Below are 56,278 nucleotides of genomic sequence, written 5' to 3' on the forward strand. Positions count from 1 at the left end.
GCGGTCCGGCGGGCGCGGGCCGGTCCGGCGGGCGCGGGCCGGTCCGGCGGGCGCGGGCCGGTCCGGCGGGCGCGGGCCGGTCCGGCGGGCGCGGGCCGGTCCGGCGGGCGCGGGCTGGTCCGGCGGGCGCGGGCCGGTCCGGCGGGCGCGGGCCGGTCCGGCGGGCGCGGGTGGGTCCGGTGGGCGGGGGTGGGTCCGGTGAATGTCACAGCTGCTCCTCGTGGGCCGGACGGTCGTGCCTGGTAGCTTGCTGCGGGCGTTCGGGCCTGCGGCCCGGGCCACCGGCTACGGCTTGCCCCTGCTCGTTGCTACTGCTTGGGAGCTACCAGTGACTTCGGCGACCTTCACGCGTCCGGCCCGCACGGTGTCGCGCCGGCAGCTGCGGATCGCGGCCGCCGCCGCGGGGCTGGCGGGCGCGCTCGTGCTGACCGCGTGCAGCAGCGGCGGCGGCTCCGAGGACGACTCCTCGTCCAGCCCCTCCGCCTCCTCCTCTGTCTCCACGGCGGAAGCGGGCGGGAGCACCGGCGGGACGACGAGCGCGTCCGACAGCCTGCAGGGCAGCTGGCTCGCCACGACCGGCGGCAAGGCCGTCGCCCTGGTGATCACCGGCAAGCAGGCCGGGCTCTTCTCGACCGGCGGCTCCGTGTGCAGCGGGACCGCGGGCAAGGAGGCCGGTATGCAGATGATCCACCTCAGCTGCACGAAGGGCGGCAAGGAGCGAGCGACGGGGATGGTCGACTCCGTGTCCAAGAGCTCGCTGAAGATCACCTGGTCGGGCACCGTGGGCAAGGAGACGTACACCAAGGCGGAGGGCGGGACCCTGCCGTCGGGGCTGCCGACGGCGAACCTCGGTCAGTAGTCCGGCAGGGCGGGCAACCGCTGCGGCGGATCGTGCGTGATGATCCATGCACGCGATCAAAGACATCGCGCCGCCGAGCACCAGCAGAGCACCAGAGGATCCACATGCGCGCCACCCCCATCACCGTCGCCGCTCTCGCCGCGGCGCTCCTTCTGACCGCCTGTGACAGCAGCGGCGGTGACAGCGGCTCCAGCAACAAGAACTCCGGCAACAAGGACACGGCCGGCGGCGCCTGCACGCTGGACGCCGTCGGCGTGCAGGTCGCGGCGAGCGCCGCCCCGTCCGCCGGGGACTCCGGCAATGTCACCGTCACGCTCACCAACCGCGGCTCCGCGTGCACCCTGAACGGTTTCCCGGCCGTCGATCTCCAGGGAGGCAAGGCGTCGGGTGCCGTCCCCGCCGACAAGGCCGCGAAGGCGCAGAAGCTGACGCTCGCCAAGGGGGCGACCGCTTCCTTCACGATCACGTATGTGCGGGGTGCGGCGGGCGGAGCCAAGAGCCTCCCGGTGAAGGCGGCGAAGTTCACGTTGCCCGGTTCCAGCGCCGGTCACAGCTTCAAGTGGACGTACGGCGAGGTCGCCGTCAAGGGTGGCGCGGGTGCGCCGAACGCTTCGGTGAGTCCGTTCCAGCAGGCCGGGGACTGAGCACTCCGCGGGTTGTGCCGCGATGGGTCGTCGTTCGTCTGCGGCCCCGTCGTGACTTGTCGCACCCACGCGGCGGAGCCGCATATCGACACGGCCCCGCGCACCTATCGGAGCGCCGGCCCTGACATCGGGTGTCTCAGGGGAGCCGCGGGCGGCCCCTCACCTGGGCCCGGTCCGCTGCCTGGGCTCCCTCCGTCCAGCCCGCCTCGTCGCTCACACCGCGCAGGCGGGTTGTGGTCGTCTCGGGGAACATGCGGTCCGTGTGGGTCGTGACCGCGACCTCGCGGGAGGCCAGTACCGGGAGCAGGTCGTCGGTCACCTGCGTCTCGGCGGCCGCCGCGAGGCGGGTGCCTATGCGGTGGGCGTAGGCCGCGAGGAAGGACTGCCGGAAGGTCTTGGTGCGTCTGCGGCCGCCCGCTCGCTGGGCGGTCTCCGCCTTCGTCATCGCCGTCGTGGCCTGGACGAGGAGCGAGGTGTAGAGGAGTTCGACGGCTTCCAGGTCGGCTTCGAAGCCGACGACGGTGGAGAAGCCCAGCGGCTCGTTCCACACCGCCCGGCAGTGGTTGGCGGTGGCGACCGCGTCCAGCAGCACCGCCTTGGCCTGCTCGTACGGTGCCTCGACGCCGATACGGCAGGCGCCGGGGGCGTCCGGGGAGGGCGCCCGGGCCGCGAGCAGCGCCTCGTCGATGCTGTGCCGGGCCATCAGCTCCTGCGCCTTGGCGGACAGTGCCTCCGCCTCGTCCGGGAACCCGGTCGCCTCCGCCTTGGCGAGCAGCGCGCGGATACGGGTGAGCATGCGGGACTCGGGTGCCGGACCGGCCCCGCGGGCGGAATCGGGCCGCCGCGTGGGCTCGTCGAGGGGTTCGAGGGCCGGCAGGCGCAGCAGCAGGCGGTAGAGCTCCAGGACGGTGGTCGCGTGCGAGAAGCGGTCGGTGCGGGGCGGGGTGCCGGTGGCCTCGGCGGTTTCGGCCGCTTCGGCGGTGAGCTCGTCCAGCTGCGCGGCCCAGCGGGGGCCGCGCGGGCCGTCGTCCGGCGTCTGCGCCCGGATCAGCGCCGACGCCAGGCGTACGTGTGTGTCGTCCAGCTCGCGTCGTACGATCCGGACGACGTCGGCGGGCTGCCAGCCGCGCCGCCAGGCCGTCGCCACGAACTCCCGGCCGCGGCGGGCGAGTTCGTCGTCCGCCGCCGGGTCCGCGGCCAGCAGGGAGGCGCCCGCGTCGAGGGCCGTGTCGGTCTCGGCGTACAGGGCGGCCTTGAAGGCGCGTTCGACGGTGCTGGGCGGAGTGCTGGTCACTCGTCGATCGTGCCACGCGGCACTGACAGTCGGGTCAGCCGCCGATGAGGGCCAGCGCGCGGTCGAGGGCCTCCGGGGCCGGGCACGGGACGTCGGGGAGGACGCCGGTGCCTTCCCAGTTGGTGCCGGAGACCGGGTTGACGGCACGGGCGACCGGGATGGTGGCCTCCAGGTTCGGGTGGACCGTCCAGCCCTCGCGGGGGTGGGCGCCGCCGCGGGTGCTCTCCCCCACGACGGTCGCTCGGCCCAGCTGCTGGAGGTCGTAGGCCAGTTCCTCGGCGGCCGAGAAGGTGCGGGGACCGGTGAGGACGTGGACCGGCTTGGTGCCGCCGAAGCGGGCGCCAGGGACGTGCGGCAGGGTCCAGGACTGGTCGTACCGATCGCCCACGCGCGCGTACATGGTGTTGAGGTGGGTGCGCTCGTCCAGGAGGTAGCTGCAGACGAAGGCGACCGTGTCCGGGTCGCCGCCGCCGTTGCCCCGCAGGTCCAGGACGAGCGCTTCGGCCCGGGCCACCAGGGTGAGCGCGGCGGCGAGCGGCTCGGCCGACCAGGGCAGCGGGAAGAGGAAGGGGCCCAGTTCGAGGAGGGCGGTGCCGCCCGTCAGCAGCTCGACCCGGGGCACACCGCCCAGGGAGGCGTCGAACTGGCGGCGCATCGCGGCTTCCGCTGCCTCGCCCTGGCCCGTCGGCACCCGCTCGGGGTGGTACTTGAGGCGCAGATGCAGATCGCCGTTGACGGACTGCAGATCCGTGGTGACCAGTCCGCTCAGCTCCTCGGCGCTCTCCACGTCGTACGCCCCCTCCGCCAGGCGCCGGCGCAGCAGCACGGCCAGCTGCTCGGCGGCCTCCGGGAAGACGTAGTGCTCGGTGAGGAGCCGGGCCGTCTCGTCGACGACCGCGGGAACGTCGGTGACGGGGACCGGAGTCGGGGCGGCGGCAGGGGGCGTGGAGGAGCTCGTCTTCGGCGTGCTCGTGGTCGTGGTCATGGCAGATGAGTCAATCACCGTCACCGTGCCCCTCACATGACGTTTCCCGGCACCGGTAGCCCGTAGCTGTCAACTCAGGGTTGACACCCTCCTGGCGTCAACCTACGGTTGACACATGTCGACGAACCCGAACTTCACGCCCTCCGTGCGTCTCGACGAACTCATCGCGGCCATCAAGAAGGTCCACGCCGAACCTCTGGAGCAGCTCCAGGACGCGGTGATCGCGGCCGACCACCTCGGTGAGGTGGCGGACCATCTGATCGGTCACTTCGTGGACCAGGCGCGCCGCTCGGGCGCCTCCTGGACGGACATCGGCAAGAGCATGGGAGTCACCCGGCAGGCGGCCCAGAAGCGCTTCGTGCCCAAGGAGTCCACCGACCTGGACCCGAACCAGGGCTTCGGCCGCTACACCCCGCGCGCCCGCAACGTGGTGATGGCCGCCCACAACGAGGCGATCGCGGCCCGCAACACCGAGGGCCGCCCCGAGCACCTGATCCTCGGACTGCTGGCCGAGCCGGACGGGCTCGCGGCCAAGGCCATCACCGCTCAGGGCGTCCTGCTCGACACGGTGCGCCAGGCGGCGACGGCCGCGCTCCCGCCCGCGGCCGAGGAGGTCCCGGAGCTCGTCCCCTACGGCTCCGACGCCAAGAAGGTCCTGGAACTCACCTTCCGCGAGGCCCTCCGCCTCGGCCACAACTACATCGGCACCGAGCACATCCTGCTGGCCCTGCTGGAGTTCGAGAACGGCGAAGGGGTGCTGGCCGGCCTCGGCCTCGACAAGGCGACGGTGGAGGCCGAGCTCGCCAAGGCACTCGCGCAGTACCTGCAGGTCCCCGGCGAGGAGAGCTGACGGCCCGCCGGGAGGCCGCTGTCAGACCCCCCTGCCACACTCGCAAACATGACCGACCGCTGGGCGCTCGCTCCGGCCGAGGACGGTGGCGTGGAGCTCGCCCCCCTCGGTCCGGACGGGCTGCTCGCCGGACCGGTCCTGTGGGAGCCCGACCTCGCGACGGCCGTGCGCGGGAGGCCGGAGGTCGTGCGGTGGGTGTGGCGTTCCACGGCCGAGGTGTATCCGCGTCTGCTCGCCACGGGGGTGCGAGTGGAGCGGTGCTACGACATCGAGGACGCCGAGACCCTCCTGCTGGGCCACGAGGGGCGGTACGGCGAGCCACGCTCGGCGGCCGCCGCTCTGGCCCGGCTCCGCGGCGGCCCCGTACCGCCCGACCCGCCCCTGCGCTCCGCCGAACCGGGCGCGCAGTCCCCGCTCTTCGAACCGCAGACCGTCCATGTGCCGCTGCCCGACCTCGTCGAGGTGTACGCCGAGCAGCAGCGCCGGCACGACGCCACCGCGCACCCCGACCGGATGCGGCTGCTGACCGCCGCCGAGTCGGCGGGGATGCTGGTGGCCGCCGAGATGAACCGCGCCGGGCTGCCCTGGAGCGCCGAGGTGCACCGCCGGGTGCTGCACGAACTGCTCGGCGAGCGGTATGCCGGCGGCGAGCCCCGCCGCCTCGCCGAGCTCGCGGACGAGGTGTCCGCCGCCTTCGGGCGCCGCGTCCGGCCCGATCTGCCCGCGGACGTCATCAAGGCGTTCGCGCAGGCCGGGATCAAGGTGAAGTCGACCCGCCGCTGGGAGATCGAGTCCGTCGACCACCCGGCGGTGAAACCGCTGGTCGAGTACAAGAAGCTGTACCGCATCTGGGTCGCCCACGGCTGGTCCTGGCTGCAGGACTGGGTGCGGGACGGGCGGTTCAGGCCCGAGTTCCTCGCGGGCGGGACCGTCACCGGCAGATGGGTCACCAACGGCGGCGGCGCCCTCCAGATCCCCAAGGTCATCCGGCGCGCGGTGGTCGCCGACCCCGGCTGGCGGCTGGTCGTCGCGGACGCCGACCAGATGGAGCCGCGGGTGCTGGCCGCCATCTCCCGCGATCCGGGGCTGATGGAGGTGGCCGGGCGGGAGACCGACCTCTACCAGTCGGTCTCCGACCGGGCGTTCTCCGGCGACCGCGTCCAGGCCAAGCTGGCCGTCCTCGGCGCGGTCTACGGCCAGACCTCAGGAGACGGCCTGAAGAACCTCGCCGCGCTCAGACGCCGCTTCCCCAAGGCGGTCGCGTACGTCGACGACGCGGCGCGCGCGGGCGAGGAAGGGCGGCTCGTGCGGACCTGGCTGGGGCGGACCTGCCCGCCGGCGGCAGGGGCGGGCGAGGACGCGGCGGAGGAGGCGGGCATCCCGCAGGACGAACCGGCCGAGGCCCCCGCCGGGACCGAGTGGGTGCCGGGGTACGCCTCCACCAACACCCGCGCCCGCGGCCGCTTCGCCCGCAACTTCGTCGTCCAGGGGAGCGCCGCCGACTGGGCGCTGCTGGTGCTGGCCGCGCTGCGGCAGAGCTGTGCGGACATGGCGGCCGAGCTGGTCTTCTTCCAGCACGACGAGGTGATCGTGCACTGTCCCGAGCGGGAGGCGGAAGCGGTGGTGGCGGCGATCCGGGAGGCGGCGGAGCTGGCGGGACGGCTGACGTTCGGTCAGACGCCGGTGCGGTTTCCGTTCACGACGGCGGTGGTGGAGTGTTATGCGGATGCCAAGTGAGTGGTGCTGGGGGCGGGTTCGCTTGCCCGCGCTTGCGGGGCGCCGCTCTCTTCGGGTCGGGAGCCGCCCCAGCGGCACGACTGCCCGCAGCTACGACAGCGTCTCGCCGAGCAGTTCCCTCAGTTCCGCCACCACCGCCTTCTCGTCCGTGCCGTCCAGTGCCGCGAGTGCCGTGCACCACTGTTCGTACGCCTGCTCGATGCTCCCCCGCTCCCGCAGCAGAAGCCCGTGCTGATGGCGGGCGAGACCGCCCGTGTAGCGGTCGGCGCGGGCGTCCGCGCGGTGGAGCAGTTCGGCGCACTCGGCGGCGGCCCGTTCCGTGCGGCCGAGCAGCCGCAGGGCGCGCACCAGCCCGAGCCGGGTCTGGGACTCGCCGTGCCAGTCTCCGTGGCCGCCGAGGATGCGCAGGCTCTCCTCGAAGTGGGGTACGGCGGCGGCCGGTTCGCCGAGGGTGAGGTGGGCGTAGCCGATGTTGCAGTGCGCGGAGTGCTGCACGATCACGGCGCCGATCTCGTCGCCGATGGCGAGTGAGAGCCGGTGCTGCTCGATCGCGGCCCGCGGGTCGGTGTGCTCGTACAGATTGCCGAGGTGGCTGTGGGTCACGGCCTCGCCGTGCGGGTCTTTCAACTGACGTGAGTACTCCAGGCTCTGGCGCAGCGCCCGGCCCGACTCCTCGTAGCGGCCGAGCCCTTCGAGCAGCAGGCCGCGGTTGTTGAGGCAGCGGCGCATCCAGGAGACGTGGTCGAGCCGCCGCCAGATCGTCAGTGCCCGGTCGTTGAGGTCGAGGGCCTCGCTCTGCCGCCCGGTCAGGAAGTGCAGCCCGGCGAGGTCGCCCAGCGCGTACGCCTCGGCGGCCTCGTCACCGAGCCGCCGGGCCACGCGCAGGGCGGCCCGGCCTAGCACCTCCATCTCGGCGACCCGGCCACTGCGCAGCACGTACGGGAAGAAGAGGCGGATCAGTGTCGAGATGCGGGCGGCCCTGAGGGTCTGCAGGTCGGAGTCGGCACCGGCGTCCTCGGCGTACCGCTCGACCAGCGTGACGATGTTGACCAGCTCGGTGTCGCCCCAGGCGAAGGCCTGTCCGGCGGATTCGAAGGCGGGGAGGGCGGCGACGTGTGCCGCGTGGTCCGGTGGCTGGGCGGCGGTCGGGCGGCGGCGGTCGTCCTGGTCGAGGCCGGGTTCGACGATCGCGGTGAGGGCGCGCTCGGCGACGGCGGCGTACCAGGGCAGGGCGGCATCCACGTCACTGGCGCCCCCGGCCAGTTCGCGGGCGAAGTCGCGGACCAGGTCGTGCGGGGCGTAGCGGCCGTACGCCGTCTCCTCCAGGAGGGCCACGTCGACGAGCCGGTCCAGCGCGGCCTCGGTGCGGCGCTCGTCGGCGCCGACCAGGTGGGCGAGGAGCGGGGCGCCGTACGCGGGCAGGTCGAGCGCGCCGATCCCGCGCAGCACGAGGGCGGCGTCCCGGTCGGCCTCCCGCTCCGAGGCGGCGAGCGCGTCATGGGCGACGGCCAGGGAGCGGCGGACGCTCAGGTCGTCGTACTCCAGGTGGTGCAACCTGCCTTCCGTGGCGGCCAGTTGACCGGCCAGCACCTCGGGGGTGAGCGCTCGGCGCGCGGCGAGGCGGGCGGCGACGATGCGCAGCGCGAGCGGGAGGCGGCCGGTGAGTTCGACGAGGGGGTGGGCCGCGTCCAGGGCGTCGCGGCCGGAGACCGCTCGCAGCAGCTCGGCGCTCTCCTCGCCGCTCAGCGGGGTGAGCGGGAAGCGGCGGGCACCGTCGAGGGCGGTCAGCGGCGAACGGCTGGTGACGATCACGGCGCAGCCCGCGCCGGCCGGCAGCAGCGGCCGTACCTGAGCGGCGTGCGCGGCGTCGTCCAGGAGCAGGAGGGTGCGGGTCGGGGCGAGCAGGGAACGCAGCAACGCGGCAGCCGCGTCCGGGTGTTCGGGGATGCGGCGGGGCTCGGTGCCCAGATCACGCAGCAGGGCGGCGAGGGCCTGGGTGGGCGGGAGGGGGGTCATGCCGGGGGTGGCGCCGTGCAGGTTGATGTACAGCTGACCGTCGGGGAAACGTTCCCTCAGGGTGTGGGCGACCTGGAGGGCGAGCGCGCTCTTGCCCACGCCCGCCATGCCGCTGATGACCGCCACGGCAGGGGTCCGGCCGGGCTCGAGGGTGCTGCGGAGGTCATCGAGAGCGAGGGCGCGGCCCGTGAAGTGGGCAGGTGGAGGCGGTAGTTGGGCGGGGCGGGGCGGCTGCGGGAGGGCCGGGGCGGGGTCGTCCGTGGTACCGGAAGCAGTGTCGTCCTCACGCGGGGCACCGGGGAGCCCGGAGGTGGCGAGCACCTCGACGTGCGCCTCCTGCACCGCCGGGCCCGGTTCCACGCCCAGTTCCTCCACCAGGCGGGCGCGCAGATCCCGGTGGACGGCCAGGGCCTCGGCCTGGCGGCCGGTGCGGTGCAGGGCGAGCATCAGCTGGCGGTGGTACGCCTCCCGGAGCGGATACTCGGCGGCCAGCGCCGCCAGCTCCGGAACGAGACCGTCCAGTCGGGCACCGCCGACGGCCAGCTCGGCGTCGTAGCGCCACTCCAGAAGCAGCAGCCGTGCCTCCTTCAGACGCTGGACGAAGGCGTATCCGCCCAGTTCCGCGGGGAGCCCGTTCAGCGGAGTGCCGCGCCACAGGGCGAGCGCGGACGTGCACTCGCGCACGACCCGCTCCCAGTTGCGGGCGGCGAACGCACCGCGTGCCGCGGCGAGATGACGCTCGAAGACATGCACGTCCAGTTCGCCCTGCTCGACGCTGAGCACATAGCCGGGCGGCACCGCCCGCAGCCGCTCGGGGTCGTCGAGCAGCCTTCGCAGCCGGGCCACATGGTTGTGCAGCGAGGCCTGCGCGGACGCGGGTGGCGCCCCGCCCCACAGCGCGTCCTTGAGCGAGTCGACGGAGACGACACGGCCGGCTTCGAGAAGCAGGGCGGCGAGCAGGGTACGGACCTTGGGGCTGCCGATGGCCTTGACGTCGGCCTCGCCGGAGGCCTCCGTGGCGTCACCTGATGCGCCGGCCTCGCCGTGAACGTCGTAGAGAACCGGCGGCCCCAGCAGTCCGAACCGCAGCTGGCCCCGCCTCACGCCCCCCACTGCCTTCCCGCGTCCTTGGCGGATTCCCGCCCTCGTCACGGCGGTTTCCCGCCACCTGCGTCACGGCGGTCGCCGCCGGAATCCGTACGGCTGCGGCCGTCCGGGACCGCCGGCCGACGGCTTCGCGCCAGTCGGCCGAGGCCGGAACGGAGAACCGTTGGCCACATGTTAGCGATCCGTTGGTGCCACCTGATGTGATCACTTCATCGGATCTGGCCCGGGGGTGCGCGCGTAGAACGCGCAACTCGGGGGAGTGACGCCGCCGTGGCCGGATCCGTGGGACGTCAGAGGGTCCCGGTCGGCGGAGGTGAACGCCCGGGACCCTCGTCCCCTCCGCCGTTCCCCGTCAGATGACGGGTGGCCGCCCCAGCCGCGCCAGCCGCCACACGGTCCGCCATCGCATGGGCCGCCGCTCGCCCGCCGGTTCCCGCAGGCCCTCCACGAACCCGCCGAACCAGGCGCGCAGCCCCGCCGACGACCGGGTCCTTACGAGGGTGAGCAGCATCCAGATCGCCAGGTGTACGGGGATGAGCGGCAACGGCAGTCGACGGCGGACGAGCCAGACCCGGTTCCGTGCGTTCACCCGGTAGTAGATGGCGTGCCGGGCCGGGGAGGTCTTCGGGTGCTGGAGCAGCAGTTCGGGTGCGTACAGGATCCGCCAGCCGGCGTCGGCGGCCCGCCAGGCCAGGTCGGTCTCCTCGTGGGCGAAGAAGAACTCGGCGGGCCAGTCCCCGATCTCGTCGAGCATGGCGGTCCTCAAGCCGTGGCCGCCGCCGAGGAACCCGGTGACGTAACCGCCCCGCATCGGGTCGGATGCGCCGACCCGGGGCACGTGCCGCTGCTGGGTCTCGCCGTGCTCGTCGGCGATGCGGAAGCCGACGATGCCCAGCTTCGGGTCGGCCGCGAACAGGTCCCGTACCCGCCGCAGCACATCGGCGTCGACGAGCAGCCCGTCGTCGTCCAGTTCCACGACGACGTCGACGTCCCCGAACTCCCGCAGCCGGGCAAGCGCCTGGTTGCGGCCGCCGGGGCAGCCCAGGTTCTCGTCGAGTTCGAGGAGGGTGACCTCGCCGGGAAGCGTCAGCCGCTCGGCGAAGTCCGGCAGCGGGCAGCCGTTGCCCACGATCACGATCCGCGTGGGCGCCAGGTCCTGCTTGGCCACGGACTCCAGCAGGGCGTCGACCTCGGCGGGCCTGTTTCCCATGGTCACCACGGCGACAGCGATCCGCAGTGCGTCCAGGTCCTGCATGCCCTTCACCCCATCACGGCCGCCGGCAATCCCGCCGCGATGCTAGCCGTTCATGGTGAGGACTTTCTGAGTACGCCGATTCTTGGGTCAGGCGTGGCGTTTCTCGTTCCCGGGTCAGAGACGCCGGTTCGTACGACGGTTCTCCCTGCGCCGTACGAACTTCAGCCCCGACCAGTCCTCCCCCAGCGCGGCGACCTTCACGTCGACCACACCGAGCGGGAGGAAGAGGTCCCGCAGATCGTTCTCGGCGATATCGCTGACGTGCCCGGCGGCCTTGCGGGGCCAGGCGATCCACAGCATGGCGTGGTCGGCGAGAGCGGCAGCCAGGGCGGGGGCCTCGGCGGCCAGTGCGGCGCGGTTCCGGTAGAAGGCGAGGGCGATGTCGGCACCGCGGGGACCGTCCGCCGTGAACTCCACCCCGCCGGGCAGGCCGGGGATGTCGAACGGGTCCGGCGCGTGCAGCAGTGCCACCCGGTGCCCCGCCCTGATGCCGATCTTCCTGGCGAGCGGGGTACCGGAGTACCCACCGCCCGCAGCACCGGACCCGCCCATCGCCCGCCTCCATGGTCGCCTGTCGCCTCGGCCGGCTTCCATCGTGCCGGAGGGCACGGTCAGCCGGCCTGCGCCGCGGCCTGGGTCGTGACCAGTTCCCGGTACGGGGGGCAGCGGGCCATGAGCTCCGGGTGGGTGGCGGCGTCGACGAGTGTGCCCTCGCCGAGCATCACCACGTGGTCGGCGTGCCGCACCGTGGACAGGCGGTGGGCGACGACCAGGACGGCGCGGGTGGCGGAGAGCTCCGCCACGACGTCCCGGAAGCGCTGTTCGTTGATGCTGTCCAGCTGCGAGGTGGGCTCGTCGAGCAGAACGATCTCCGCCTCGGTGAGCAGTGCCCTGGCCAGAGCCAGGCGTTGCCGCTGGCCGCCGGACAGGTCGCTCTCCCGGCCCAGCACCGTGTCCAGCCCGTCGGGGAGTGCCTGCACGTCCTCGCGCAGACCCACCGCGTCCAGTGCGGCCATGAGCTCCTCGTCCGCGGGCGGACGGTGCCGGCCGAGCTGCAGGTTCTCCCGCACGGTCCCCTCCAGCAGCGTGAACTGCTGGTCCACATACGTCACCCGACGGCGCAGCTCGGGCAGCGGCCAGGCCAGCACGTCGTGCCCCAACACCTCGATGCGACCGGTGCCGGCGTGTGCGAAGCGGTCGATGAGGGTCAGCGCGGTCGATTTGCCCGCACCGGAGGGCCCGACGAGGGCGGTCAGGCCGGTACGGGGAGCGGTGAAGGAGAGACCGGTCAGGACGGGGGGTGCCGAGGGCCCGCCGTAGGAGAAACCCACCTCGTGGAAGGCGACCGCGGGGCGGCCCGGCAGCGGTTCGGGGGCAGGCGCCTCGGCCGAGGCGTCCACGTCGCTCTCCCGGTCCAGCATGAGCAGGTCGTTGAAGCGGGCCTTGGCGGCGAGACCGGCCTGCAGGCGGCCGATGCCGGTGGCGACCATGGTGACCGGGGTGACCAGTTGGAGGAGGTAGAGCAGGAACGCCGCGAAGTCGGGGGCGGTGAGCTGCCCGTGCGCCATCCGCGCCCCGCCGCCGACGATGACGGACACGAGGGCGATCTGCTGACCGAGCCCCATCACGGGGCCGATCAGGGACTGCAGCCGGGCCCCGGTCAGTGAGGTGCCGGTCAGCTGCGCCGCGTCCTCGCCGAGCCGTTGCGCCGACCGTTCCTCCGAGCGGTAGGCCTTGATGGTGGCCAGGGCGGCGAGATGGGCGGTGAACCGCTGGGCGAGGCCACCGATGGCCTCCTGCTGGTCGACGACGTTGCGCTTGACGCGGACGACGACGTAGCCGATCGCGGCACCGGCGACGGCGAACGCCGCGATGGCGACCAGTACCAGCAGCCAGTCGAGTACGGCCATGATGACCAGCGTGGACACCACAGTGAGTATGGCCAGCGGGAGTTGGACCAGGCCCACGTCGATGACGGCCCGCAGCAGGAGCGCGTCGGAGGTGACACGGGCGACCAGGTTTCCGGCGCCCTGGGCGCGTACGGTGCCCAGGGGCAGCGCAAGGGTGTGGGCCATCACCCGTCGGCGCAGCCTCAGCAGCATGAACTCGCCGAGCCGGGCCAGCAGATAGCCCGACGCGGCGGAGGCCAGCGCGGCACCGAGCGCGAGGCCGCCCAGCTCCAGCGCCGGGACGGTGATCGACGCGTCACGGGCGAACGAGTCGATGACGTCCTTCATGATCAGCGGCACACCCAGTGTGCCCGCGGTGGAGGCGAGGGCGAGCAGGAGGGCGAGGGTGAGCTGCAGCCCGTTTCCACGCAGGATGTCGGCGCCGAGGCGCACGGCGCGGACGCGTGGTCCGGCCGGCCTCGCGGATTCGGCGGGCCCGGCGGACTTCGCGAGTGCTGCGGGAGTGGCAGATCCGGGGGTTTCTCCGGAGCGGGGCGAGTTCACGGGTCCTGTGGAAGAGCCAGGTTCTGCGGGAGCGGCCGGCGGGGCCTTGCGTCGGGCCATGTCAGTGCTTCGCGGCCAGGGTGACCAGCTCCACGGCCTCGGCGAGACCGAGCTGCGGAGCCGCCCTGCGCAGCTCCTTGATCGCCCGGGTGGAGGTGTCCCCCGCGGCAACGCCCGCCCGGTCGAGGGCCTGGCGGGCCCACCGGATCTTCATGTCCTCGTCACTGCGGGCGGCGGCCTCGATCAGCGTCAGCGCCTTGCGAAGCCCGGGCAGCTCCGCCGCGTCGGCGTGCGCCAGTGCCTCCTCGACGGCGGTGCGGGCGTCGTCGAGGTCGTGCAGGACCACCAGGTTGAGATGGCGGGTGGTGCGCATGAACGGTCCCTTCGTCGGTGTTGGTCGGCGTTCTCGTCGTGGGTCAGGAGCTGCCGTCGAGCGCCGCGGCTCCGTCGCCGTCGACGTAGCCGGGCAACACATCGGCATACAGGCCGAGTTCGGGATGCCAGCCCAGGTAGGCGGCGAAGTCGTGGGCGTGCGTGACGATGCGCAGTACGGCGGCGCGGCCGACGGCCAGGAGATCGTCCGGGGTGCCGTATCCGTCGAGCAGGGCCGTCGGCAGTTCGGTCAGCAGTGGCCGGGAGGTGCCCTTGCGGTCGGCCGTCATCCGCAGCTCCAGAAACTCGCCGAGGAGCCAGCCCAGGTCGAAGGCGGGCGAACCGGGGGCGAGTTCCTCGCCGGTCAGCAGAACGGAGTCGGCGGCGGGGAGCCCGGGGTCGCCCACGATGAGGGATCCGGTGCTGGGCGCCCCGTGCAGCAGCACGTCCGCCGGTCCCGGCTCGGCCGACGCGGCACACCAGGACCGCACGGTCTCCCAGCGCCGTGGGCCGAAGCTCGCACGCAGCACGCCGTGCAGCTCCCGTGCGGCACGCGGGCCCCTGCCGGTGTCCATCCACGCGGCGAGGCGGGCGGGGCCGGGGGGACCGCTCCGGCCGGAGAGTTCGCCGGGCGGCGTGCCCCGGTCCGGAACGTCGTGCAGCGTGCGCAGCAGCCGCCCGGTGTCGTGCAGTGCCACGCTGAGCCGGTCGCGATGGGCCGGCGTGAGCTCGGCCCAGAGCAGCTTCGCCGCGGAGTCCGCGCCGTGCACGGTGTACTGCAGGGCGCCCGGAGCCTCCTCCGGCAGTCCGACACGCACGGTCCCCGACCGCAACGACGCCAGTCGGCGGCGGGCCTGCGGACCTGGGCCGACCAGGGGCACCGGCCGGTCGGCCCCTGCGCTCCGCACCCAGCGGAAGGAGCCGTCCGTCAGCCGGTGCACGGTGGTGCGCTGGTAACCGGTGGCGAAGGAGTCGACGAGACGGGAGCCGGCCGGTGCGTCCGCCGTCATGCCTGCCCCCCGCCGGGCTGCGTCGTGAGCCGCTCGCGCAGGGATTCGACGGCCGGGATCACCTCGGTGAGGGTCGCGGCCGTCATGGCGCCGGGCTCCCCCGTGGTCATGCTGATGCCCTCGTGGGGAGGTACGACCGTGACGTTGCCGCGTTCCGCGAGGGTGCGGGTGTGCTGCTGCCAGGCCGGGGAGGTCAGGGCGCCGGGGGGCAGGGCGGGGGCCAGGGCGATCGGGGCGGCCGTGCACTGGAGGGCGAGCAGGGTGGGGGTGTCGGCGGCGCCCAGGGCGAGACGGCTGGTGAAGTGGAAGGTGGCCGGGTGGACGACGACCGTGTCGGGCCAGTGGGCCAGTTCGACGTGCGGGGCCCTCGTCTCGGGTTCCTCGCCCCACACGTCCAGTTGCGGCGGGCGGCCGCCGAACACCGACAGGGTGGTGGGGGTCACGAAGCGCGTGGCCGAGCGGGTGACGACGGTCCGAATCTCCACCTCCGGGTAGGAGGTGCGCAGCCAGTGCAGCCACATCGGCATGAACATCACGCCGAGGGCGCCGGTTCCGACGTAGAGCAGACGACGGCCGGTGAACGGCGGTGCCGCGGACGGCGGTGCGGAGGCGGCGTCATGCACGGCGGCCGTCCACGGCGCTGAGGATCTCGGTGAGATCGGTGACGGCGGCCCCGAGGCCGTGCGCGTTGAGTACGCCGCAGACGTTCACGATCACCTCGTCGACACCGTGGGCGCGGTACCGGTCGAGACCTTCCGCGATCTGCTCCGGCGTGCCGGTGACGAACGTCCCGGACTCCACCAGCAGGCGGGCACCGGTCTCGGGGTCCGAGGGGTGGGCGGGGATGTCTGCCCGGCGCAGCATGTCGGTGTAGTGGTCGGCGCCGAGATGGGCGCGGGCCGCCGCGAGCGCGACGGCCGGGATGTCCCGACCGGGCCGGGCCACCGCCGCGTGCACCACCGTCGCCACCCGCGGCACGGGCCGCCCGGAGCGGGCGGCGCCCTCCTTCGTCGCGGGCACGAGCACGTCGCGGATGTACGACGGCGGCGTCAGCCAGGTGATCGCGACGTCGGCGACCTCCCCGGCGGCACGGGCCATGGCGGGGCGCAGCACACCCAGGCCGTACTCGACCGGCGGCGCGTCCATGACGGGGAACACGGCGTGCGTGCTGTGCTCCTCGCTGTCCTGGTGCACCGTCTCGCCGTCGATCAGGGCCCGCATGGTCCGCACGTACTCCCGGGCGGCTGTGACCGGCCTGGCCAGCGGTGCGGGCCGGACCGCGGACTGGAACTCCTTCGACCCCGGCCCGATGCCGGCCACGAACGGCAGCCCGGACAGCTGCGCGACGGAGCGGGCCTGGACGGCGGCGTCGTACGGGTGCCGCAGCGGCGACAGGGCGACCGAGGAGCCGAACGGGATCCGGATGCCCGCCCCGGTGAGCGCTGCGAAGACATGGTGCGTCTCGATGCCCAGGGACTGGCCGAGCCACAGCCGCCCGCTGCCGCGGCGCTCCAGGAGCCGGGCGAAAGGCATGACATGGCCCACGTGGGAGGCCTGGAGCGGGTACACGACGCTCGTGGTGTGCGGGGAGTTCACAGGGCTGTGTCCGTCTCCGTGAGGTGTGCGGTGTCGCCGAGGACGACGCCGTGGTAGTCGGTCGGGTCGTAGAACCGTCCGGCCGCCGCCGTGACGTCGGCGGTGGTGACGGTGGCGAGCTCGTCGAGGAAGCGTGTGATGCGGTCCGGCTCCTGACGGAGCGTCAGCGACAGCAGCAGACTGCTCGCCCAGGCCTGCTGCGAGGACGTGGCCAGCGCGGTCATGCCGGTGACATAGCGGCGGGCGGCCTCCACCTCGGCAGCGCTGGGCGGCTGCTCGGACATCCCGCGCAGCACATGCCGCATCCGGCGCAGGGTGCCGGCCGCCGACACGGTCGCGGTGTCGGCCTCCAGCGAGATCACCAACTGGTCCAGGTGGTCGTGGAAGGCGCTCTCGCAGCGGTAGGCGAGACCGTGCCGTTCGCGTACGTCGGCGACGAGCCGGGAGGAGAAGTAGCCGCCGAAGACGATGTTGGCCAGGGTCAGTGCCGCGAAGTCGGGATGGTTGCGGTCGGGCGCGGGCCGCACCAGGCGGATCTGCGACTGGGCCGCCCCGGGGCGATGGATGCGGGCGATTCCGGGTTGCCGGATCACCGGCTTGTGCGGGAACGGAGCCAGGCTTCCCGCGGGTCGCCACTCCCCGAGCGCCTGCGCGGCCCGGGCCGCCGCCCGCTCGGGGTCGAGGTCTCCGACGAGGACGAGAACGGCCCGGTCGGGGCGTACGACGTCATGGTGCGCGGCGCGGACCTCCTCGGCGGTGACGGCAGCGAGGTCTCCCGCGTACGGGACGTCGGTCATGCGCGGCAGCGGGCCGTACAGGTGCCCGAGGAGCGCCTCGGTGGCGATCAGGTGCGGCTGGCGGCGAGTGGTGGTGACCTGGCGTACGGCCCGTTCCCTGGCGGCCCGCACCGCGGGTTCCGTGTGCCGGGCCCCGACCAGGCTCTCGCCGAGCACGCCGAGCAGGGTGGGCAGCGCGGCGGCCGGTCCGGAGCCGTTGAGGCCGAGCCAGCGGGACGAGCGGGACGCCGACAGGGCCGCGCCGGCCGTGGCGAGCGTGTCCGTGATCGCCTCCCGGTCGTACCGCGGTGTGCCGTGCAGCAGCGTCGCGGCGAGCAGCTCGTGCACGGCCGCGGCAGGGAACCCGTCCGCGTCCAGCGGTACGGCCAGGCGCAGTTCGGCCATCGGGATGGAGGCGTGGCGCAGGGCCACGACGCGGAGTCCGTTCGGCAGCCGTACGTCGGCGACCGGCGGCAGCACCAGGGGCGGTACGGGGCCGATCGCCGGCAGGGGTGCGGTACGGGTCGTCATCGCGGATCTCCTCCGCCCGGGATCAGGGAGAGCACCGCGCGCTCCTGCGGGCGCAGGGCCGCCGCGGCGGCCGCCACGTCCTCGGCCCGCACGGCCGCGAGGCGGTCGCCGAGTTGGTCCACGAGGTGGGGAGTGCCGTAGAGCAGCTCACAGGTGCCGAGGGCGCGGGTGCGGGCGACCAGGTTGTCGAGGCCCCGCCAGGTGGCCGAGGTGATCAGGGCGCGGGACTGGGCGAGTTCGTGCGCGCGGGGGCCCGCGCAGGCGAGGTCGGCCAGCTCGGCGTCGACCGCCTCCAGCAGCCGGTCGGTGTCGGTCGTGGTCGGGTGGGTCGCCACCAGGAGGAAGGTCTCCGGGTTCCTCGCCCGCAGCGGCCCGAACAGACCGCAGCTCGCGCTGACGTCGGTGGCCGTACCCCCCGCACTGCCGTGCACCAGGCGCCGCTTGAGCCGGGAGGTGTCGCGACCGGTGAGGAGCTCGGCCAGCACCATGTGCGCGAGGTAGCCCGCCGGCCGGGTCTCGGCGTCGGGCATGCGGTGGCCGATCGCCGTGGCCGCGAGGGCCGCGTGCGGATCGTGGTGCTCGGCGTAGCGCGGCGCCGTCGGCACCGGCTCGGACAGGGGCGTCGGCGGCGGCACCGGGCGGGCCGGCACCGGGCCGAAGTGACGCGCCACCAGCTCCGCCGTGCGGTCGGGGTCGACGTCCCCGCAGATGGTCAGCACCGCGTTGCCGGGCGCGTAGTAGGTGTCGTAGAACGCCTGGCAGTCCTCGACGGTCGCGGCGTCGAGGTCCTCGAACGCACCGTAGCCGTTGTGGGCGTTGGCGTGGCTCCGGTACAGGACGGCGGGCAGCACGGTCCAGGGGAAGCCGCCGTAGGGGCGGTCCGTGACGGTCTGCCGGATCTCCTCCTTCACCACGGCCGTCTGGGTGCGCAGCGTCTCCTCGGTGATGCACAGGGCCCGCATCCGGTCGGCCTCCAGGAACAGCACGCGCTCCAGGGCCTGGACCGGGACCACCTGGTAGTAGTCGGTGTGGTCCTGGTGGGTCGAGCCGTTCGCGGTGCCGCCCGACGCCTGGACGATCCGGAAGTGGTCGGCGGGACCGACGTGTTCGCTGCCCTGGAACATGACGTGCTCGAAGAGATGGGCGAAGCCCGTGCGGCCGGGCGGCTCGGACCGGAAGCCGACGTCGTAGTGGACGGCGACGCCGACGGACGGAGCACCGGCCAGCGGCTGCACCACCAGGCGAAGGCCGTTGGGCAGCGTCGAGCGGTGCAGCGGGGGTCGGGACATGCGGTCAACCTAGGACCCGGTTCCGTGACTAAAGAAACGCGGGATTCTGATTTCTTTCGATACGGCCGGTGTGCCGCTGCTCAGGACGTTGCCGCGCAAAGGAACGAAGAAACTTGAATTGCTTGTTTCTGGTGAGCGGCAGTTCGCGTATTTAGCATTTCGGCGTGACAGATAAATATGGAACCGAGGTCGAGGAATCCCGGCGGACCCGCGCGCGCTACGATCCGCCCGCCCTGGACAACGAGCCCGGCGTGGCGGCACTGCTCGCCTCGCTCGGCCTGGGCTCCTTCGACCCCGCCGAACTCACCTCCCACGTCGGCCGCAACGACAACTGGTCCGGCCCCACCACCACCGGCGACCGCGTCTTCGTCAAACGCCTGGGCGGACCGTCCGAGGCCGACGCCCGCCGCCGCTTCGCCCGTCTGCTCGCCTTCGAGACGCTCGCCGCCCGCGACGCCGGCCACGTGCTGCGCGGACCGCGGTTCCTCGGCCACGACGCCGAGGAGCTGCTGGTCGCGTTCGAACTGCTCGACGAGGCCCGATCGGGTGCCGAACTCGCCGCCGACGACGCCTTCGACGACGAACTGTGCCGCGCGGCGGGCCGGATCACCGCAGCCCTGCACGAACTGCCGGCGGACACCGAACTGCTCGACGCCACCCCGCATCCGCTGCCCGCCACCGACAAGCTGCGCGCCCTGCCGCTGCCCGCGTTCACCGGCGCCACCTTCGGCGAGCTGGAGACCTGGCGGTTGCTCCAGGCGGACGGTGAGCTGCTGGAGGCGCTGGCCGGGCTCAGACGCCGCGAGCAGGCGTTGACCGACCTTCGCCCCATCCACGGCGACCTGCGCCTGGACCAGTTCCTGTGGACGCCCGAGCGGCTCCATCTCACCGACTGGGAGGAGTTCCGCCTCGGCGACCCGGCCCGCGACGTGGGCGCGTTCGTCGGGGAGTGGCTCTACTTCGCCGTACGAGGCATTCCGAAGGCGATCGGCAGCGAGCCGGAGTTCACCTTCGACCACGAGACCACGCACGAGGAGATCCTGAGCTTCGGCGTCCGCGAACTCGACCGGCTGCGGCCCCGGACGGCCGCCTTCTGGGACGGCTACCTGAGCGTCCGTACCGGCGTCGACGAGGGGCTGCGGGCACGCGCGGCCGCCTTCGCCGGCTGGCACATGTTCGACCGGATGTTCGCCACCGCCATGGTCGGCGGCCGGGTGCAGGCCGCCGACCGCGCCTGCGCCGGCATCGGCCGCACCGTCCTGCTGTCCCCGGACGGTTTCACCGACACCCTCGGGCTGACCGAGCCCCCGGCCCACGCGGCCGCCCACCCCGCCGCACCTGGAGAGACGCTTTGATCACCGTCGCCGACACCCTTCCTCCGGCCCTGGCGCGGGCGGTGGAGGGCATCGAGATCGCGCCCGACGGGCTGTCCGCCGTCCTCGGCGAGGAACGCCTCGAAGCCGACTCGCCGCACAAGCTCGCCCAGCAACTCGGGTCCGCCGTCTACCAGATGGTCCATGTCGGCCGGGAGAAACCGGAGACGAGCCGCCCGCGCACCCTGCGCGACGCGGAGTTCGACCGCGCGCTGGCCGAGGCCATGCCGCACACCCTGACCACTGCCCGCGCGGTCGTCCAGGAACGGGCCGCCGACGGCACGCTGCTGGCCCTCGTCGAGAACGTCCGTGTGCTGCTGCCCGCGGACGCGGCGGCCGGTCCCGTCCCGGACGTGCTGCCCGCCACCGTCCCCGTGCGGCTGCCGGCCGCGCGGCCCGCCCTGTCGACCGGGTTCTTCCTGGCCGACGGCTCCGCGGGGACGGGCGTCGGCTCGGGCCCCCAGACGCTGCGCGTGTACGTGCACGTCGCCACCGCCGAGGCGGCCCCCGACGTGTGGCACGCGGTCCTGTCGCACCTCGAGGAGGCCGGGGTGCCGTACCGCGCGAAGATCACCTCCTCGCCGCGCCTGTTCCCGCGCCGGGACGCGCTCGTGGTCTACCTCGGCCCGCAGGGGCGGCACGCGGTGACCGGGCTGGCCGCTCGGGCAGCGGGGCTCCCCGGGCTCGGCTCCGACGTCTCGCCCTTCGCGCACCGGCTGGCCCCCGGCGTCGCCCTCGCCTGGGAGCCTGACGACCTGCGGCCCGGGATGCGGTCGCTCAGCTTCGGCGAACACCGCAGCGGCGCACTGGCCGAGGCGCTGGTCAAGCATGCCGTGCGCACCGACGGCGTCGGCCTGTCCGCCGCCGTCGAGGAGGCCTTCCTGAACGCGGGCATCGATCCGATGGCCCCCGCCCGCAATCTCAACTCGCCGCCCCTGCCGGCTGTCGGGCTCCTGTAGGGACACCGTGAGACTCCCGGAAGACGGCATGGCACACCGCTGCACGCCGCCCGCAAACGTGCGGAGCCGGGCGGTCCTGAGGCTCCTGAGCGGCGCCGAGCCGCCCCTGACGCTCTGCCGGCGGCTGCGCGTGTGCCCCGACTGCCTGGACGACTGGTGCGCGACGTTCCTCAGCCACGGCGTGCGGGGCCTGGCGCATGGCGCGGTGGCGGACCGAAGCACGGCCAGGCGCGGGGACGTGGCGGACGTACTCGCCGAGGAGGTCGCGGAGTTGCGCCGGGTGCTGCGCGAGGCCCGCGAGGAGTGGGAGCTGTGGGAGCGGCTGGCGGCAGTCTCCGAACCCCGCGCCCAGTGACGTCTTTTCTTTGTCCCTGCCGACATCTGTGCAGGTCAAAGGCGTCTCGTCAGAAAGTTGACGGTAATTTTCGGCCCCCGGAGGACGGGTGGTCCGTGCTGGAATCGAACTGCCGGACGGGGACGGGGACCCGGGGGTACGCCCCGGACGACCCGGTCCGGCCGATACCGAGAGGGGAATTCTCGTGAACACCGCTGACCAGCTCATCGCCGGTTACACCGCCTACACCGACGCCGCCGACTTCGGCGCCACCGCCGGCGGCCAGGCCCCGGCCACCACCCCGTCGATCCTCAGCGTCGTCGCCGAGTCGAGCGCCGCGTGCGGCGGTGCCGTGAGCGCGGTCTCCGCCGCGTCCGTCGGCTTCACGGCGCACTGGGGCTGCTGACCCGCCCCTGCTCCCGGACAATCACTCGGCACCTCAGCGAGCTCTTCCCGGGGCCCGGCACCGAGCTCGGCCCCGACCTCTTCAACGACCCTGTCCCGAAAGGACTTTCCATGAACACCGCTGACCAGCTCATCGCCGGTTACACCGCCTACACCGACGCCGCCGACTTCGGCGCCACCGCCGCCGGCGAGGCCCCCGCCACCACGCCGTCGATCATCACCGCGTCCTCGCCCGAGTGCGGCGCGTTCACCATCAGCGCCGCCAGCGGCGTCCTGACCAGCGTCTCGATCACGCACGGCGCCGGCTGCTGACCTGGCCGCCGCTCCGGTCCGCCGGACGTGGGGTGCTGCCGCCGGACACGCGGCAGCACCTCACGCGTCTGTGCCGGAACTCGCGACCGGCCGTCGCACGAGCATGGGTTCCCCCCGGCCCATGAGTCGTGCGGCGGCCTTTCCGCGTTCCCGGGTGCCGCCGCCACCACTGTTACGGCTGGGTCCGCGCGCCCTGGCTCTGCGCCTGCTCGGCGATGTGCTGGAGCGCCTTGACGTGGCCGGCGAGCCGGGTGCGGCCGTCGGCCGTCAGGGAGACCCAGGTGCGCGGCCGCTTGCCGACGAACCCCTTGCGGACCTTGACGTACCCGACGGCCTCCAGGGCGGACACGGTCTTGCTCAGGGCGGAGTCCGACATCTCCAGGCTGTCGCGCACCGTCTTGAAGTCGGCCTCCGCACACCCCGACAGAAACGCGACCACGGCCAGCCGGGTGGGATGCTGGACGGTGGCGTCCAGCTGCGCGGCGACGTCCCGGACGGTCATGCCGACTGCCCTCTGCGGGCCTGCGCGAGCTGGATCCAGGACAGCGCGCCGAGGCCGATGCCGAACACGGCGAGGAACGCGGGGAATCCGAGGAACAGGGCCGCGGCACCGGCGGCGGCCAACGGGGCCAGCACCGCCGACTGGCGCAGCACCCGGCCCCGCATCTGTCCCGTCGGCCACAGGGCGACGCCGCCCGACCTGCTGGATGCCACGGACAGCACGAGGAACGCGGCCAGGCAGCCGAATCCGGCCGCGAGGTACCCCCAGGCACCGGGATGCGCGTCGAACAGGGCGAGGCCGCCGAATCCGGCGGCGAACAGCAGCCCGGCGGCCGGCGGATGCCACGCGGGCACCCGCCGCGCCGCACGAGCGGCCGAGAACGCGCTGCGAGCGGCGGTGAGAGCGGCGTCGGCTCCGGTGGGTGAGATGGGCTCAGTCATGGTGACACCATGGCATCTACTTTCCATGATGGCAAGTACTTGCATCTCCAGCTCCACGCGCTTGTCAAGAATGGCCGACGTCCATAGGCTGAGACGGGGCGGCGGCCTGACCAGCCGAACGCCCATGCAGCCGTCGGGCCCCTTGGGGCCGATGCCACAGAGCCCTTCGGGGCTGAATGAACGGGGGTTCATCATTTACGTCGCCATGCCGTCACCGCCACCGCGGGACTAGCCGACCTCTTGAAGATTTCTTTGCGTGACTGCTGAATTGCAGCCGCGCAGAAAAGTGCTGCCCAAAACGAATTCGAGCCGCATCTTTCACGTCTTCCTCTTACCTCACATTTTCCTCAACTCTCTTCCTTCCGAAGTCCTTCTGCGACCAAGGTCGAGTCGCAGGAAGAACTTCTGAAATTCCGTCCGAAGGGAATCAGAACCGTGGCGCGCCCGCCCGTCATGCCTCCAGAAGAAAAAGCAAAGCTTGTACTCGGCGTTCTGTCGGGGAAACTCACGGTCTCCCAGGCCGCCCGTGAGGCCGGCGTCTCCGAACAGGCCATCGGCAACTGGAAACGCCAGTTCATAGCGGCAGGCAGCCAGGGCCTGGAGGGCGGTGACCGGCTGAGCAGCGAGCGGGAGCGCAAGCTCCGCGCACAGATCACCGAGCTCAAGACGGCCCTCGGGGAGGTCTATGTGCAACTCCGCGCCCGCAGACAGACGGTGGACTTCCACGCGGTCCCTTCCCAGACCTCGAAACCGTACGGCGTGAACGCGGGCTCAGCGTTTCGAGGTTCTGCCGCCTCCTCGGGATACCGCGAAGCACTTACGCGCGTCGACTGACGGCCGGGGACGGCTGACGTCCCCGGCCGGCCGACGCACGCGAAACACGACACCTGCAGGAAAGCGGAGCATGCACGACACCCCGGGCCTGGAGATACGGGCCCTGACCAAGCGTTACGGGGCCCACCGGGCCCTCGACGAGATGTCCTTCGAGGTCAGACCGGGCGAGGTCTTCGGCTTCGTGGGCAGCAACGGCGCCGGCAAGACCACCACGATGCGCATCGCGGTAGGCGTCCTGGACAGCGACAGCGGCGCGGTGCACTTCAGGGGCCGTCCCGTGGACGCCGCATCCCGCGCCCTGTTCGGTTACATGCCGGAGGAACGCGGCCTGTACCCGAAGATGACCGTGGCGAAGCAACTCGTCTATCTCGCCCGGCTGCACGGCCTGTCCCGCGCGGACGCGCTCGACGCCATGCGGACGTGGACCGAGCGGCTGGACGTGGCCCGGTACCGCGACCGCCAGGTGGACTCGCTCAGCCTCGGCAACCAGCAGCGCGTCCAACTCGCCGCCGCCCTGGTCCATGATCCGCAGGTCCTGCTGCTGGACGAACCGTTCTCCGGTCTGGACCCGCTGGCGGTGGACACCATGAGCGCCGTACTGCGCGAGCGGGCGGAGCAGGGAGCCCCGGTCCTCTTCTCCAGCCATCAACTCGACCTTGTGGAGCGGCTGTGCGACCGGATCGGCATCGTCCGCTCCGGCTCCATGGTGGCCTCCGGCACGGCCGAGGAACTGCGGGCGCCCGCCGGCGAGGACTTCTACCTGGAGATCGAGGGCGCACCACGGGACTGGGCCCGCACAGTGAGCGGCATCGACTCGTTCCGCAGCAAGGGGCCGGGCACTGTGGTGCGGATCACGGACGACTGCGACGAGAGCGAGCTCATCCGACAGGTCGCCGCGCTGGGCCGGCTGCGCACCTTCCGGCGCGAACAGGCCACGCTCACCGAACTGTTCCGCTCCTACGTCACCGAGCCCGACAATTCCGCGGAGGCCGCCGCATGAGCGAGGCAACCGGCACGAAGAGCTCCGGGGCGGTCACCTCCGCGACGGCCGCCGTATGGCTCGTCGCAAAACGGGAGACGGCCGCGCGGGTCGCCAACCGCGCCTACGTCATCGGCACGTTGCTCAACGTGGGGGTGATCCTGGGCCTGCTGTACTTCTTCGCCCCGTCCCCGTCGGACGGCCACGACACCGCCGGCACCGCGACCGTCGCCGTCACCGGCGTACCGGTCGGCGCCGTCGCCCCCGCACCGGCCGGGAAGGATGCCACGCGATGGCGCCCGGCCGCCGACGAGCGGGCGGCGCGCCGCCAGGTCACCGGCAAGCAGGCCGACGCCGCGCTGGTGATCGACGGCTCACGCGCACGGATGCTGGTACGGACCGACACCCCGGGGCAGGTGCGCAGCACGGTCGTGGCCTCGGTCCGCCAGTGGGCGACCACCCGCGCGCTCCACGCCCAGCACGTCGACACGGACCGGCTGACCCACGAGGTCACCGCCGCGCTCCCCCGCACCGAGACGGTCGACCGGCCCGGCCGCACCCGCTCCGACGAGCACAGCGGTGCCGAACTGGGCGCCGCGATCGGCATCGTCACGATCCTCTTCTTCCAGCTCTTCGGCTACGGGATGATGGTCGCCCAGGGGGTCGTCGAGGAGAAGTCCACCCGCGTCGTCGAGGTGCTGCTGGCCACCCTCACGCCCTTGCGGCTGATGGTCGGCAAGGTCGCGGGCATCGGCGCGGCCGCGGTACTCCAGACCGCCGTGTTCGGTGTGGCAGCCGTGCTGGCCGTGCGGTTCGGGCATGCGCTGCCCGCGCAGTTCCCGGCCACGCCCGCGACGCTGGCCGCCCTCGGCTGGTTCGTCCTGGGCTTCGCCTTCTTCGCCTTCCTCTTCGCCGCGGCGGGCTCCCTCGTCTCCCGCGCGGAGGACGTGTCCTCGGCGGTCATGCCGGTGCTCATGGCCACCCTGATCCCCTTCGCCGTGGCCATCGCCGCAGCGCAGGACCTGAACGCCGGCTGGGTCGAGGTCATCAGGTACATCCCCCCGTTCTCCATGCTGATCATGCCGCTCCAGGTCAGCGTGAACGAGGCAGGCTGGCTCCCCAACCTCCTGGCAGTCCTCCTGATGCTGACGGCATCAGCCGCCCTGGCGACCCTTTCCGCCCGCGTCTATCAACGCTCGATCCTGCGGATCGGGGCGACGCTGCGCTGGCGGGACGCGCTGACCTCGACGACGTAGCCGGCCCAGCCACACCACATTGAACGAAAAACCCCAGGTCAGCGGGGCCTGACCTGGGGTTTCGGTGGAACCGCCTTCGGGATTCGAACCCGAGACCTACGCATTACGAGGACTGCCGCGAGCGGGGTGGGTGGTGCCGGCTCGTGCCGCGTCCAGCCCGGGTTGGCTTGTGACACGCCATCCGCTCTCGCATCGCTCACGTAGACCGACCCGCGCACCGCAGCCGTTCGGTTGCAGCACTATGGAAGCCGCTGCTTCATCCGCTTTCCTGGGCAAATGCGCGAAGTTCGCCTATTCCCGCTGCATCCGTGTCCTTGACGGATCCGGAGAGGCGGTGAACGACCACCCAGCGGCCGTCGGGCAACGCTCCGGCGAAGACCCTGGATTTTCGGGTGGCACCGTTGTGGTAGGTCAGCGGCAGATCTCCGACCCGGCGCCAGGTGAGCGCCGGGTCACCGAGGGCACCTCGGCGGGACGCAGGCGCAGATACAGCACCAAGAAGGCCTCACCGCCGCAGGCATCGCCGCACCAGAGCCCTTCGTCCTGGTCGTCGACCCTGCCGCGACCGACCCCACTCGGGCCCGGGACGGAAAGCGGCCGGTGTGGGCCTACGCCCACGTACCGAACGGGAGCTCGCAGGACCCCGTGCCCATGGTGCAGGCACGTATCGAGCAATACGCGCCCGGCTTCACAGACACCGTCGTCGCCAGCCGCGGTATCAGCGCCCGCGACTACGAGGCCTACAACCCCAACCGCCCCCCGGGTGAATCCGTACCGCACGCCGCTCCCCGGCGTGTACCTGTGCTCCGCCTCCACACCGCCAGGACCTGGCCTGCACGGGATGTCCGGTTACCTGGCCGCCCGTTCCGCACTGAGACACGAATTCGGCATTTCCACGACACCAAGCCTCGCCCCCTGACCAGATCGCCCACACCCGTCCATGAGGTTGCGGGCACGATTGACCGCCGAGGTCCCTCGTGAACAGCCTGTGCGGCCTGGGTACGTCGCTTACTTGGCCTGGCCCGGGCCCCACACGACCGTGGACCGGAGATGCGTTAATGTGCGAGCCATGACGGCTGATCAACGTGAAAACCCCGTCACCGAGCAGGAGTTAGCGGCGACTCCTTGGAGCTGGGGGGGTCTGGGCCCGGTCGGCGGGTTCCTCTTGATGCTCTCTGGAATCGGTTTGCTCCTGTGGGGATTCCTGGGCGGGACAAGCTCCGGCCCTTCACTGATCTACCAGGCCGCGAAGGTCGTGGCGATCGGCCTGGTGGTCACCGGTACCACTCTGGTGGCGCACCGACGCAACTCGTCACGACGCCCCGACGCAGAGACCGATTCTGCTCCAGGGTCGTGATACGTACCGGTCCGAGCCGGAGATCTGGCTCGCGCCGGCGGCCCCGTTGCAGCAGCTGTTCACAGGCCTGACCGGACCCGTCGCCGGGGTTCCCCCAGGGAGACGGCCACCGACGTCGTCCCCTTCCTCGTTGAGGACGAACACATCAGGCTCGGAGCCGTCTACTCCAGGGCCGACGACCGGCAGCCGTACGTCCTGCAGGACGGTCTGCCGGGCTCTCGTACCAGGCCCGGGCGTCCGCAACGCTGGGGAAGCGATGGATCACCACCCCGTCGAACGGCGCGCCCGCCAGGGTTTCGATCGCCCTCTAGGCGACGACCGGTATCGCCTCGTGGCCTGCCCAGGCCGAGCCGACGTAGAGAGCCGGCTCGGCCGGGTCGGTCACACGTTCGCGGAGCATGACGACGTGGGCGCACTCTGACCTTGTTGACCAGCTCGATCAGGGTTCTCGGCCGTGGAAGCTGAGGAGGCCGGGTTCTGCCCGGTGATCAGCAGCACCGCCGAGCGGGTGCGGACTTCCGCGTGTTCATCGTCGAGGGAGCCGGCGCCACCCAGGGCCACTGAGACTGCTTGGCCGACGGCCAACGCGGACACCGTCCTGGAGCGGCACTGCAAGGCAGCAAGAGGCGACCGCGAGGAATGGGAGTCAGCCTGGGCCGAGACCGGTTTGGTCTTCACCCAGGAAGACGGCTCGGCACAGCGACAACCGGATCACGCGGGACATCTACCAGAGCGTCCTCCCCCACGTCGGCAAGAAAGCCGCCGAGGCCACCGCAAGCTGGTCCCGCTCCAACGAAGTCTGAGGCGGAGAAGGCCCGCAAGGCAGCCACCTCGCGCCCCCAGGACCGCGTGACGTGCCATGCCCGGAGCAACACAAAAGCCCGGGTCACGAACTGTGTGACCTGGGCTTTCTCAGAGCCGCCTTCGGGATTCGAACCCGAGACCTACGCATTACGAGGGCAATAGCGATCGTGACGAGTCATGCCTCGCGATCGCATCAGATCCAGTTTCTGCAGATCAGGGCACTGATCACGGTCCCGCTGCTCGTACGTCGTGTTACACCGTCCACAGGCGTCCGCGCTCCCCTTGCGCTCCCCGCCCCCTCGGCAGGGCGACGAACCCGCCTACCAACTCGATGGCGGCACCATGGTCGCTCGGCTTGTCGAGATGCCACACACGAGACCGATCACGATCGCCGTCATCCGCGGTCTCCACGCCCACACGCCTCACGCCGACGAGCACAGCGGCACACACAGCAACAACAGCAGCTCGACGTAAGGCACCCTCTTTCCGCCTCGCGCGTGACAGCCGTCGGCTCGTCGACGCCTGCGGGTTCCGGTACGTCGATGTGGAGCAGTTTGAGCAGGTCGGCGGTGACGACCCCGTAGGCGTTGCCCAGCCGCAGGACCGTGCACGGATACCGGCCCCGCTTGGCGAGGTCATACCCCGTGGTACGGCTGAGGGACAGCGCACAGTTCGCCGTCTCCATGTCCTCGGCCGCAGGCAGCGCCAACAGTTCCTCGCGCGTCAGCCCACGGGTCGCATCGTCAAGCTTGGTGATCACAGAGGATCTGTACCCCGCGAGGCAATCCGCGACCTACCTCCGGTCAAGCTGCAGCGTCACAGAATCACCCACACAAATAACAAGAGTTTTGTTAATGTGGCTCCATGACCACCACCCCCGAGCCCGCTCCCGGAGAAGGCCCCGTCCGCCCGGTCTCCGTCTCCCTCCACGAGGGCACCATCGCGGCCCTCAAGGCGCGTACCGGTAGGCGGGGCATGTCCGCCTACGTCGAAGCTCTCATCCAGCGACAGCTGGAGCGCGACCGCCTTCGCGAACTCATCGAAGACGCCGAAGCCGAACACGGACCCGTCGACCAAGCCGCGGTAGAGGCCAAGCGGGCCCTCCTGCGCGGTGACGCAGCCGGCTCGGCGGACGCCGCGTGAGCGGCACTCTCGTCCTCGACTGTGAGGGCCTGTCCAAACTCGTACGCCGCACACCCGAACTCACCGAATGGCTGGCCGCGGCCGAGGCCGAGGACATCCGCGTCATCACCAGCTCCGTCACCCTCGTCGAAGCCCGCGACCCCAAAACCAACCAGGCCCGCTTCGACCACGCCGTCTCCCGCGTCAATATCATCCCGCCCACCGAAGCCATCGCCCGCCACGCCTGCAAACTCCTCGCGGCAGCCGGACTCCACGGCCACAAATACGCCCTCGACGCGATCGTGGCCGCCACCGCACTCGCCTCACCCGCCCCGGTTACCGTGTTGACCTCGGACCCCGAAGACCTCCACATGCTGTGCGGTCAGGGCGTCCGCGTGGTCAAAGTTTGACCGCACCGCACCTCATGGCTTCGGCGTCCGCCGCACACGGGCACCGGCTCCCCGCGCTGTTCGAGCTTGCTCTGCGCACCGGCCTACGCAAGGGCGAACTCCTCGGACTGCGCTGGGAAGACCTCGACCTGACCAGCGGCACCGACACCATCCGCCGCACCCTCCAGCGCACCCGCAGCCAGGGCCTGACCCGTCCTGAACACCAAGGCCCTGGCCTCCGAGCGCCGCATCCCCCTCCCCACCGAATGCATCAATTCCCTCAAGATCCACCAGGAACGGCGGCAGGAAGAGCGCCAGGCGGCCGGACCTGGCTGGACGGACAACGGGCTCGTCTTCACCACCTGCCAACTGCAGGCCGCTCACCCCCACCAATCTCACCCGCCGCTTCCGGCGCCTCCTCCATAAGGCAGAGCTCCGGACGATCCGCGTCCACGACCTCCGCCACTCGACCGCCACCCTGCTCCTGGAACAGGGCGTCGACCTCGTCGTCATCAAGGAACTCCTCGGTCACGCCCACATCGGCGTCACCGCCGGCGTCTACGCCCACGTCCGACTCCGCCTCCAGCGCCAAGCCATCGACACCCTCAGCAACGCCCTCCGCGACCCCGCAGATGGCAGTGCCGCGCCCGATGACCGCGACGATCCACCGCTTTGTGCAGGACCCGTCCGCTGACGTTGCCGTCAACACCTCGAGAAGCCCCCACCGGGACCACATGGTGGGGGCTTCTCGATATTTGAATGCTCGCGGTTTTAGCGAATCATTCCGTCATTCCGTCATTCCGTGAGTCAACCAGCCTATCCCCAGCGGGCATTCAGATCAGCGCAGGAAATTGAGATGGTCCCACCCGTGAGGACGATCTCGTGGTTGCATCCAGATCCTCCCGGAAGGATCTCGTCAAGGAGGACGGTGCCCAAACCCTGGAGAGAGGATCCACTTTCATTGATATCCACATGCAGCCGCGAGACTTGCGCATAGCTAACCACAAGTCCAGAATCATGCTTCCACTCATTAGGGCCGAAGTGAATTTCAAGACATGTTCCGCCCTCAATGGAAACTGATACATCGAGCAGCTTTAGATCCTTGACGCACCTCGGGTTCCCGAAGTCATAGTGGCCAGGCTGCGAGGCGAACTCCAGGGCGCCCTGCGGCAGTTCATGCGCAAGCTTCGGCAGCTCCGCAATGTAAACGCTAGGGTCGGTCCAGAAGCCTCGCCATTCTGGATTCCATTCAGCCTTGACGAATTCCATCAACAACCTCCAGCAAGGCGCGGCCGCTTCCACTTGTCGCCCGAGATATCTTCCGTACCCCTAGGGCCGATTCGCCCGGAGCTACGCATGAACTCGATCGCCTTACCCTTGAGCCGATTCTCGACATTCTCAGGGACTGAAACGTCCGCACTCTTTCCGTGCTTAGCGAACCACCCATTACTGCCGTAGATACCGACTTCGCTGCCCCTGTAGTAGACATGCATCTCGAAATCTACGCCCTGGCCGACAGGAAACCTGTCCATGCGGGCGCTATACCCAGAGCCCAGCCCGATTGTATCTTGCAGTCCACCTGCATTATGAACAAGGACGGGATTATTCCCGGCGAGCACATAGTACGTATGAAGGTCCTGGACCGTCAGGTTGTACGTGACGATGTGGCCGGTGTAGTCGCGGACGTGGACGATGCGGGCGGTGCGGCCGTCGGGGAGACGGAGAGCGTCGCCGGTATGGAGGTCGGTGGCGTCGAGCCAGCGAGCGCGGGTCACGTCCCAGTAGGGGTGGTGCTGGGTGGAGGTGAGCAGGTGGCTGCCGCCGCTGGTCGCCACGGTGAGGTCGGTGAAGTCGGTGTCGGTCAGTGTCCTGATGACGGCCTGAACCTTTTCCGGGCGGGTGTTGCCGGTCAGCGGATCGGTGGCCAGCACCGTGTCCCCGACCTGCACATCCTTCAAGGCCGTGCTCGTACCGCGGGCATCCGTCAGCACCCGGGTGTCACCAGGGAAGCTGTTGACGGCCGTACATGCGTCCGCGAGAGCCCCGTCGCCTTCCTTGCCGGCCCCGAGAGCGTCCGCGACGCCTTCCTCGCCGAGGCCCCGCTCCGCTGACACGGCGGCCTTGGCGCCGATCGCCCCTTCCTCCGCCTCACCCACTCCGGGGACCGCCATGAGCGCGTCCGACACCAGGTCGACCGCGAAGGATCCGCAGTCCTTGCCCTTGCTGACGCAGTGCACGAAGTCGGTGATGCCGATGGGGTCCTTGGCGGTCTTCGGCAGCAGACCGCCCGCGTCGGCGTCGTCGCAGAACTTGACCAGCTTGGCGACGCCCCACGTCTCACCGGAGCACTCGCTGTTGATCCACTGGAGGACGAGTTTGCCGTAGCTGTCGGTTGGTCGTGCAGCGAATCTGACGACGAGTTCCTTCTTGGTCGGGACCCGGACGCCGTCCAGGGTGGGCCGGCCGTCGTCGCCGGTTCCGACGGACAGGCCGCCCCCGCTGCCGGGCGCGCCGATGGTCTCCTGGTGCTTCTTGCCACAGGGCACGCCGTGAACGCCCGCACACTGCTTCGCGCTGCACAGCGACAGGTCGTACGCGCAGGTGTTCTGCGTGCCGGGAGGATCGGTGCCCAGCGGGTCGGAGAAGTTGACCGGGTCGTTGAGGCTGTAGGCGTAGCCGTTCCACTGCTGTGGCTGCGAGGGGTCCAGGACCGGGTCGGCGTTGAGGAACCGGCCGGTCAGCGGCTGGTACTCGCGGGCACCGAGGTTGGTCAGGCCGGTCGCCTCATCCAGCGTGCCGCCGACGAAGCCGTGGTCGCCTGCCCAGGCCTCGGGCTGGGTGCCGCGAGGGACGCCGAAGGGGTCGACCGGGCGGCGGGACTCGGCGAGTGAGGTGGCATCGAGAGCGAGGGTGGAGGTGCCGTTCTTATCGGCGATCTGCCAGGTGAGGTTTGCGGCGCCGGTGCCCTGCCGGACCGCGCTCACGCCGTTGGGCAGGTTGTAGCTGCGGGTGTCGGTCACCGCGTCAGTCGCGGTGGTCAGGGTCAGTTCGTCGCCGCCCACGGTCAAAGTGCTGGCGCCAGGGTCATGGCGCAGCAGCAGGTTTCCGTCCGCGTCGTAGACATAGGTGGTGGGTCCGGTGCTGCCGGTCTTCGACAGTGAGGCCAGCTCGTGCTCGGCGTCCCAGGTCAGCGTGGTGGTGCCGGAGGTGCTGGTGACGGCGGTGGTGTCGCCGATCGCGTCGTACTGGTACGAGCTGGAACCGGGGTTGCCGGGTCCGGTGGCGGTGGTCGACTGCAGGGCGTGCGGGCCGCCGGTGCCGCCACCGGTGTCCGGCGCGGTGGTGGGCGTGTTGCGCTGTCCGGCCGGCGGGAACTTCTGGCTGGTGCTGACGTCCTTCGCGGCGTCGCCGGACGGATCGTGCTGGACTTCGCCGGTCCGGTTGCCGGTCGCATCGTAGGAGTAGGAGTTCCAGTAGGGAGCCGGGCCGCCCACGGTGGTGTGGCCGGTCGTCGCGCCGCTGGTGGGCGTGGAGTTCGTGCAGTGGCCGATGTTCGCCACCGACGGCTGTGGCGCCGTGGTCACACCGTCGGTGTCACTCCACGCGTCGGTGAGGCGCCCGAGGCTGTCGTAGCGGAAGCACTGCTGGTCGGTGAGGGAAGCGGAGTTGTCGCCGATGGTGCGCACCGCGGTCAGCCGGCCGGCAGTGTTGCGGACATAGGTGGTCTGCTGGACCGAGCCGGTAGCGGCCGTCTGCTTGTCGACGTACGAGGACAGCGGGTTGCCGGTGGACAGGTCGTAGTCGTCGGTGGCGACGATCTCGGTGCCCCACGGGTTGACGGTGGTACGCACCGGCCGCCCGAAGGCGTCGTAGTCCGTCGACAGGTCGTAGGTGGTGCCGGAGCTGCCGAAGCCGATGAGAGGGCCGTCGACGTCGTAGCTGTAGTTCAGGGTCTCGGCCGGCAGGTTGCCTCGCGGGCCGGTGTAAGAGGCGGTGACCTGCCCGGTGATCGGACTGTAGACCGCCTTGTTGACATAGGTTCCGGCGAGTTTGCCCTCGGTGGACGGGATGGTGACGCTGGTTTCGGTCGGCCGGTACTCGGCGTCGTAGCTGTTCACCGCAGTGGTGTACGGGTGGGCGGTGTCGCCGTTCAGGTACCGGTTCGAGGTGGCCGCCCTGCCCTTGCCGCCAGCCACCGAGTCGTAGGTCCACGATGCCTGCTCGACCTTGGTGGTCGAAGGGGCGGTCGTGCTGTATTCGGCGGTCTTGCGCCCCAGCAGGTCGTAGTCATAGCTGAGAGTGACCTTGCGGGCGTCGGTGACGGTGTCGATCCGGCCGTCGGCGTCGTAGGTCTGGCTGGTGGTTCCGGTGTCCGGGTCGTCAGCGGTGGTCTGCCGACCGCGCAGGTCGTAGTGGTACGTCCAGGTGTTCTTGGTGGTGGAGTCCACTTGGGACTCGGTCTTGCCGGACGGTGTGTACGTATACGTCGTCACGTCCGCGTCGGACGCTTTGCCGGTCGCGGTAGGCGTCCGGTACTGCCACATTTGCGAGGTGCGGCCCAGTGAGTCTGTGATGGTGGTGGTCGGGGTGCCGCCCTCGGGCGGGGTCATGTCGACCTCGTCCACTCCCGGGTAGGCCGTGGTGGTGCGCCACTGCTCGTGCGCGTACGCGGAGAACACCGAGGCGGTGGGGCGGCCCTGGCCGTCGTAGACGGTGGCGGTCTCGCCGGGCACGGTGGCGGCGTCCGCGGCGAACAGACTCGTTGAGGGGGCTGAGTCGTTGTCGTAGTACGGCTCGGTGGTCAGCGCGGTGCGGCCATGCGAGTCGTACTGGGTGTCGGTCACGACCCTGCCGTGGTAGGCGGAGATCCCTGGCGACTGCTGGATCTGACGAGTCCGTCCGAACCCGTCATAGATCTGGACGGATTTCCCGTAGACCGGACCGTCGCCAGTGAGCGTGGCCGTGGTGACGGTCGAGGGGGCGCTGGAGCCGTTCGCCGCGTAGGTGTAGGTGGTGTTGGGGTCCTGGCCGACGGTACGGCCGGGGGTCCACACCTTGGTGAGGCGGCCGAGTGCGTCGTAGGCCTCGGTGGTGACCCGGCTGTTGGGGTCGGTGGAGGTCAGCTGCAGCCGCCGGGCGGGGTCCTGGGTGACGGTGGAGGTCCAGGTGGCGGTCGAGCCCGGCTCCGGGCTGGTCACAGTGATCGTGTCGGGCAGTTCGCCGCTCTGCGCGGAGGAGTACGTCGTGGTCGTCGTCGCGCCGTTTTTGTGCTTGTCGTCGGTGGCGTTCGGGTCGGTGACCGTGGTGGTGCGGCCGTAGGTGTCGTAATCGGCGGTCTGTGTAGTGGCGTACACCGGATTGCCGGAGTCGTCGTAATGGTCGAGCACCTGCTGGGAGGTCGCCTCGCCCAGCGTGCCCGCCTGCCCGAACGGCTGCTTGTCAAAGAGGGTGCGCTTGCCGGAGACAGTGTTCGACTTGGTCGGCGTGGCGTTGCAGGGATCATCGCCGGACACGGTCAGCGTCTGGTCGGCCAGGCCGGTGGCCTGTGAGTCGGTGGCCGACGCGTACGAGGTGCGCTCGCAGACGTTGGGCTGGCCGTCGGCGTCGGTCTCGACACTGACGGTGCGGTTGGCATGCGCGGCGTCGGTGAGCGTGGTGGTGGTGACGGTCCGCCAGCCCCCGTCCTTGGTGCGGGAGCGGTCGGTCTGCACCGAACGGGTGCCGGCGTACCGGGCGACGAGGTCGGGCAGGCCGGAACCTCGTGCGTGGGTGGCGGTGGTCGACGCACCGCTGATGGTGGTTGCGGAGGTGGCGGTGACGGTGCCGCCGGACTGGTCGTAGGTGTCGGTCTCCAGCTCCATCCCGGACAGCCAGTCGGAATCGGTGACATGGTCGCCCAGGGAATCGGTGACCGTGATCGAGCGACTGCCGCCGTCTGCGTTGCGGTCTCCGTTCATGCCTTGCAGGTAGACCGTCTTCTGCTGGGACTTGGGGCCGTCCTGGCCCGACCCGGTGGTGGCGGTCACCCAGGCGAAGCCGCGGAAGTCGTCCCAGGTCCGGTGCGCGGAGTCGGTCAGCTCGTTGTCGTCGTAGTGCCAGGCGGCTGGGCCGTAGTCGTAGTGCGTACTGACCGCCGGCGAGTGCGCGACCGGGTCGTTCTCGGTGACCGAGTCGACCTGGTAGCGGTTGAACCAGTCCGACTCCGGCGCGGCGCCGTCCACCGAGCCCGGCGGGGACCACTTGACGTTGTAGCAGGCCATGGCGTCGGTGGCCGCGGAGTCCGGCATGGTGTGGGACAACCGCGAGCAGGCGGGCGGTCGGTAGTCGACCTGGATCTGCTCACCGGTCTCGGTGGTGATGCTCTGGATGCGCGGCCGGTTGAAGATGGTGGGTGACGGCACCAGGCTGGTTCCGTCGACGCGGTTGGGCAGTTCCTTCCACTTGAAGCTGACCTTGGGCAGGCTGACGCTGGGGCTGCCGTCCAATCCGGTGCGCTGGATGGAGTCGAGCCACATGGCGGGCTTGTTGCCGTCCTGCGGGTCGGGATAACTCTGGCTCAGCGCGTAGCTGTCGATGTCCTTCCACGCGCCCCCGGAGCGGATTTGCGTGGTGATGGACTTCAGACGTGTGGTCGTCCAGAACGTGGGGCCCACTGTCTTGCAGGTGGTGCTGCCCTTGGCGCAGTTCTCGTCGTAGGGCACGTCAGGCCAGTGAGCGGCGTTGCCGCTGCCGAGCTTCGCACCGGTGCAGGTGAATCCGCCGGAGACGGAGCAGCGTCCCTCGGTGGCGGGAGTGAACATGATCCGGGCAGCGGGGTTGAGCGCACCCTTCGCGGCGGTCTGGTCGGCCAGACGCTGCCCGTACGCGATGGTGGCGAGCGCACCGCCGCGGACGTACGCGGTCAGCGTGCCCTTGCCGCTGTTCTGGCCGCCGCCGCGCTGGTAGTAGTTCGTCTCCGGCTGGTAGGTGTACGTGGTGAGGTTGCCGGTGGCGTCGACGGCGTAGTCGAGGTTGAACCGCCAGCCCATCTGGCACCAGGAGGCGGCCCCGTCTGTGGCGGAGTAGCAGGGGTCGCCGGATTTCGGCGAGTAAACCGGCTCGTACCAGGCGGAGTTGGTCGCCGGGTCGGTGTGGTCGCCGCCCGGCAGGTGGTTCAGGCCGAAGTAGTAGACGTTGCCGGTGCTGGTGCTGACCTTGACGTACTCACCGTTGTGAATGCCGTTGGACGCGCCGGTGAGGAACTCGACCTTCGAGCCGTCGTCGTCCTTCATCCGCCACACGCCGGTCTTGTCGTCACGCACGAGTTGGCTGGAGTGGCCGCCCAGCGACAGGGTCGCCACGTCGCCGCCCCAGCACAGGTCACCGGAGTGCGCGATGCCGTCCTTGGAGCAGGACTTGTAGCTGCGCTCGACATAACCAGGCTGGTACGACCAGCCGTCGCCGATCCAGGACGCCTGCGAGTTGGTGGAGGACGTGAGGCCGTCCACGGAGGAGGAGTCATACGACAGCGCGACCTGCGGGGTGTCACCCGCGAACGACTGCGGCGCCTGGATCGGGTAGCTGTAGGCGAACCCACCGCTGGAGCCTCCGGCGGTCCAGGCGTCGCTGGGGTGCAGGTCGGTGGCTGCGTAGGTACCGCCGCCGCCGGACGCGGTGGTGTCCGCAGCGACCACGAGGGGCCGGGCCGCCGCCGACGCGGATGTTCCGGCGCCGGACGCGGATGCCGTGGCGCCGCTGTCGCTCGTCGTGGCGGCCGGCAGGGTGACGTCGGCGGTCAGACGGTGCGTGGCTGGGTCATAGTGCGAGGGCAGCGGCGTCCGCACCTGGCAGGCGGCCCGCTGTGGAGTCGTCAGTGCGCAGGCGGGCAGCGCCACCAGGTGTGAGCGGGAGGCGGCGTCGCCACCGTAGGCCGCGTCCAGGTTGCTGACGTCCACGCCCACCTGGACATGTCCGTCCGCCCCGGCCGTGCTGCGGGAGACCGCGACGACCGGGCCGTGTGTACCGAGGGCCGTGGTGTCCTTGGCGGCGAGCACCCGCACGTTCACCAGGGTGCCGGCGGCAAGCGCGGCCGAGCGGCCGGTCCGCGGCCGAGCGGCACCGGTGGCGCGTGCCGCCTTGACCCAGACCGGCAGGTTGCCCGCACGGGCGCCGGCGGTCCGAGGCACGGTGACGACGGCCGTCCCGGCGGTTACGGCGCGCGCCGCGCCGGGGCCCGGCCACTGCGGCTGCTCCGGATGTGCCGGTGCGGTCGCACCGCGAGCGTTCCTCCCGCTGACAGACGGCGTCTTCGGCAGTGGTGTCCCGGGCGGTGACCAGAGTTTGTGCGCGTCCGCCGGCTTCGCGTCCCGCAGTGCGTCGGCGGGGGCACTGCCGAGCAGGGTGGTCATGACGGCCAGCACCGTGAGGGTACCGGCCCATCTGCGTTGTCCACTTGCCGTCCGCCGCCACGGCACGCGTGTCCCAGCCCCCACCAGATCCCCCTCATACAGTCGAATCGCACACGCGATCGACGTCATGGTCGGAGCGACAGTAGAGGCGGAATGACCAATTCAGAGAGATCAGCCCACAGACTTGAGATCTTCTTTACGCACAGCCGAGTTCATGCCGGACCGGCATCCGCCGGCCCCCGGATATCCACCCAACAGCCGTTGACAGAGGCGTCGATCCCGCCACTACTGTGCCGACAGGTACGGGTGTTGTCATGCACCCGGGAGGGGATGGGGGGACCATGGGGGATTCAGGCATGCCCGCGGGTACGAGGAGCAGAAAGCGCCGGAGACGGTCTGCGGGACCTCGCTTCGCAGGCCAGCGGTACCAAGGCAACCGCGGCCTGGCAACGCTGATGGTGGCTGGTGTCGTACTCGCCGGACTGTCTGTGCCGGCGGTCGCCGACAGTGGTTCTGATGGCACGTCGGGCGGTTCCGGGGACGGACACGTGACGGCACTCCCGGCGGACGCGACCCCGCAGGACCGCGCGGTCGCGCAGGCGAGGCAGACCGGTCGACCCGTCGTCGTCGACGCGCTGACCACGCCTTACGACCAGACCACCGCCAACCCCGACGGCACCCTCACACAGTCCAGCTCGCCCACCCCCGCCCGGGTACTCAAGGACGGCGCCTGGGTGCCGATCGACGCGACGCTGACTGCCGGCCGCGACGGAACCCTGACAGCCAAGGCGTCACTCAACACGCTGACACTGTCCGGCGGGGGTACGGGTCCGCTGGCCGTCCTGACCAGCCCGGACGGCATGACGCTGACGATCGGCATGCCGTTCGCACTGCCCGCGCCGGTCCTGGACGGCGCGACCGCCACCTACCCCGACGTACTCCCGGACGTCGACCTCGCCGTCACGGCAACCGACGTCGGCGGCATCCGCGAAGTCCTCGTCGTCAAGAACGCGGCGGCCGCGGCCAACCCGACCTTGGCCGAGCTGCACCTGACCACCTCGGCGCACGGGCTGACCATGCAGGGCGACGGCCAGAGCGGCCTGGAAGCAGTGGACGCCTCAGGCGCAGCGCACTTCGCGGCGCCGGCGCCGGTGATGTGGGACTCCACTCACGAGTCCGGCTCTGGATCCAGCCTTGCCGCGAAGGCTGCGCCCAGGAAGAACGCGAAGACGGACACGGACGCCAACGCCCGTACCACGTCCGGCGATACGGCTGCCGACACCCAGAACTCCGAGTCCAGCTCCATCGACGGCCCCGGCACCGGCGCGCAGAGCGCCGTCATCCCGGTCACCGCCCACACGGACGGCATCGACCTCGAGCCGTCCTCGGCTCTCCTGCACGGCGACAAGACCCACTACCCCGTCTACATCGACCCGTCCTACCTGCCGTGGAAGGCCGGCGATCCGACGTGGACCTGGGCGCAGTCGGCGCACCCCACCACGGACAACTTCGGCCAGTACGGCTCCTCGCACGCCGAGCAGCCCGGCCTCGGCCTGTGCGGCACCTACGCCGGTGGCGGCGGCTGCAGTCCCGAGGACAAGGAGCGCACCTTCTACCAGTTCAACACCTCTGGCCTGCACTCCGTCGAGGACACCATCCACTCGGCCACGCTGAGGGTCACCCAGACCTACTCCGCCGACTGGTCATGCACCAAGGGGTACACGGTGCACGCGTACTACTCCAGCAACGCCATCGGCCACGGCACAGACTGGAACCACCAGCCCGGCGGTTCCTCCCTGGGCACCACCAGCGTGGGAGGTACCGGCTCGACCGGCTGCATGAATGACGTCGACTTCTCCTTCGACGCCCTCGGCGGTCTCCGGTCCGTCATGGGCGGCACCAACCCGAGTGTCTTCACCGTCGCCCTGTACGGGGACGAGTCCGACGCCAACGGATTCAAACGACTGTCGAACAAGGCGCTGCTGAGCGTGACGTACGACGCGACACCGAACACACCGACGGGACAGACCAGCACGCCGACGCCCCGCACCGCCTCCGCTGGGACCACCCAGCCGTGCGATCCCAGCGCCAACCCCACCGCTACGGCCTTCCTCAGCAACCCCGGCTCCACCGGACTCGTACTCAAAGCCAAGGTGTCCAGCCCGACCAGCCCAGCCCAGCCCGTGCGCGGCTACTTCGACCTGTGGAACAGTTCGGGCACCGTCGTCACCGGCTACAGCAGCGGCTACGCCTCCTCCGGCACTACCGTCGACTTCACCGTGCCCAACAGCAAGCTGACCGACGGCACCGCCTACGGCTGGGACGTCGCCGCCAACGACGGCATCCTCACCTCGCCCCCCGCGCCCAGCGCGCACTGCCACTTCCGCGCGGACTTCACCTCGCCGACCGTCACCCTGCCGAGCGCGTCGACCACGCTGCCCGAGAGCTCGCTCGCCACCACCTTCCCGCCGTCCGGCAACGGCCAGACCACCGGCGTCGTGGCCGGCGGCAGCGGCTTTGTGCCGTTCACCGCCACCGACCCCGCCCCGCACGGCAACCCGTCAGGGCTGGCCTGCCTGCGCTGGGGTTTCGACTCCGCACTCGCCGACGCCACCTGGCAGTGCGGCAGCCATCTGCCCGGCAACAGCGGACTGCCCACGTCCCCCAAACACTGGGGTACCAACATCCTCTACGTGCAGGCCGAGGACAACGCAGGCAACCTGTCGCCCGTCGCGGAGTACTCCTTCTACGTGCCGTGGAACCCGCACAGCCCAACGCCTGCTTACGGGGACACGACGGGCGACAGCGCCCCGGACATGCTCGTCCCCGGCACCAACGGCAACCTCTACGCCCACACCGTGCCCGGCAACGCCCAAGCCTCCAGTCCTGCCGTGGAACTCGCCTCGAAGCAGGCTGACTCCCCCGCCGGCGACACCTGGTCCGGCTACCAGATCACACACCGCGGCAGTATGCGCACAGACAAGAACAACGTCGACGACCTCATCGCCCACCGCAACGGCGCGGCCACGATGAACCTCTACTTCAACCCAGGCAACACCGGCACCGACGGACGCTTCGACAAGTCACAGACCATCACCAAGCCACCGTGCGACACCTGCACCGGGTACGCCACCAGCTGGTCGACCACCACGTCTATCGCGGCGACCGGCGACGTCACCTCCGCCAGCCTCGCCGCTGACGGCCACTTCGGCCACTACACAGGCCTGTTCACCGTCGAGAACAACACCACCGGCGACGCCGCCCTGTGGTTCTACCCGACCGTCAGCTACGGCACCCTCGGCGCCCCCGTGCAGATCGCCGCGACCGGTTGGAAGGGCCGGGACCTCATCTCCCCCGGAGACTGGACCGGTAGCGGCAAACCCGGCCTGTGGGCCCGCAACCGAGCCACAGGTGAGATCGACGCCTACACGCTCACCCTCGGGACCACCGACACCGACGCTGACGGCTTCCCGCTCGAGACGCCCGTCCCGATCGTGACCGGCCTCAGCGCTCCGACGAAGATCGGCACCCTGGGTACGTCCGACGCCGTTGTCATCGGCTCCGACGGCGACCTCACGGGCGACGGCATCGCCGACCTGTGGTCCGTCTCCGGCACCGGCACGCTCGACATCCGTCCGGGCAAGACGGCGGACGGTACATCACACACCACAGTCACCGGCACGACCTCCTCCTACACCATCGCCACGACCTCCGGCACCGCGGACCAGTGGCTGCTCAAGGGCAACGCCGACGACAGCGGCAACGGCAACCCCGGCGCGGCGCACGGCAGCGTGACCTGGGGCCCCGGCCACACCGACGCACCCGGATCAGCGGCCGTCTTCGACGGCAGCACCAGCTACATCACGACCGCGCACCCCGCCCTGGACACCACCCGCAGCTACACCGTCTCCGCCTGGGTGAAGCTGGACAGCACGGCAGCCACCGTGACCGCCGTCAGCCAGTCCACCCTCAACCACCAGGCGTTCTACCTCGGCTACCAGAAGCCCACCAACAGCTGGTACTTCAGCACGGTGACCACCGACAATGCCGACGGAGCGTCCTTCCCCGCCGCCATCGGCAGCACCCGCGACTCCAACGGCACCGAACAGCCGCCCGCCACCAACACCTGGGTCCTTCTCACCGGCGTCTACGACTCCGCCACCGGCGTCCAGACCCTCTACGTCAACGGCGTCGCCACTGGCACCGCCGCCCAGAACACCACCCCCGTCTACGTCCCGACCGGCCACCTCAATATCGGCGCCAACATCACAGCCACCGGCACCTCCCCTTACAACCAGTGGCCCGGCTCCGTCGCCGACGTCCGCACCTACCAGGCGGCCCTGACCGCCGACCAGGTCCACCAGCTGTATACCTCCTCCTGACACCGCTGCTCCCGAAACCCCGCGCCCGGGTGCGGTCCCGCCGGAACCGCACCCGGGGTCTACGCAGCGCGTTGCGCCGATGCTGACGGTGGCGGTGTCGAAGAGCGTCCCGACGTAGAACCGGGTTCGCAGGGGCGCGTTGCGCAGGACCAGGAGGGCACGGATGCCGTACGCGATGAACCTGTCGATCACGAGGGGAAGAGGTGGGTCAGCAAGCCCCGAACGTGGATGGCGACGGCCATCTGCTGCAGGGCATCGCAGGACAGGGCGCATCCCGCACGCCGAGGGCAATGACGACCGTGCGGTCCCGCCACACCCGTTTTCAGGTCGCTGACACCGCCGAGGCCAGCTCCGCACTTGTTGTCCGACATCTACAGCGCCTGCCCGTCAGCAGATCCCGCTCGGCCGAGCACCGCGCACCCCACCCACCACACTTGGGGTGCACCGATGCGCTCCCCGCGCGCCGCGATCGACAGCGGCCTCTGACCAAGCCTCAGCCGTCCAGGAAAACGCCAGCTCAGGGCATACCTGCGCCTGATTTTCCGAGAACCACCCATAACCGGAAACGCTGACCAACGCATTGCGTCTGCGCAGGTCAACCGCCGCAGTCCAGCCCGGACGACACGGCATGAATAACAGAAAACCCCAGGTCAGAAACCTGACCTGGGGTTCAAGAAGAGCCGCCTTCGGGATTCGAACCCGAGACCTACGCATTACGAGGTCGTGAGAGATCGTGACGAGCTATGCCACGCGATCGCAGCAGATCCTGTTTTCGCAGATCAGAGCACTGACCACGGTCCCGCTGCTGGTAAGCCGTGTCGCACCGTCCACAGGCGTCCGCGCTCCCCTTGCGCTCCCCGCCCCTTCGGCAGGGCGATAAACCGGCCTACAAGCTCGGTGGCGACACCATGGTCGCACGGCTTGTCGAGATCCCACACGAGACCGATCACCATCATCCGGGGCCTCCCCGCCCACATGCCTCACGCCGACGAGCACAGCGGCACACGCAGCAACAACAGCAGCTCGACGAAAGGCACCCTCCATCCGCCTCGCGCGTGACAGCCGCCGTCTCGTCGACGCCAGCCGGCTCCGGTACGTCAATGCGGAGCAGCTTGAGCAAGTCAGCGGTGACAACCCGGTAGGCGTTGCCGAGCCGTAGGACCGTACACGGGTACCGGCCACGCTTCGCGAGGTCATACCCCGTCGTCCGGCTGAGGGACAGTGCACGGTTCGCCGTCTCCAGGTCCACGGCCGCGGGCAGCGCGAGCAGTTCCTCGCGCGTCAGCCCACGGGACGCATCGTCGCGCTTGGTGATCACAGAGGATCTGTACCCCGCGAGGCAATCCGCCACCTGTTTCCGGCCAAGCCGCGCCGCCGCAGAATCACCCCACCAAATAACAAGAGTTTTGTTAATGTGACTCCATGGCCACCACCCCAGACCCCGCTCCCGGCGAAGGCCCCGTCCGCCCGGTCTCCGTCTCCCTCCACGAAGGCACCATCGCGGCCCTCAAGGCACGTACCGGTAAGCGGGGCATGTCCGCCTACGTCGAAGCCCTCATCCAGCGACAGCTGGAGCGCGACCGGCTGCACGAACTCATCGAGGACGCCGAAGCCGAACATGGACCCGTCAACCAGGCCGCGGTCGAGGCCAAGCGGGCCATCCTGCGCGGTGACGCAGCCGGCTCGGCGGACGCCGCGTGAGCGGCACTCTCGTCCTGGACTGCGAAGGCCTATCCAAACTCGTACGACGCACACCCGAGCTGACCGAATGGCTCGCCGCCGCCGAGGCCGAGGACATCCGCGTCGTCACCAGCTCCGTCACCCTCGTCGAAGCCCGCGACCCCAAGACCAACCAGGCCCGCTTCGACTACGCCGTCTCCCGCGTCAACATCATCCCGCCCACCGAAGCCATCGCCCGCCACGCCGGCAAACTCCTCGCCGCAGCCGGCCTACACGGCCACAAATACGCCCTCGACGCCATCGTCGCCGCCACCGCACTCACCTCACCCGCCCCCGTGACCGTCCTGACCTCGGACCCCGAGGACCTCCACATGCTGTGCGGCCTTGGTATTCGCGTGGCCAAAGTTTGAACCGCATCGCACCTCGTGTCCGAGAAATCTGCGCCGGCAACAGCACATTTCGCCAGTATCAGGGGCACTGCTCGCAGCCCGAGGTCAGCCGGGAACCTCGGTGCCGCCCCGGGTGAAGCGAGTGCACTTTGTGAGGTCGATCGTGAACTGTCGATCGAGACAGCCGTCCTGCGGTCGCGGACGGCCCATAATGTCGGTGATCGCGAAGACACTGCCGAACATGGCGAGTTGCTCGATGCGCGCGGTAATACTCCGTCACGGCCGAGCCACCGGACGCCGCTACGGAGCGGGAATCCGAAGGCTCATCCCACCAGACCCTCATCTCCGCGATCACCATGGCGAACCGTGGCCGGCGGATGCCGGAGGCCATGCCTAATGGGGTGGCGTCTCGCGTGAGTCCACGTACAGATCCGCCAGTTCCCCTACCAGGTGCAGCGCCAGTCAACGGTTCACCCGACGTTCAGCCGCCGGTATATGACGCGTCGGAGTCGGAGTCCGCGTGTGCCGGCCAATTGTCCCGCCGCTCCCGCGCCACATCCGCGCGCCTGCCGATCCGATCTCCATGGGAGCCGACCCGTTGTCCGCTCAGGGGGAAGGCGGGCGCGGCGGGTGGGGCAGAGGTAATCGGTTCCGGGAGTTCCGGGCGTTCGGGGAGCGCGGGGCGTGGGATGCTCCGGTGGACGGATTCGCCGCCGGTCTCCTGGCTCTGGTGCTCGAAGAAGCGGAGCATCTCCACCGGGAACGGCATGACCAGGGTGCTGTTCTTCTCCGCGGAGACGTCCACCACGGTCTGCAGCAGGCGCAGTTGGAGCGCGCCCGGAGTGTCGGCCATGGTCGCCGCGGCGTCACTCAGCCGCTGGGACGCCTGGAACTCACCGTCGGCGGCGATGACCCGGGCACGGCGCTCGCGCTCGGCCTCGGCCTGCTTGGACATGGAGCGCATCATCGACTGCGGAAGGGCGATGTCCTTGATCTCCACCCGCTCGATGCGCAGTCCCCACGGTTCCTCGGTGGGGGCGTCCATCACCTTCTTGAGCTCCGTGTTGATGTGGTCGCGGTCGGAGAGGAGCGTGTCCAGATCCGCCCTGCCGATGACGGCACGAAGCGAGGTCTGGGCGATCTGGGAGACGGCGCTGGGGTAGTCCCGCACGTTCACCAGCGCCTTGACCGGGTCGATGACCCTGAAGTAGACGACCGCGTCGACGGTGAGCGTCACGTTGTCGGCGGTGATGGACCCCTGCGGAGGGATGCCGAGCACCTCGGTCTGTACCGACACCTTCCGCATCCGGTCCCCGATCGGCCGGATGACGCGCAGGCCGGGCCCGCGGATGTCCGGCAGCAGCCGCCCGAAGCGGAACACCACGCCCTTCTCGTACTGCTGGACGTTGCGCAGGCTCAGGGCGAGCAGGACCAGCCCGGCCACGGCGAACACCACCAGCACGGTGATCAGAACACCCATGGTTCTCACATTCCTCACGTCGATGACGGTCCCGGGACCCGGACGGTCCGGGAGGTGTCCGGCACGGCAGGACCCCGACCTGTCGTCCGTGCTGCGGCCGGGGTCCCGGGCTGCTGTCGCAGGCTCTGCTGTATCGGCCCGGTTCAGCCGGGCGAACTGTGCGCTACGTCGCTCCGGTCGGCCCGGGTGATGCCGGTGGCGGCCAGGATCCGCTCGGCCGAGACGGCGTTGTCGTCCTGTACGGCCATGGCCATCGCGGCACGCGCGGGGCCGGTACCTGCTCCCGGCGGGATCACGAGGAACAGGAAGTGGTCCTGGTCGCCACGGGTGACGATCATGGTGTTGTCGCCCACGGTGGACCAGTCGATGCGGACCATGTGCCCGTCGACGAACAGATGGCCCGGGGAGCCGTCCCAGTCGCTCGCGTCGAGGCCCACGCGGGCGATGGGGCCCAGGCGAGCCGTCAGCGCGGCGAGGAGACCCGTCAGCTGGCTCTTGAGGTCGCGTGTCCGCGGCCACCACGCGCCGTCGAACGTCCCCGTGCGCCGGGCTGTCGTCTCCATCCGCAGGACCGCGGTGCCGGGAAGCACCGGCTCACTGCGGGTGTCCGCCAGAAGCCTCACGGAATGCATGGCGGCGAGCATGGCGACTCACTTCTCTCCCGTCCGGGTCCGGCGCCGTGGCCGGAGCCGTCCGCGTCCCCCGTCGCGGTGGTCGCGGCGATCACCGGCGCCACTCGTTCCGCCACGGCCGCGATGCCTCTGCGGGGCCGATGGTGCCAACCCCCGGACAGCGGACCGGGAGCGGCCGTAGTGGAAAGCAGCGATGCGCTCGTCGTGCTGGTTGTTGAGCAGGTGGATCAGGAGCACGCCCACAACGACCATCGCCAGGAGCACCATCACGGCCACGAAGGTCTCCATGACCCTCACATGCCCTTCGCCGGATGCGGTGTCGGCAGGGCGGCTGCCGGAATGGCAACTACCGGAGCAGTAACTGCCGGGATCCGTGGACGGGAGGTCGGACCGCGGGCCTCACGGCCTCCTTCAGCGTCCCAGACGACCTCCACGGCCCGATCGGTCGCCGTCACGGTGCGCAGACGCGCCGCCTCGTCCATCACCCGGCCCGTGGCCGACGTGCGCAGCGGGTCGCTCACGGCGGCCATCAGCCGCACGGCCGAGACGGGAGTCGTCCGCGGGTCGAGCAGGGCAGTCGATGAAGGAGGTTCCGCCCCCGGATAACAGGAGGGGGGCCACCAGGCGCCGGCCAGGAGAGCCGGAGTCGAACCGGTGAGAGCCGGCGGCATGCAGAGGGACGGAGGGGAGGGCCGACCTTGGAGTGTCGGCGCGTACGAAACGGTCGCAGTCATGATGCGAACCCTGCTCCGGGCCGGTCGGACCGGCCCGGTGTAATCAATCGCCGAAAACGACACAAGCATGAAGGCCGGTGCGCGAAATACCCTCGGTAACATCAGCCTACTCCTCTGGCCGGCCGTACGGGCCCGTCCGCAGGTCGACCTGTCCCAGATGGCCAGTTGATGAACAGATCCGGCGGACCGTTCCACGGACGCGATCCGTGCAAGTGTGGGAAGTGGACGGGCCGACGCCGAGCACCCGGAAACCGATCGGCTGCCGAGGCCGGCCGTCTGTGACAGTGAGGAGCGCGCCATGGGCGCGAACACGGCCGAGACTGCGCTACCCGACACCCTTGAGAAGCTCACAGACCATCTGACGGCCTCCTACGCCGGCCTGCTGACGCCCGCGGTCGTGCGGGAGGTGGTGCAGGACTGCTACCAGCCGCTCAGCAACGCTCGTATCGCCGGCTACGTGCCGATCCTCGTCGAGCACAACAGCCGCGCCAGGCTACGACAACTCGTCCGACGCCCCGATCCCACGGCTCCCCTTCGCGAGGAGTCCGACGGCATACGAGGCCACTTGGTCACCGCGGCTCTGCGACGGCTTCACATCGCCCTGACCCGCTCGGCACCGGCACCGCGCCCGTGATCAGCACGACAACGGTTCTCACGACAACGCCGGCCGCTACCCCGTCGGGGGCACCGCTGAAGCAGCTCCCAGAGCGGCCGTGAACCTCCCGCCCACTCCCCCAGCGTTCCACGGTCGAGCAGATGCAGCCGACCCCGAGGCCCCATCCTGCCGGTGCTTGCGGGGTCACCCAGCGCCTGCCGAGCGGATCGGTCGCCGGCACATCCGCGCCGTTGTCCCCGGCCCCGCCCACCTGTACGGCATCCGCACAGCCGTCACGGCGCATCAGGTCCCGTACCGCGAACTCGAAGGCCTCGTGGTGGAGCCCGTCGAGCTGGGGGAGCCCGTAGCGCAGCCTCCGCACGTGCACCCGCTCCCAGCGGGCGCTCACCGCCCACTGCGTGAGCCAGAGACCGCCGGCCCCGGCCACAACGGCGGCGAGCACGGCGAGCAGCCACCAGTTGCCCAGCAGCCAGGCCCCCGGTGCCGCAGAACCCGACACCCGCGGCAGCCGCCATGCCCAGCACCAACGGCTGGGGCCCTCTCGGCTTCGTCGGGGCCGGGACACACATCGGGGACTTACGAGTCCGGACAGGGACCGCTCCCGAAGCACAGCGACCGGCTCCCCGGACTTGAGTACCGTCGTTCCCCACATACGGATCGGTCCAAGGCACCGTGTCCTCCTCGGTGCTCCTGCGTGGCCGCTCCGACCGGACAACAGGCTTCGGCGCAGCCATTCTTGACACTAGGTCAGGTATTCCGACCCGATGAGAGCGAGCACCCGTTTCGGTCGCTCCGAACACGCGCCGGCTCCGGCGGAACGACGTCGACCAGAACTCATGAACAGCACTTCCGCCACTCGTCCCGTAGACCAAGAACGCGCATCCGAACCGTGGTGGGCCACCTCAACCACGCCCCGCCCGTCGCGTGCCCCCCAGGGCGCACGCGTTCCCATCGCCTGGGCACGTAGACCGCTTCGAGCACGCCGATCCTGTGCCCCTGCGGGTCGACGACGTCATGAGTGCGCCACGCGCGGATGTCGGCTGCGTGGATCATCCGCGGTCCCTCCTGAGCGGGACACGGGTCGACGCGGGCCGCGTCCCTTGGAAGGTCGGCGCCCTGCCGGAACCGGCACTGCGGCTGTACCAACGACTCCGGCGCAACCACGCCGGAGTCGCCCTTCCGGGCGGCTGCACGTGAGAGTGAGCCAACCCACGATCCATGGTACTGCGGCTGGTGCGCCTCGCACCCCTGATGGATACGCCGGTGCGATGGATCCATGCCGTGCTCACCCGCGCTGCAACCGTTGCGTGATCTGCCGGTCCGGTCGTGCCGGCCCTCGTGGCGGACGCGCCGCCGCTCCGCGAGGCCGGAAGAGGAAACCCGCCTCCCCTACGACAGGGCCATCACAACGGCGAGAGGACGAAGGGGATCGAAGCCGGAACGATCAGCGCGTACATGCGTACCGCGCTCGGGCCGTACCGCGCGCACCAGCCCTTGCCGCGCTCCCTGAACAGCCGGCAAGTGGCCGTCCGCTCCGGGTGCGAGACCGTTACATGGGGCGCTACCAGCAGTCACTTGGCAGGGCTAGGCTGTCCGAACAGGCCCCGGCCCCCGGCAGTGATGCTCTGTTCCGCTCCGGGGGCCAGTCGTGTTCGTCCTGCTCCTTATCCTCATCGTGGTCCTGTTCGGCTTCGGCTTCCTCCACCCCATCTGGTGGGCGGCCGCGGCGTCGGTCGTGCTGGTGTTCGGTGCCGCCCAATACGGCCGCCGTGGTGAAGGCGGGGGCTGGGACCGTGGCGGCAGTTCCGGTCCCGGGGAGTACTGGGACCACCGGGACCGCCGTCGGCATCGGGCACGGTGGAGACGCAAGGTCCGTCGGGACAGCGAGTACCGCAGGTGACCGACACCACGGCCCCCCCTACCGGTCCGGCGCGGCCGGCGAACGGCAACGGGCGTGCCGCCGACCCCATGGACAGGATGACTGCGTTGTGAGGTACGCACCATGCACCAGGTGACCACGCCCTGTGAGGAGCAGCCGCTGTCGACGGCTGCGGCTGCGGACCTGCTGGCCGAGGTCGTCGAACTGCGCGCCGGCAACGAACAGTTGGGGCGGGCGCTGGTGAGTCGTGCGGTGATCGACCAGGCGCGCGGCATGGTGATGGCCCTGGCGCCCTGTTCCAGTGAGAGGGCCTGGGATCTGCTGGTGGACGTGTCGCAGCGCTGCAACGTCAAGCTCCGCGACGTGGCCGCGGCGCTGGTCGCCACGACGAAGGACGAGGCGCTCCCGGAACGGGTACGACAGGAGCTGCGCCAGGCACTGCGGCGCCTCCGTTCGGCGGGCCGGAGATGACGGCGTGCGCGCCCGGCGGTCGTCCTGTCGGCTCATCGCCCGTTCGGCCCGGTCATGTGCTGTCGGGGAGTGGGAGGGGCACGCTGGTGTGGGCGGTGCCCGAGGCGCCGGAGGGTGTGGTGGCGGGTGTCGTGGAAGTGGCGCTGAGGGCGAGGAGGGCGACGTCGGCGGCGGGTCCTGCGGGGAATGCGTTCAGCAGCGCGGTGAGATCGCTGATGATCGCGGCGGCGCCGAGGGCGGAAGATCCTCTATGTGAGGTTTTTCGAGGAGATGACACAGAACCGCATCGCCCTGCAGCGCGGTCTCTCGCAGATGCACGTCTCCCGTCTGATCACCCGCACCTGTGCGCGCCTGCGCGACCAGGTGATGGCCGAGCCCCGCGGCTAGGCTCCAGGGATGCGCGGGGCCGTTGCCCGTGGTCGGCGGTGCTCCGCGAAGCCCCGAAACGCGAGAGGCGCGCCGCTATGAGTGAGCAGGACAGCCAATGAGTGAGCAGGACAGCCAGGCCATGCACCACCCCGCAGTGGTTGCGCACCGCAACAGCCGTGCCGGGGACGCCCAACTGCGGATCGCCGACGCCATCACCAAGTTCGCCGGTTCGATGCCGTTCGTCTACATCCATGCGATCGCGTTCGTGCTCTGGATGCTGTTCGTCGAGGCCAGCCCCTGGCCCACGTTGACGCTCGTGGTGTCGCTGGAAGCGATCTTCCTCTCCACGTTCGTCATGATCGGCCAGAACCGGCAGGCGGCCTTCCAGCAGATCAAGGCCGACCACGATTTCCTGGAGCAGGAGTTGGAGCTCAAGACCAACACCGAGCTGACGCGAGCGATCCACCTCATGACCACGGAACTGCACCGCCGTCTGATCGAGGACGGCGCAGAGCGGTAGCGGGCTCCGGCAGGGCGTGGGTCAGGACCCCAGGCCGGCAAGGGGTTCGGAGTCGGCGATGAAGGCGCGGGCCACGTCGGACAAGCGCCGGTTGTGGGAGCGGGCGTAGCCGCGCAGCGCGCTGAACGCCTGCTCCATGTCGATGCCCTGGCGTTCGGCGAGCTTCCCCTTGGCCTGTTCGATCAGTACCCGGCTGTTCAGCGCCGTCTGTAGTTGTTCGTTGAGCACAGTGCTGCGCTGGGCGGTGCGTTGTTGCAGGAGGCTGATGGTGGCGACGTCGGCCAGGGCCTGGGCGATGAGTGTGGCCGGTGGGTCGAAGGGGCCGGGGGCTGCGCGGAAGAGGTTCAGGGCGCCGACGGTCTCGTCCCGCAGGCGCATGGGCAGGGCCTGGACGGCCCCGAACCCGCTGCGGTGGGCCGCCGTGACGAAACGCGGCCAGCGGTCGACCTCCCGGGTCAGGTCGGGGATGATCACCGGTGCGCCGGTGCGGAAGCACTCGAGGCAGGGGCCTTGGTCGTTCTGGAGCTGGAACAGCTCCAGAACACGCACCTGTTCGTCGGAGGCCGCCATGACGCGGAGTTTGCCGTCCCGGTCGGCGAGCAGCACCCCGGCGGCGCTCGCGTCGAGCATGCCGACGCAGCGGTCGGTCAGCAGGCGCAGGAAGTCGATGAGGTCGAAGTCGGCGACCAGGTTGTCGGCCAGCTCGACGAAGGTCTTGGCCAGAAGCTGTTCATTCATCGTGGGCACCCTCAATTGAGCCTTTTCCCGGCCCGACGGGGCGGGAAGTACAGCACGTTCCTCGGCCGGCACCGCCGCGTCAGGTTTTCTCCTCGTCCTGACCCGGCTCCGCGTCCGGTGGGAAACGAAGCTGCCGGGCCACCACGTCCGCGGCCACGTCGGCGAGCCGGCGTCCGTGTGCATAGGCGTAGGCGCGGAGCCTTACGAAGGCTTCCTCGATGCCGACTCCGAGCTGGGCCGTGAGCATCCCGCTGGCCTGGTCGATCTCCGCCCGGTATGCGCCCAGGTCCTCGACGGGACCATCGCGCGGGCCGCCCGTCTCGTCGATTCGCGCGTCGAGCAGTACCCATGTCGCGAGATCGGCGAACGCCAACGCGTCCGCCAGTTCCTCCGCGTCCAACCGGACCGGAACATCGGCATACAGGTCCAGCACTCCCGGGCTGATCGCCCCCATCTGCAGCGGGAGCGCGAACACCGCGCGTGCCCCGGCTTCCAGGGCCGCCTCGGCGAACACCATCCAACGGTCCTGCAGGGCACGGGTGAGCAGATCGGGCGTCAGGACGGCCGAGCCGTGCAGGAAGGCGTCCACACAGGGCCCCTCGCCCAGCGTGAGCTGGAGCTCTTCCAGTTGCTCGCTGATGCCGTCGGTGCTGCACAGCGGGTGGCTCGGCGCGGCCTGGGACATCGCCGACAGCCCGGCCCCGCCGACCGGCAGCGCGGCCACGGCCGCGGTGCACACGTCCACCACGCCGACCCGGGCACCGCGCCGGGCCGCCTGCTCGGCCACCAGCATCCGAATGCGGGCCGACCGCCTCTCAGGGACCACCCGGGCCGCCTTCTCCAGGCATCGTGACAAGACCCTTCGGCCTCGCCGTGGTGCGTTCCCCGACGGGAAGCACCAGCGCGCGGAACCTGGTGGGACCGGCCGGCCTGCGAAGCTCTCCGACATCCAGCCACCCCCAGGAGCGGAACGCAGCGGAGGTTGCACGATCGGCCCGGTCCACCAGCGCGGCGCCGAGTGACGCCTGATGGTCGATCAGCAGCCGCTCCTGCAGCCTGCGGGCGAGGCCACGGTCCTGTAGGTGCGGCCGGATCAGGATGTCACCGAACGCGAAGACCCGGTCGAACAGGGTGAGTTGATCGATGCTGCGCGGCAGTACTCCGTCGAGACCGAACCACCACGAGCCGTCGCCGCGTGCCGGAAACCCGAAGGCGCATCCCATCAGTCCGTCCGTCTCGCCGATCACCATGGCGAATCCCGGCCGGCGCATGTCCGTGGTGAGACGGTTCAGGAAGTTCTGGCGGCCGGGACGGCGGTACGCCTCACCCGGCGCCGTCGCACGGGACTCCGCATACAGTCCCGCCAGGTCCTCAAGCATGTCCTCCACCAGCCAACGGTTCAGCCGGCGCAACCGCACCGGAGCCATGGAGCAGGGCTCGCCGTCTCCCGGCTTCCGTGACTGTCCCCGCCCGACTCCGGCCGTCATCGCACATCGCCCGAGAGAACAGGCGCAAGCGGGACAGACCGGTGTGGCGGGGCTGGAGCGGGCATGGCCGCGGTGTCCCCGGGAGGAGGCGGCAGGGGGCCGAACGGAGTGCCGAGGAGCAGGAACCCGCAGCCGGCGAGGCCGATGACAAGGGCGAGCATCGGCGGCGGGTGGTGCAGTCGCAGGGTCCCGCCCGCCAGGGTGGTCTGCTGCGCGGCGTACAGGAAGGCGTTGAGTCCGCTGCAGTCACAGAAGGTGACGGGGGTGAGGTCGACGTCGATGGTGTGCATGTCGTCGTACAGACACAGCTCCAGTGCGGCGCGCACCAGTGGCGCCGATTCCAGGTCGATCTCACCGGCCAGGGTGATCAGTGCCCGTTTCCTCCGGTCATGGCGATACACGGTGAGCTGCGGGAGGGACATGACGCCTCGGTTCTGGGGACCATCCGGCAGCGGGCGCGGTGACGCCGGATACCCGGCCTGTATGGCGCGCTCCCGGTGGGGGCGTACGTTCGGCGGAGTCGGAGCGAAGGCCGGTCCGACCGCCTGTGCGCCAGGACGGAGGACCACCCGGTTCCCTCCAGGGATGCCGCCGGGTGACGGACTACGAGTCCGCTCCGCGCGCCATCTGTGTCGAGCAACGACAAGCCGCCGGGGTCTGGGACGTCCGTACGCAGCATAGTCCTCGGCGCGGTCCGATGGGTGGCCGGTAACCCGCCTGTTCCCAGGGCCTGGACCGTGGCCGCGATGTGATGCCGTACGCGGGCATGGACGAGGCGCAGCGCGGTACTCGGCAAGCCGCACGGCAGGCGGCGGCCGACGGCTGCCCGGGCACGGCAGTCCGTGCACCACCCGAGGAGGTGGCTTCGCATGACGGAGCCGAACGGTTCGACCCTTCCCAGGCCCGGCTCCGATGAGCCCCGCACCGGCCTGGGCACGACACTGCACGCCGCACATCCCGGGACCCAGGAACCGCCGGAGACCCGCGGCCGGACCACCATCGCCGACGGGGTGGTGGAGAAGATCGCCGGCATCGCCGCACGGGAGGTCCCCGGAATCCACGCGCTGGGCGGCGGATTCACCCGCACCATGGGAGCCATGCGCGACCGGGTCCCGGGCGGGCATCCGAGCGCGGGGCGCGGCGTAAAGGTCGAGGTCGGTGAGAAGCAGACCGCAATCGACCTCCAGGTCGTCGTCGAATACGGGGTGAGCATCACCGACCTCGCCGCAGAGGTCCGTGAGAACGTGATCGCGGCGGTGGAGCGGATGACGGGCCTGGAAGTCGTCGAGGTGAACATCGCGGTCAACGACGTCCACCTGCCGGACGAGGACACGCAGGAGACCGGCGAGGCCCGGGTGCATTAGGGCCTCGCCCGGGCAGACGCGGGCATGGCTGCCCGAGGCAGTCTCCGGCTGCTGCCGGACGGCCGTTCTCAGCAACCCGACTCCATCAGACCCGGGGCACATCAAGGTGCGACCGTCACTCGTGCGAAAGCCGGGACGGCCTACGGAGTCGAGCCGTCCACCAGCGGTACCGGGGCCGCCGACCGCGTGACCGGGGGATCCCGGCGGCTCTGCCGGGGCTGAGCCCGATCCTGACCCGGCGCACGCCGCACCGCCCGCCACGGCCGGGACAACACAGGCGACAAGGTGCGGCGAAGACGCCGTCCGACCGTCGTGCGCCCCCGCGACACCGCCGCGCCGGTGGTCGCGCTGGTACTGACCACGGCGGCCCCGATGAGCGTTCCGGTCACCCCCAGCAGGGACGCCAGCACCGCACCCACCACAGTCGCGAGTGCGCTCGCCACCACCTGCACCGCAGTCAGGTCGAGTACCTTGCGCTTGGGCGCCCGTTCTTCTTCTCTGCGATTCCCCATCGGTGTCCCTTGATAGTTGCGGAGCCCGACAACCGTCGGCGCCGTGACCATCTGCCAGACGGCGGGCGTCAAGGACCAGGCCGGGCGACACCTCGCGGCCACCGCGTGAGGGCCGGACCTGTGCCGCTCACGGTGGGACTGACGCGCCCTTGGTAGAGATCCGGGAGCGTTTCGCGGCCGCGTGCGAACAACTGCGGACCGCGCTGAACAGCCCCGTACTGCTCGAACGGCCAAGGGCGAACTCGCCCCCGCAACCGCCGTCTGTCCGAACGCGCCCGCGCCTTCATCGACAGCTTGGAGCCCCTCCCCCTACTGGTGGCCTGACGCTGTTGCGGGGACGGCGGAAGAGGGCTAGGTCCGGTTGACCCGTCCGGCCACCGCGTGACCGATCAGCAGGTAGACGACAGCGGGCAGACCGTAGTTGACCGCGGTGCGCCAGTTGTCCGAGTGGATGGTGAACAGATTGTGCGACCAGCCCGAGAGCCAGTTCGCCGCGTCGTGGACCCAGGAGACCGCGGTGTTGGCGGTGTTGGCGTCGAACAGGTAGAGGGCGATCCACAGGATCAGAATCAGTGCCGCGATGTCCGCGATGATGGAGATGATCGTCCCCGCGGGGCTTCCGCCGTAGCGTCTGGACATGTCCGACGACTAGCCCTGCCAGCGGAGTTGAAACCTCGCCGCCCCCGCTTGGGACACCGCTCCACAGGCGGCGCCGGCGGGCTGGGGCGAAGGAGGAGACGCCGAGGCCCCGTACGGGTCGAAGCGGACGGCTGCCACCGCAGATCCCGGCTGCGGCGG

At 70.6% G+C, this 56,278-nt stretch carries 49 protein-coding genes and 5 pseudogenes; 24 read left to right on the top strand and 30 right to left on the bottom strand.

Going from position 1 to position 56,278, the window contains the following annotated elements; all coding sequences use genetic code 11:
* Window positions 1-209: hypothetical protein (locus ACFY1E_RS05575; RefSeq protein ID WP_389071817.1), on the bottom strand; the 209-nt coding region annotated here is incomplete at its 3' end.
* A 119-nt stretch (window positions 210-328) separates the two neighbouring features.
* On the opposite strand from ACFY1E_RS05575, the gene ACFY1E_RS05580 reads away from it, so the two are divergent.
* Both ACFY1E_RS05580 and ACFY1E_RS05585 read left to right on the top strand, forming a co-directional pair.
* Window positions 329-859 carry a hypothetical protein gene (locus tag ACFY1E_RS05580; RefSeq protein WP_389071819.1) on the top strand — a complete coding sequence of 177 codons (531 nt, stop codon included), beginning with the start codon at window positions 329-331 and terminating at the stop codon, window positions 857-859.
* Between the two features lie 104 nt (window positions 860-963).
* Window positions 964-1,503 carry a DUF4232 domain-containing protein gene (locus tag ACFY1E_RS05585; RefSeq protein ID WP_389071821.1) on the top strand — a complete coding sequence of 180 codons (540 nt, stop codon included), beginning with the start codon at window positions 964-966 and terminating at the stop codon, window positions 1,501-1,503.
* 136 nt (window positions 1,504-1,639) lie between these two features.
* On the opposite strand, the gene ACFY1E_RS05590 is transcribed toward ACFY1E_RS05585, so the two are convergent.
* Window positions 1,640-2,797, bottom strand: coding sequence for a DUF2786 domain-containing protein (locus ACFY1E_RS05590; protein ID WP_389071823.1), 1,158 nt, complete (start codon window positions 2,795-2,797; stop codon window positions 1,640-1,642).
* A gap of 34 nt (window positions 2,798-2,831) precedes the next feature.
* Window positions 2,832-3,782, bottom strand: a complete 951-nt coding sequence (locus ACFY1E_RS05595; RefSeq protein WP_389071826.1) for a S41 family peptidase — start codon at window positions 3,780-3,782, stop codon at window positions 2,832-2,834.
* 115 nt (window positions 3,783-3,897) lie between these two features.
* Between ACFY1E_RS05595 and ACFY1E_RS05600 the strand changes: the two genes are divergently transcribed.
* Both ACFY1E_RS05600 and ACFY1E_RS05605 read left to right on the top strand, forming a co-directional pair.
* Complete coding sequence (locus ACFY1E_RS05600) at window positions 3,898-4,632, top strand: Clp protease N-terminal domain-containing protein (protein ID WP_389071830.1); 735 nt, start codon at window positions 3,898-3,900, stop codon at window positions 4,630-4,632.
* Window positions 4,633-4,680: 48 nt separating this feature from the next.
* Entirely contained in the window at window positions 4,681-6,369 is a 1,689-nt protein-coding gene (locus ACFY1E_RS05605; RefSeq protein ID WP_389071832.1) for a bifunctional 3'-5' exonuclease/DNA polymerase, read from the top strand.
* Between the two features lie 90 nt (window positions 6,370-6,459).
* Here the strand turns inward: ACFY1E_RS05605 and ACFY1E_RS05610 are convergent, their stop codons facing one another.
* From ACFY1E_RS05610 to ACFY1E_RS05655, 10 genes are all read right to left on the bottom strand, one after another.
* Window positions 6,460-9,489 (bottom strand): BTAD domain-containing putative transcriptional regulator, encoded by a 3,030-nt coding sequence (locus ACFY1E_RS05610; protein ID WP_389071835.1) that lies wholly within the window; start codon window positions 9,487-9,489, stop codon window positions 6,460-6,462.
* Between the two features lie 355 nt (window positions 9,490-9,844).
* Entirely contained in the window at window positions 9,845-10,747 is a 903-nt protein-coding gene (locus ACFY1E_RS05615) for a glycosyltransferase family 2 protein (RefSeq protein ID WP_389071837.1), read from the bottom strand.
* Between the two features lie 114 nt (window positions 10,748-10,861).
* Window positions 10,862-11,299, bottom strand: coding sequence for a DUF3052 domain-containing protein (locus ACFY1E_RS05620; RefSeq protein WP_389071839.1), 438 nt, complete (start codon window positions 11,297-11,299; stop codon window positions 10,862-10,864).
* A 59-nt stretch (window positions 11,300-11,358) separates the two neighbouring features.
* Window positions 11,359-13,200: an ABC transporter ATP-binding protein gene (locus ACFY1E_RS05625; RefSeq protein ID WP_389071842.1), complete on the bottom strand. Its 1,842-nt coding sequence runs from the start codon at window positions 13,198-13,200 to the stop codon at window positions 11,359-11,361.
* A gap of 61 nt (window positions 13,201-13,261) precedes the next feature.
* Complete coding sequence (locus tag ACFY1E_RS05630) at window positions 13,262-13,573, bottom strand: hypothetical protein (RefSeq protein WP_389071844.1); 312 nt, start codon at window positions 13,571-13,573, stop codon at window positions 13,262-13,264.
* A gap of 43 nt (window positions 13,574-13,616) precedes the next feature.
* Window positions 13,617-14,582, bottom strand: coding sequence for a hypothetical protein (locus ACFY1E_RS05635; RefSeq protein WP_389071848.1), 966 nt, complete (start codon window positions 14,580-14,582; stop codon window positions 13,617-13,619).
* Entirely contained in the window at window positions 14,579-15,205 is a 627-nt protein-coding gene (locus ACFY1E_RS05640; protein ID WP_389071851.1) for a flavoprotein, read from the bottom strand. Before ACFY1E_RS05640 ends, ACFY1E_RS05635 begins: the two co-directional genes overlap by 4 nt.
* On the bottom strand, window positions 15,198-16,178 hold the full coding sequence (locus tag ACFY1E_RS05645; protein ID WP_389071853.1) for an LLM class flavin-dependent oxidoreductase: 981 nt from the start codon (window positions 16,176-16,178) through the stop codon (window positions 15,198-15,200). The genes ACFY1E_RS05640 and ACFY1E_RS05645 overlap by 8 nt, the downstream gene beginning before the upstream one ends.
* Window positions 16,175-17,485: a M16 family metallopeptidase gene (locus tag ACFY1E_RS05650; protein WP_389071856.1), complete on the bottom strand. Its 1,311-nt coding sequence runs from the start codon at window positions 17,483-17,485 to the stop codon at window positions 16,175-16,177. The genes ACFY1E_RS05645 and ACFY1E_RS05650 overlap by 4 nt, the downstream gene beginning before the upstream one ends.
* Window positions 17,482-18,774, bottom strand: coding sequence for a M16 family metallopeptidase (locus tag ACFY1E_RS05655; RefSeq protein WP_389071858.1), 1,293 nt, complete (start codon window positions 18,772-18,774; stop codon window positions 17,482-17,484). Before ACFY1E_RS05655 ends, ACFY1E_RS05650 begins: the two co-directional genes overlap by 4 nt.
* Window positions 18,775-18,938: 164 nt before the next feature.
* Between ACFY1E_RS05655 and lxmK the strand changes: the two genes are divergently transcribed.
* The 5 genes from lxmK (at window position 18,939) to ACFY1E_RS05680 (ending at window position 22,157) form a co-directional block, all read left to right on the top strand.
* The gene (lxmK, locus tag ACFY1E_RS05660) at window positions 18,939-20,129 is read left to right on the top strand and encodes a class V lanthionine synthetase subunit LxmK (RefSeq protein WP_389071861.1); all 1,191 of its coding nucleotides are present in this window, start codon (window positions 18,939-18,941) and stop codon (window positions 20,127-20,129) included.
* Complete coding sequence (locus ACFY1E_RS05665; protein ID WP_389071864.1) at window positions 20,126-21,106, top strand: T3SS effector HopA1 family protein; 981 nt, start codon at window positions 20,126-20,128, stop codon at window positions 21,104-21,106. Before lxmK ends, ACFY1E_RS05665 begins: the two co-directional genes overlap by 4 nt.
* Before the next feature lie 7 nt (window positions 21,107-21,113).
* On the top strand, window positions 21,114-21,461 hold the full coding sequence (locus ACFY1E_RS05670) for a hypothetical protein (protein ID WP_389071866.1): 348 nt from the start codon (window positions 21,114-21,116) through the stop codon (window positions 21,459-21,461).
* A 184-nt stretch (window positions 21,462-21,645) separates the two neighbouring features.
* Window positions 21,646-21,846 (top strand): LxmA leader domain family RiPP, encoded by a 201-nt coding sequence (locus ACFY1E_RS05675; RefSeq protein WP_306186812.1) that lies wholly within the window; start codon window positions 21,646-21,648, stop codon window positions 21,844-21,846.
* Window positions 21,847-21,956: 110 nt separating this feature from the next.
* Window positions 21,957-22,157 carry an LxmA leader domain family RiPP gene (locus ACFY1E_RS05680; protein ID WP_306186810.1) on the top strand — a complete coding sequence of 67 codons (201 nt, stop codon included), beginning with the start codon at window positions 21,957-21,959 and terminating at the stop codon, window positions 22,155-22,157.
* A gap of 172 nt (window positions 22,158-22,329) precedes the next feature.
* Here the strand turns inward: ACFY1E_RS05680 and ACFY1E_RS05685 are convergent, their stop codons facing one another.
* Both ACFY1E_RS05685 and ACFY1E_RS05690 read right to left on the bottom strand, forming a co-directional pair.
* A complete protein-coding gene (locus ACFY1E_RS05685; protein ID WP_389071869.1) occupies window positions 22,330-22,659 on the bottom strand; it encodes a winged helix-turn-helix domain-containing protein in 330 nt (109 codons plus the stop codon).
* Window positions 22,656-23,099, bottom strand: coding sequence for a hypothetical protein (locus ACFY1E_RS05690; RefSeq protein ID WP_389071872.1), 444 nt, complete (start codon window positions 23,097-23,099; stop codon window positions 22,656-22,658). Before ACFY1E_RS05690 ends, ACFY1E_RS05685 begins: the two co-directional genes overlap by 4 nt.
* A 435-nt stretch (window positions 23,100-23,534) precedes the next feature.
* On the opposite strand from ACFY1E_RS05690, the gene ACFY1E_RS05695 reads away from it, so the two are divergent.
* The 3 genes from ACFY1E_RS05695 (at window position 23,535) to ACFY1E_RS05705 (ending at window position 26,168) form a co-directional block, all read left to right on the top strand.
* The gene (locus ACFY1E_RS05695) at window positions 23,535-23,933 is read left to right on the top strand and encodes a transposase (RefSeq protein ID WP_389071874.1); all 399 of its coding nucleotides are present in this window, start codon (window positions 23,535-23,537) and stop codon (window positions 23,931-23,933) included.
* Between the two features lie 70 nt (window positions 23,934-24,003).
* Window positions 24,004-24,933 carry an ABC transporter ATP-binding protein gene (locus ACFY1E_RS05700; protein WP_389071876.1) on the top strand — a complete coding sequence of 310 codons (930 nt, stop codon included), beginning with the start codon at window positions 24,004-24,006 and terminating at the stop codon, window positions 24,931-24,933.
* The gene (locus ACFY1E_RS05705; protein ID WP_389071878.1) at window positions 24,930-26,168 is read left to right on the top strand and encodes an ABC transporter permease; all 1,239 of its coding nucleotides are present in this window, start codon (window positions 24,930-24,932) and stop codon (window positions 26,166-26,168) included. The genes ACFY1E_RS05700 and ACFY1E_RS05705 overlap by 4 nt, the downstream gene beginning before the upstream one ends.
* Window positions 26,169-27,670: 1,502 nt before the next feature.
* On the opposite strand, the gene ACFY1E_RS05710 is transcribed toward ACFY1E_RS05705, so the two are convergent.
* Together ACFY1E_RS05710 and ACFY1E_RS05715 are read right to left on the bottom strand one after the other, a co-directional pair.
* Window positions 27,671-27,793 (bottom strand): hypothetical protein, encoded by a 123-nt coding sequence (locus ACFY1E_RS05710; RefSeq protein WP_389071881.1) that lies wholly within the window; start codon window positions 27,791-27,793, stop codon window positions 27,671-27,673.
* 1,083 nt (window positions 27,794-28,876) lie between these two features.
* Window positions 28,877-29,089 (bottom strand): annotated as a pseudogene (locus ACFY1E_RS05715) (hypothetical protein); the annotation flags it as partial.
* 104 nt (window positions 29,090-29,193) lie between these two features.
* Here ACFY1E_RS05715 and ACFY1E_RS05720 point away from each other — a divergent pair.
* The 3 genes and pseudogenes from ACFY1E_RS05720 to ACFY1E_RS05730 form a co-directional block, all read left to right on the top strand.
* A complete protein-coding gene (locus ACFY1E_RS05720; protein WP_389071883.1) occupies window positions 29,194-29,472 on the top strand; it encodes a hypothetical protein in 279 nt (92 codons plus the stop codon).
* Window positions 29,469-29,861, top strand: coding sequence for a type II toxin-antitoxin system VapC family toxin (locus ACFY1E_RS05725; RefSeq protein WP_389071885.1), 393 nt, complete (start codon window positions 29,469-29,471; stop codon window positions 29,859-29,861). Before ACFY1E_RS05720 ends, ACFY1E_RS05725 begins: the two co-directional genes overlap by 4 nt.
* Window positions 29,792-30,534 (top strand): annotated as a pseudogene (locus tag ACFY1E_RS05730) (site-specific integrase); the annotation flags it as partial. The gene ACFY1E_RS05725 and the pseudogene ACFY1E_RS05730, both read left to right, overlap by 70 nt.
* 122 nt (window positions 30,535-30,656) lie before the next feature.
* On the opposite strand, the gene ACFY1E_RS05735 reads toward ACFY1E_RS05730, so the two are convergent.
* On the bottom strand, window positions 30,657-31,109 hold the full coding sequence (locus tag ACFY1E_RS05735) for a hypothetical protein (protein ID WP_389071887.1): 453 nt from the start codon (window positions 31,107-31,109) through the stop codon (window positions 30,657-30,659).
* Window positions 31,109-38,227, bottom strand: coding sequence for an RHS repeat-associated core domain-containing protein (locus tag ACFY1E_RS05740; RefSeq protein WP_389071889.1), 7,119 nt, complete (start codon window positions 38,225-38,227; stop codon window positions 31,109-31,111). Before ACFY1E_RS05740 ends, ACFY1E_RS05735 begins: the two co-directional genes overlap by 1 nt.
* Window positions 38,228-38,775: 548 nt before the next feature.
* Between ACFY1E_RS05740 and ACFY1E_RS05745 the strand changes: the two genes are divergently transcribed.
* Complete coding sequence (locus ACFY1E_RS05745) at window positions 38,776-42,609, top strand: LamG-like jellyroll fold domain-containing protein (protein ID WP_389071892.1); 3,834 nt, start codon at window positions 38,776-38,778, stop codon at window positions 42,607-42,609.
* Window positions 42,610-42,690: 81 nt separating this feature from the next.
* Here the strand turns inward: ACFY1E_RS05745 and ACFY1E_RS05750 are convergent.
* A pseudogene (locus tag ACFY1E_RS05750) lies at window positions 42,691-42,925 on the bottom strand (hypothetical protein); the annotation flags it as partial.
* 789 nt (window positions 42,926-43,714) lie between these two features.
* Window positions 43,715-43,927 (bottom strand): annotated as a pseudogene (locus ACFY1E_RS05755) (hypothetical protein); the annotation flags it as partial.
* 104 nt (window positions 43,928-44,031) lie between these two features.
* Between ACFY1E_RS05755 and ACFY1E_RS05760 the strand changes: the two are divergent.
* Both ACFY1E_RS05760 and ACFY1E_RS05765 read left to right on the top strand, forming a co-directional pair.
* Complete coding sequence (locus tag ACFY1E_RS05760) at window positions 44,032-44,310, top strand: hypothetical protein (protein ID WP_389071894.1); 279 nt, start codon at window positions 44,032-44,034, stop codon at window positions 44,308-44,310.
* A complete protein-coding gene (locus ACFY1E_RS05765) occupies window positions 44,307-44,699 on the top strand; it encodes a type II toxin-antitoxin system VapC family toxin (protein WP_389071896.1) in 393 nt (130 codons plus the stop codon). Before ACFY1E_RS05760 ends, ACFY1E_RS05765 begins: the two co-directional genes overlap by 4 nt.
* A gap of 460 nt (window positions 44,700-45,159) precedes the next feature.
* Here ACFY1E_RS05765 and ACFY1E_RS05770 read toward each other — a convergent pair whose 3' ends face one another.
* The 3 genes from ACFY1E_RS05770 to ACFY1E_RS05780 all read right to left on the bottom strand — a co-directional run bounded on the left by ACFY1E_RS05770 (window position 45,160) and on the right by ACFY1E_RS05780 (window position 47,524).
* A complete protein-coding gene (locus ACFY1E_RS05770; protein ID WP_232649520.1) occupies window positions 45,160-46,158 on the bottom strand; it encodes a slipin family protein in 999 nt (332 codons plus the stop codon).
* Between the two features lie 143 nt (window positions 46,159-46,301).
* Complete coding sequence (locus ACFY1E_RS05775; protein ID WP_389071898.1) at window positions 46,302-46,790, bottom strand: DUF5994 family protein; 489 nt, start codon at window positions 46,788-46,790, stop codon at window positions 46,302-46,304.
* A gap of 293 nt (window positions 46,791-47,083) precedes the next feature.
* Window positions 47,084-47,524: a hypothetical protein gene (locus tag ACFY1E_RS05780; RefSeq protein WP_389071900.1), complete on the bottom strand. Its 441-nt coding sequence runs from the start codon at window positions 47,522-47,524 to the stop codon at window positions 47,084-47,086.
* A 298-nt stretch (window positions 47,525-47,822) separates the two neighbouring features.
* Here ACFY1E_RS05780 and ACFY1E_RS05785 point away from each other — a divergent pair, with 298 nt between their 5' ends.
* Window positions 47,823-48,158 (top strand): three-helix bundle dimerization domain-containing protein, encoded by a 336-nt coding sequence (locus ACFY1E_RS05785; protein ID WP_351472261.1) that lies wholly within the window; start codon window positions 47,823-47,825, stop codon window positions 48,156-48,158.
* Here ACFY1E_RS05785 and ACFY1E_RS05790 read toward each other — a convergent pair.
* Window positions 48,094-48,639 (bottom strand): hypothetical protein, encoded by a 546-nt coding sequence (locus ACFY1E_RS05790; RefSeq protein WP_389071902.1) that lies wholly within the window; start codon window positions 48,637-48,639, stop codon window positions 48,094-48,096. The two genes, ACFY1E_RS05785 and ACFY1E_RS05790, sit on opposite strands and share 65 nt — an antisense overlap.
* A gap of 1,149 nt (window positions 48,640-49,788) precedes the next feature.
* On the opposite strand from ACFY1E_RS05790, the gene ACFY1E_RS05795 reads away from it, so the two are divergent.
* From ACFY1E_RS05795 to ACFY1E_RS05810, 4 genes and pseudogenes are all read left to right on the top strand, one after another.
* Window positions 49,789-50,040 carry a hypothetical protein gene (locus tag ACFY1E_RS05795; RefSeq protein WP_389071904.1) on the top strand — a complete coding sequence of 84 codons (252 nt, stop codon included), beginning with the start codon at window positions 49,789-49,791 and terminating at the stop codon, window positions 50,038-50,040.
* A 102-nt stretch (window positions 50,041-50,142) separates the two neighbouring features.
* Window positions 50,143-50,490 (top strand): ANTAR domain-containing protein, encoded by a 348-nt coding sequence (locus ACFY1E_RS05800; RefSeq protein ID WP_351472266.1) that lies wholly within the window; start codon window positions 50,143-50,145, stop codon window positions 50,488-50,490.
* A gap of 231 nt (window positions 50,491-50,721) precedes the next feature.
* Window positions 50,722-50,877: pseudogene (locus ACFY1E_RS05805) on the top strand (sigma factor-like helix-turn-helix DNA-binding protein); the annotation flags it as partial.
* 97 nt (window positions 50,878-50,974) lie between these two features.
* Window positions 50,975-51,379: a DUF1003 domain-containing protein gene (locus ACFY1E_RS05810; RefSeq protein ID WP_389071907.1), complete on the top strand. Its 405-nt coding sequence runs from the start codon at window positions 50,975-50,977 to the stop codon at window positions 51,377-51,379.
* Window positions 51,380-51,400: 21 nt separating this feature from the next.
* Here ACFY1E_RS05810 and ACFY1E_RS05815 read toward each other — a convergent pair whose 3' ends face one another.
* The 4 genes from ACFY1E_RS05815 to ACFY1E_RS05830 form a co-directional block, all read right to left on the bottom strand.
* Entirely contained in the window at window positions 51,401-52,117 is a 717-nt protein-coding gene (locus ACFY1E_RS05815; protein ID WP_358602255.1) for a GAF and ANTAR domain-containing protein, read from the bottom strand.
* Window positions 52,118-52,196: 79 nt separating this feature from the next.
* A complete protein-coding gene (locus ACFY1E_RS05820; protein WP_389071909.1) occupies window positions 52,197-52,943 on the bottom strand; it encodes an ANTAR domain-containing protein in 747 nt (248 codons plus the stop codon).
* Window positions 52,933-53,496: a hypothetical protein gene (locus ACFY1E_RS05825; RefSeq protein WP_389073326.1), complete on the bottom strand. Its 564-nt coding sequence runs from the start codon at window positions 53,494-53,496 to the stop codon at window positions 52,933-52,935. Before ACFY1E_RS05825 ends, ACFY1E_RS05820 begins: the two co-directional genes overlap by 11 nt.
* A 104-nt stretch (window positions 53,497-53,600) precedes the next feature.
* Window positions 53,601-54,026: an STAS domain-containing protein gene (locus ACFY1E_RS05830; RefSeq protein ID WP_389071911.1), complete on the bottom strand. Its 426-nt coding sequence runs from the start codon at window positions 54,024-54,026 to the stop codon at window positions 53,601-53,603.
* A gap of 447 nt (window positions 54,027-54,473) precedes the next feature.
* Between ACFY1E_RS05830 and ACFY1E_RS05835 the strand changes: the two genes are divergently transcribed.
* Window positions 54,474-54,968: an Asp23/Gls24 family envelope stress response protein gene (locus ACFY1E_RS05835; RefSeq protein WP_389071914.1), complete on the top strand. Its 495-nt coding sequence runs from the start codon at window positions 54,474-54,476 to the stop codon at window positions 54,966-54,968.
* 863 nt (window positions 54,969-55,831) lie between these two features.
* Here the strand turns inward: ACFY1E_RS05835 and ACFY1E_RS05840 are convergent.
* On the bottom strand, window positions 55,832-56,119 hold the full coding sequence (locus tag ACFY1E_RS05840; protein WP_389071916.1) for a hypothetical protein: 288 nt from the start codon (window positions 56,117-56,119) through the stop codon (window positions 55,832-55,834).
* Window positions 56,120-56,278 lie beyond the last annotated feature (159 nt).

The organism is Streptomyces sp. NPDC001604 (assembly GCF_042893475.1).
Classification (GTDB): domain Bacteria; phylum Actinomycetota; class Actinomycetes; order Streptomycetales; family Streptomycetaceae; genus Streptomyces.

Excerpts from the sequence above, each read along its gene's own strand:
- ACFY1E_RS05830 (WP_389071911.1), bottom strand. The coding sequence starts at position 54,026 with ATGTCCCTCCCGCAGCTCACCGTGTATCGCCATGACCGGAGGAAACGG.
- ACFY1E_RS05615 (WP_389071837.1), bottom strand. The coding sequence starts at position 10,747 with ATGCAGGACCTGGACGCACTGCGGATCGCTGTCGCCGTGGTGACCATG.
- ACFY1E_RS05720 (WP_389071883.1), top strand. The coding sequence starts at position 29,194 with ATGACCACCACCCCCGAGCCCGCTCCCGGAGAAGGCCCCGTCCGCCCG.
- ACFY1E_RS05585 (WP_389071821.1), top strand. The coding sequence starts at position 964 with ATGCGCGCCACCCCCATCACCGTCGCCGCTCTCGCCGCGGCGCTCCTT.
- ACFY1E_RS05605 (WP_389071832.1), top strand. The coding sequence starts at position 4,681 with ATGACCGACCGCTGGGCGCTCGCTCCGGCCGAGGACGGTGGCGTGGAG.
- ACFY1E_RS05685 (WP_389071869.1), bottom strand. The coding sequence starts at position 22,659 with ATGACCGTCCGGGACGTCGCCGCGCAGCTGGACGCCACCGTCCAGCAT.
- ACFY1E_RS05650 (WP_389071856.1), bottom strand. The coding sequence starts at position 17,485 with ATGACGACCCGTACCGCACCCCTGCCGGCGATCGGCCCCGTACCGCCC.
- ACFY1E_RS05760 (WP_389071894.1), top strand. The coding sequence starts at position 44,032 with ATGGCCACCACCCCAGACCCCGCTCCCGGCGAAGGCCCCGTCCGCCCG.
- ACFY1E_RS05740 (WP_389071889.1), bottom strand. The coding sequence starts at position 38,227 with ATGACCACCCTGCTCGGCAGTGCCCCCGCCGACGCACTGCGGGACGCG.
- ACFY1E_RS05655 (WP_389071858.1), bottom strand. The coding sequence starts at position 18,774 with ATGTCCCGACCCCCGCTGCACCGCTCGACGCTGCCCAACGGCCTTCGC.
- ACFY1E_RS05600 (WP_389071830.1), top strand. The coding sequence starts at position 3,898 with ATGTCGACGAACCCGAACTTCACGCCCTCCGTGCGTCTCGACGAACTC.
- ACFY1E_RS05815 (WP_358602255.1), bottom strand. The coding sequence starts at position 52,117 with ATGAATGAACAGCTTCTGGCCAAGACCTTCGTCGAGCTGGCCGACAAC.
- ACFY1E_RS05775 (WP_389071898.1), bottom strand. The coding sequence starts at position 46,790 with ATGCATTCCGTGAGGCTTCTGGCGGACACCCGCAGTGAGCCGGTGCTT.
- ACFY1E_RS05825 (WP_389073326.1), bottom strand. The coding sequence starts at position 53,496 with ATGCTTGAGGACCTGGCGGGACTGTATGCGGAGTCCCGTGCGACGGCG.
- ACFY1E_RS05835 (WP_389071914.1), top strand. The coding sequence starts at position 54,474 with ATGACGGAGCCGAACGGTTCGACCCTTCCCAGGCCCGGCTCCGATGAG.
- ACFY1E_RS05635 (WP_389071848.1), bottom strand. The coding sequence starts at position 14,582 with ATGACGGCGGACGCACCGGCCGGCTCCCGTCTCGTCGACTCCTTCGCC.
- ACFY1E_RS05630 (WP_389071844.1), bottom strand. The coding sequence starts at position 13,573 with ATGCGCACCACCCGCCATCTCAACCTGGTGGTCCTGCACGACCTCGAC.
- ACFY1E_RS05770 (WP_232649520.1), bottom strand. The coding sequence starts at position 46,158 with ATGGGTGTTCTGATCACCGTGCTGGTGGTGTTCGCCGTGGCCGGGCTG.
- ACFY1E_RS05700 (WP_389071876.1), top strand. The coding sequence starts at position 24,004 with ATGCACGACACCCCGGGCCTGGAGATACGGGCCCTGACCAAGCGTTAC.
- ACFY1E_RS05840 (WP_389071916.1), bottom strand. The coding sequence starts at position 56,119 with ATGTCCAGACGCTACGGCGGAAGCCCCGCGGGGACGATCATCTCCATC.
- ACFY1E_RS05780 (WP_389071900.1), bottom strand. The coding sequence starts at position 47,524 with ATGACTGCGACCGTTTCGTACGCGCCGACACTCCAAGGTCGGCCCTCC.
- ACFY1E_RS05690 (WP_389071872.1), bottom strand. The coding sequence starts at position 23,099 with ATGACTGAGCCCATCTCACCCACCGGAGCCGACGCCGCTCTCACCGCC.
- ACFY1E_RS05800 (WP_351472266.1), top strand. The coding sequence starts at position 50,143 with ATGCACCAGGTGACCACGCCCTGTGAGGAGCAGCCGCTGTCGACGGCT.
- ACFY1E_RS05620 (WP_389071839.1), bottom strand. The coding sequence starts at position 11,299 with ATGGGCGGGTCCGGTGCTGCGGGCGGTGGGTACTCCGGTACCCCGCTC.
- ACFY1E_RS05735 (WP_389071887.1), bottom strand. The coding sequence starts at position 31,109 with ATGGAATTCGTCAAGGCTGAATGGAATCCAGAATGGCGAGGCTTCTGG.
- ACFY1E_RS05810 (WP_389071907.1), top strand. The coding sequence starts at position 50,975 with ATGAGTGAGCAGGACAGCCAGGCCATGCACCACCCCGCAGTGGTTGCG.
- ACFY1E_RS05595 (WP_389071826.1), bottom strand. The coding sequence starts at position 3,782 with ATGACCACGACCACGAGCACGCCGAAGACGAGCTCCTCCACGCCCCCT.
- ACFY1E_RS05785 (WP_351472261.1), top strand. The coding sequence starts at position 47,823 with ATGGGCGCGAACACGGCCGAGACTGCGCTACCCGACACCCTTGAGAAG.
- ACFY1E_RS05705 (WP_389071878.1), top strand. The coding sequence starts at position 24,930 with ATGAGCGAGGCAACCGGCACGAAGAGCTCCGGGGCGGTCACCTCCGCG.
- ACFY1E_RS05680 (WP_306186810.1), top strand. The coding sequence starts at position 21,957 with ATGAACACCGCTGACCAGCTCATCGCCGGTTACACCGCCTACACCGAC.